Annotated in this window: 47 protein-coding genes, 1 tRNA gene and 1 pseudogene; 14 read left to right on the forward strand and 35 right to left on the reverse strand. The window is 65.1% G+C overall.

Features of this window, described 5'->3' with window-relative positions; all coding sequences use genetic code 11:
• Positions 1 to 128: 128 nt before the first annotated feature.
• A complete protein-coding gene (locus M529_RS45370; RefSeq protein ID WP_013039775.1) occupies positions 129 to 1,478 on the forward strand; it encodes an IS1380-like element ISSp1 family transposase in 1,350 nt (449 codons plus the stop codon).
• A gap of 55 nt (positions 1,479 to 1,533) precedes the next feature.
• Here the strand turns inward: M529_RS45370 and M529_RS50085 are convergent, their stop codons facing one another.
• The 5 genes and pseudogenes from M529_RS50085 to M529_RS50765 all read right to left on the reverse strand — a co-directional run.
• Positions 1,534 to 2,562 carry a hypothetical protein gene (locus tag M529_RS50085; RefSeq protein WP_031295624.1) on the reverse strand — a complete coding sequence of 343 codons (1,029 nt, stop codon included), beginning with the start codon at positions 2,560 to 2,562 and terminating at the stop codon, positions 1,534 to 1,536.
• A 294-nt stretch (positions 2,563 to 2,856) separates the two neighbouring features.
• Positions 2,857 to 3,525: a hypothetical protein gene (locus M529_RS45380; protein WP_021319880.1), complete on the reverse strand. Its 669-nt coding sequence runs from the start codon at positions 3,523 to 3,525 to the stop codon at positions 2,857 to 2,859.
• Positions 3,522 to 3,938 carry a hypothetical protein gene (locus M529_RS45385; protein WP_021319881.1) on the reverse strand — a complete coding sequence of 139 codons (417 nt, stop codon included), beginning with the start codon at positions 3,936 to 3,938 and terminating at the stop codon, positions 3,522 to 3,524. Before M529_RS45385 ends, M529_RS45380 begins: the two co-directional genes overlap by 4 nt.
• A gap of 570 nt (positions 3,939 to 4,508) precedes the next feature.
• Positions 4,509 to 5,255, reverse strand: coding sequence for a LysR substrate-binding domain-containing protein (locus M529_RS45390; protein ID WP_201766365.1), 747 nt, complete (start codon positions 5,253 to 5,255; stop codon positions 4,509 to 4,511).
• Positions 5,256 to 5,288: 33 nt separating this feature from the next.
• A pseudogene (locus M529_RS50765) lies at positions 5,289 to 5,345 on the reverse strand (helix-turn-helix domain-containing protein); the annotation flags it as partial.
• Between M529_RS50765 and M529_RS49855 the strand changes: the two are divergent.
• A complete protein-coding gene (locus M529_RS49855) occupies positions 5,346 to 5,747 on the forward strand; it encodes a Rossmann-fold NAD(P)-binding domain-containing protein (RefSeq protein WP_021319883.1) in 402 nt (133 codons plus the stop codon).
• Between the two features lie 858 nt (positions 5,748 to 6,605).
• Here M529_RS49855 and M529_RS45400 read toward each other — a convergent pair.
• From M529_RS45400 to moaA, 3 genes are all read right to left on the reverse strand, one after another.
• A tRNA-Asn gene (locus M529_RS45400) sits at positions 6,606 to 6,680 on the reverse strand.
• Positions 6,681 to 6,759: 79 nt separating this feature from the next.
• Positions 6,760 to 7,536: an NAD kinase gene (locus M529_RS45405; RefSeq protein WP_021319885.1), complete on the reverse strand. Its 777-nt coding sequence runs from the start codon at positions 7,534 to 7,536 to the stop codon at positions 6,760 to 6,762.
• A complete protein-coding gene (gene moaA, locus M529_RS45410) occupies positions 7,533 to 8,549 on the reverse strand; it encodes a GTP 3',8-cyclase MoaA (protein WP_021319886.1) in 1,017 nt (338 codons plus the stop codon). The genes M529_RS45405 and moaA overlap by 4 nt, the downstream gene beginning before the upstream one ends.
• Before the next feature lie 125 nt (positions 8,550 to 8,674).
• Here moaA and M529_RS45415 point away from each other — a divergent pair, with 125 nt between their 5' ends.
• A complete protein-coding gene (locus M529_RS45415) occupies positions 8,675 to 10,405 on the forward strand; it encodes a putative bifunctional diguanylate cyclase/phosphodiesterase (protein WP_031295626.1) in 1,731 nt (576 codons plus the stop codon).
• On the opposite strand, the gene M529_RS45420 is transcribed toward M529_RS45415, so the two are convergent.
• Both M529_RS45420 and M529_RS45425 read right to left on the reverse strand, forming a co-directional pair.
• A complete protein-coding gene (locus M529_RS45420; RefSeq protein WP_021319888.1) occupies positions 10,388 to 11,125 on the reverse strand; it encodes a TorF family putative porin in 738 nt (245 codons plus the stop codon). The genes M529_RS45415 and M529_RS45420 overlap by 18 nt on opposite strands.
• Positions 11,112 to 11,519: a hypothetical protein gene (locus tag M529_RS45425; RefSeq protein ID WP_031295630.1), complete on the reverse strand. Its 408-nt coding sequence runs from the start codon at positions 11,517 to 11,519 to the stop codon at positions 11,112 to 11,114. Before M529_RS45425 ends, M529_RS45420 begins: the two co-directional genes overlap by 14 nt.
• A gap of 571 nt (positions 11,520 to 12,090) precedes the next feature.
• Here M529_RS45425 and M529_RS45430 point away from each other — a divergent pair.
• From M529_RS45430 to M529_RS45445, 4 genes are all read left to right on the forward strand, one after another.
• Positions 12,091 to 13,671, forward strand: a complete 1,581-nt coding sequence (locus tag M529_RS45430) for a DUF5597 domain-containing protein (RefSeq protein ID WP_236617745.1) — start codon at positions 12,091 to 12,093, stop codon at positions 13,669 to 13,671.
• A 567-nt stretch (positions 13,672 to 14,238) separates the two neighbouring features.
• Positions 14,239 to 14,946: a hypothetical protein gene (locus M529_RS45435; protein ID WP_021319891.1), complete on the forward strand. Its 708-nt coding sequence runs from the start codon at positions 14,239 to 14,241 to the stop codon at positions 14,944 to 14,946.
• 74 nt (positions 14,947 to 15,020) lie between these two features.
• Positions 15,021 to 16,232: a helix-turn-helix domain-containing protein gene (locus tag M529_RS45440; protein ID WP_031295635.1), complete on the forward strand. Its 1,212-nt coding sequence runs from the start codon at positions 15,021 to 15,023 to the stop codon at positions 16,230 to 16,232.
• A gap of 107 nt (positions 16,233 to 16,339) precedes the next feature.
• The gene (locus M529_RS45445) at positions 16,340 to 16,876 is read left to right on the forward strand and encodes a hypothetical protein (RefSeq protein WP_021319893.1); all 537 of its coding nucleotides are present in this window, start codon (positions 16,340 to 16,342) and stop codon (positions 16,874 to 16,876) included.
• Between the two features lie 124 nt (positions 16,877 to 17,000).
• On the opposite strand, the gene mfd is transcribed toward M529_RS45445, so the two are convergent.
• A complete protein-coding gene (mfd, locus tag M529_RS45450) occupies positions 17,001 to 20,477 on the reverse strand; it encodes a transcription-repair coupling factor (RefSeq protein ID WP_021319894.1) in 3,477 nt (1,158 codons plus the stop codon).
• Between the two features lie 135 nt (positions 20,478 to 20,612).
• A complete protein-coding gene (locus M529_RS45455) occupies positions 20,613 to 20,879 on the reverse strand; it encodes an FAD assembly factor SdhE (protein ID WP_021319895.1) in 267 nt (88 codons plus the stop codon).
• Positions 20,880 to 20,966: 87 nt separating this feature from the next.
• Between M529_RS45455 and recG the strand changes: the two genes are divergently transcribed.
• Positions 20,967 to 23,030 carry an ATP-dependent DNA helicase RecG gene (recG, locus tag M529_RS45460; RefSeq protein WP_021319896.1) on the forward strand — a complete coding sequence of 688 codons (2,064 nt, stop codon included), beginning with the start codon at positions 20,967 to 20,969 and terminating at the stop codon, positions 23,028 to 23,030.
• A 213-nt stretch (positions 23,031 to 23,243) separates the two neighbouring features.
• Here the strand turns inward: recG and M529_RS49505 are convergent, their stop codons facing one another.
• From M529_RS49505 to M529_RS45475, 3 genes are read right to left on the reverse strand one after another with little or no spacing between them, the layout of a single operon-like run.
• Entirely contained in the window at positions 23,244 to 23,552 is a 309-nt protein-coding gene (locus tag M529_RS49505) for a hypothetical protein (protein ID WP_152522673.1), read from the reverse strand.
• 4 nt (positions 23,553 to 23,556) lie between these two features.
• A complete protein-coding gene (locus tag M529_RS45470; RefSeq protein WP_021319898.1) occupies positions 23,557 to 23,772 on the reverse strand; it encodes a helix-turn-helix transcriptional regulator in 216 nt (71 codons plus the stop codon).
• A complete protein-coding gene (locus M529_RS45475; protein WP_021319899.1) occupies positions 23,769 to 24,161 on the reverse strand; it encodes a hypothetical protein in 393 nt (130 codons plus the stop codon). Before M529_RS45475 ends, M529_RS45470 begins: the two co-directional genes overlap by 4 nt.
• A 262-nt stretch (positions 24,162 to 24,423) precedes the next feature.
• Between M529_RS45475 and M529_RS45480 the strand changes: the two genes are divergently transcribed.
• Positions 24,424 to 25,503 (forward strand): mechanosensitive ion channel family protein, encoded by a 1,080-nt coding sequence (locus tag M529_RS45480; protein ID WP_021319900.1) that lies wholly within the window; start codon positions 24,424 to 24,426, stop codon positions 25,501 to 25,503.
• Here M529_RS45480 and M529_RS45485 read toward each other — a convergent pair.
• A complete protein-coding gene (locus tag M529_RS45485; protein ID WP_021319901.1) occupies positions 25,475 to 25,828 on the reverse strand; it encodes a PilZ domain-containing protein in 354 nt (117 codons plus the stop codon). The two genes, M529_RS45480 and M529_RS45485, sit on opposite strands and share 29 nt — an antisense overlap.
• A 74-nt stretch (positions 25,829 to 25,902) precedes the next feature.
• Positions 25,903 to 27,120 (reverse strand): tyrosine--tRNA ligase, encoded by a 1,218-nt coding sequence (gene tyrS / locus M529_RS45490; RefSeq protein WP_021319902.1) that lies wholly within the window; start codon positions 27,118 to 27,120, stop codon positions 25,903 to 25,905.
• Between the two features lie 150 nt (positions 27,121 to 27,270).
• Here tyrS and M529_RS45495 point away from each other — a divergent pair, with 150 nt between their 5' ends.
• Positions 27,271 to 28,359: an anhydro-N-acetylmuramic acid kinase gene (locus M529_RS45495; protein WP_031295636.1), complete on the forward strand. Its 1,089-nt coding sequence runs from the start codon at positions 27,271 to 27,273 to the stop codon at positions 28,357 to 28,359.
• Between the two features lie 3 nt (positions 28,360 to 28,362).
• On the opposite strand, the gene M529_RS45500 is transcribed toward M529_RS45495, so the two are convergent.
• The 3 genes from M529_RS45500 to M529_RS45510 all read right to left on the reverse strand — a co-directional run bounded on the left by M529_RS45500 (position 28,363) and on the right by M529_RS45510 (position 31,320).
• Positions 28,363 to 28,785: a DUF1003 domain-containing protein gene (locus M529_RS45500; protein ID WP_021319904.1), complete on the reverse strand. Its 423-nt coding sequence runs from the start codon at positions 28,783 to 28,785 to the stop codon at positions 28,363 to 28,365.
• Positions 28,786 to 28,958: 173 nt separating this feature from the next.
• A complete protein-coding gene (locus M529_RS45505) occupies positions 28,959 to 30,608 on the reverse strand; it encodes a M28 family metallopeptidase (RefSeq protein ID WP_021319905.1) in 1,650 nt (549 codons plus the stop codon).
• 55 nt (positions 30,609 to 30,663) lie between these two features.
• On the reverse strand, positions 30,664 to 31,320 hold the full coding sequence (locus M529_RS45510) for a glutathione S-transferase (RefSeq protein WP_031295640.1): 657 nt from the start codon (positions 31,318 to 31,320) through the stop codon (positions 30,664 to 30,666).
• 128 nt (positions 31,321 to 31,448) lie between these two features.
• Here M529_RS45510 and M529_RS45515 point away from each other — a divergent pair, with 128 nt between their 5' ends.
• Positions 31,449 to 32,672: a polyhydroxyalkanoate depolymerase gene (locus M529_RS45515; RefSeq protein ID WP_040601286.1), complete on the forward strand. Its 1,224-nt coding sequence runs from the start codon at positions 31,449 to 31,451 to the stop codon at positions 32,670 to 32,672.
• 10 nt (positions 32,673 to 32,682) lie between these two features.
• On the opposite strand, the gene M529_RS45520 is transcribed toward M529_RS45515, so the two are convergent.
• Entirely contained in the window at positions 32,683 to 33,585 is a 903-nt protein-coding gene (locus M529_RS45520) for a LysR substrate-binding domain-containing protein (protein WP_021319908.1), read from the reverse strand.
• A 194-nt stretch (positions 33,586 to 33,779) separates the two neighbouring features.
• Between M529_RS45520 and M529_RS45525 the strand changes: the two genes are divergently transcribed.
• On the forward strand, positions 33,780 to 34,532 hold the full coding sequence (locus M529_RS45525; RefSeq protein WP_021319909.1) for an SDR family NAD(P)-dependent oxidoreductase: 753 nt from the start codon (positions 33,780 to 33,782) through the stop codon (positions 34,530 to 34,532).
• 61 nt (positions 34,533 to 34,593) lie between these two features.
• Positions 34,594 to 35,289: a type 1 glutamine amidotransferase domain-containing protein gene (locus M529_RS45530; RefSeq protein ID WP_021319910.1), complete on the forward strand. Its 696-nt coding sequence runs from the start codon at positions 34,594 to 34,596 to the stop codon at positions 35,287 to 35,289.
• A 257-nt stretch (positions 35,290 to 35,546) separates the two neighbouring features.
• Here M529_RS45530 and M529_RS45535 read toward each other — a convergent pair whose 3' ends face one another.
• The 14 genes from M529_RS45535 to M529_RS45595 form a co-directional block, all read right to left on the reverse strand.
• A complete protein-coding gene (locus tag M529_RS45535) occupies positions 35,547 to 35,996 on the reverse strand; it encodes a helix-turn-helix transcriptional regulator (RefSeq protein ID WP_201766364.1) in 450 nt (149 codons plus the stop codon).
• A gap of 92 nt (positions 35,997 to 36,088) precedes the next feature.
• Positions 36,089 to 36,748, reverse strand: a complete 660-nt coding sequence (locus tag M529_RS45540) for a cytochrome b/b6 domain-containing protein (protein ID WP_021319912.1) — start codon at positions 36,746 to 36,748, stop codon at positions 36,089 to 36,091.
• 368 nt (positions 36,749 to 37,116) lie between these two features.
• Positions 37,117 to 37,818, reverse strand: a complete 702-nt coding sequence (locus tag M529_RS45545) for a VIT1/CCC1 transporter family protein (protein WP_021319913.1) — start codon at positions 37,816 to 37,818, stop codon at positions 37,117 to 37,119.
• A 102-nt stretch (positions 37,819 to 37,920) separates the two neighbouring features.
• Positions 37,921 to 38,355, reverse strand: coding sequence for an integrase core domain-containing protein (locus M529_RS50770; RefSeq protein WP_408021331.1), 435 nt, complete (start codon positions 38,353 to 38,355; stop codon positions 37,921 to 37,923).
• The gene (locus M529_RS45550) at positions 38,327 to 39,034 is read right to left on the reverse strand and encodes a Crp/Fnr family transcriptional regulator (protein ID WP_021319914.1); all 708 of its coding nucleotides are present in this window, start codon (positions 39,032 to 39,034) and stop codon (positions 38,327 to 38,329) included. Before M529_RS45550 ends, M529_RS50770 begins: the two co-directional genes overlap by 29 nt.
• 109 nt (positions 39,035 to 39,143) lie before the next feature.
• Complete coding sequence (locus tag M529_RS45555) at positions 39,144 to 39,383, reverse strand: DUF6894 family protein (protein ID WP_021319915.1); 240 nt, start codon at positions 39,381 to 39,383, stop codon at positions 39,144 to 39,146.
• Between the two features lie 432 nt (positions 39,384 to 39,815).
• The gene (locus M529_RS49510) at positions 39,816 to 40,121 is read right to left on the reverse strand and encodes a hypothetical protein (protein ID WP_152522674.1); all 306 of its coding nucleotides are present in this window, start codon (positions 40,119 to 40,121) and stop codon (positions 39,816 to 39,818) included.
• A 3-nt stretch (positions 40,122 to 40,124) separates the two neighbouring features.
• Positions 40,125 to 42,602 (reverse strand): malto-oligosyltrehalose synthase, encoded by a 2,478-nt coding sequence (treY, locus tag M529_RS45565; RefSeq protein ID WP_021319917.1) that lies wholly within the window; start codon positions 42,600 to 42,602, stop codon positions 40,125 to 40,127.
• Complete coding sequence (malQ, locus tag M529_RS45570) at positions 42,599 to 44,314, reverse strand: 4-alpha-glucanotransferase (protein ID WP_021319918.1); 1,716 nt, start codon at positions 44,312 to 44,314, stop codon at positions 42,599 to 42,601. Before malQ ends, treY begins: the two co-directional genes overlap by 4 nt.
• Positions 44,311 to 46,017, reverse strand: a complete 1,707-nt coding sequence (treZ, locus tag M529_RS45575; RefSeq protein ID WP_021319919.1) for a malto-oligosyltrehalose trehalohydrolase — start codon at positions 46,015 to 46,017, stop codon at positions 44,311 to 44,313. Before treZ ends, malQ begins: the two co-directional genes overlap by 4 nt.
• Complete coding sequence (gene glgX / locus M529_RS45580; RefSeq protein ID WP_021319920.1) at positions 46,014 to 47,705, reverse strand: glycogen debranching protein GlgX; 1,692 nt, start codon at positions 47,703 to 47,705, stop codon at positions 46,014 to 46,016. The genes treZ and glgX overlap by 4 nt, the downstream gene beginning before the upstream one ends.
• Before the next feature lie 201 nt (positions 47,706 to 47,906).
• On the reverse strand, positions 47,907 to 49,256 hold the full coding sequence (locus M529_RS45585) for an IS1380-like element ISSp1 family transposase (protein ID WP_013039775.1): 1,350 nt from the start codon (positions 49,254 to 49,256) through the stop codon (positions 47,907 to 47,909).
• Between the two features lie 78 nt (positions 49,257 to 49,334).
• A complete protein-coding gene (locus tag M529_RS45590; protein ID WP_021319356.1) occupies positions 49,335 to 49,769 on the reverse strand; it encodes a hypothetical protein in 435 nt (144 codons plus the stop codon).
• Positions 49,770 to 49,806: 37 nt separating this feature from the next.
• Positions 49,807 to 50,019, reverse strand: coding sequence for a DUF2934 domain-containing protein (locus M529_RS45595; RefSeq protein ID WP_021319357.1), 213 nt, complete (start codon positions 50,017 to 50,019; stop codon positions 49,807 to 49,809).
• 138 nt (positions 50,020 to 50,157) lie between these two features.
• Between M529_RS45595 and M529_RS48725 the strand changes: the two genes are divergently transcribed.
• Positions 50,158 to 50,884, forward strand: a protein-coding gene (locus M529_RS48725) for an IS5 family transposase (protein WP_152522675.1) whose coding sequence is annotated in 2 segments (ribosomal slippage) — positions 50,158 to 50,491 and positions 50,491 to 50,884 — 728 coding nt annotated over the 2 segments. Because the reading frame shifts where the segments join, the coding sequence is not laid out codon by codon here. This gene is flagged as partial in the annotation.

The raw sequence follows: 50,884 nt of genomic DNA on the forward strand, positions 1-50,884 counted from the left end.
CCCGCCTTATTCACCAAAAGTGTCCTGAAGGGTTGGCGGGAGTGGCGTAAGCCTCTGATCTGAATTAGGAACTGGGTGTCTAAGCCGAACCTGCCGCAGGGCAGAAAATGCCACGGGCCACACCCGCCATGAACGATGATATCGCAAGCTCATTTGGATTCCCAGCAGTCGGCCGCAAGAAAATCACAGCTGCGTTCGACGGTGGCCGGCTTACCTCGGATGGCGGTGTTCTACTGCTTGCACAGGCCGAGCGCGCGATGGGGATTTGCCAGCGCCTGGCGGCTTGTATTGCCGATCCGCGCGATCCAGCGCGGGTGATCCATCGCCTGGATGACATTCTGCGTGCCCGTGTGTTCGCGATTGCGTGCGGCTATGAGGATGCCGATGATCTCGATGCTCTGCGCGACGATCCAGGCTTCCGCCTGGCGCTCGGCAAGCTGCCGGAATCGGGCGCGGGGCTGGCCAGCCAACCGACGATGAGCCGGTGGGAAAATGCACCGACTACGCGCGAACTGGCCAGCATGATGGCCGCGATGATCGACATCTACTGCGCCAGCTATCCCGCCCCTCCGACAGCGGTCACGCTGGATATCGACGACACGTGCGACGTCGTGCATGGCTATCAACAGCTCTCGTTCTGGAACGGGCATCATGGGGAGCGCTGCTTCCTACCGATCCATATCTACGACACCGCGACCGGCAGGCCGGTGGCCATGCTGCTGCGCACAGGCAAGACGCCTTCTGGAAAGGAGGCGGCGGGGCACATCCGACGCCTGGTGCGTCACCTGCGCCGTAATTGGCCCGATACCCACATCACTATCCGCGGCGACGGGCACTATGGTCGACCCGAGGTCATGGCCTACTGCGATGCGGCCCGCGTCGATTACGTGTTCGGCCTGCCCACCAATTCAGCGCTGCGCGCCGATCCCGCCATTGTTGCGGTCGCCGATGCCTGCGCGGTCAAGCGCGCCCAGCGTCAGTGTCCCGTCCTGCGCAACTATGCCGAGACCCGCTATGGGGCAAAGACCTGGAAGTGCCAGCGTCGCGTCGTTGCACGGATCGAGGCCAGCACGCTGGGCATGGACATCCGCTATGTCGTCACCTCGTTGGCAACAGGATCGGCCGAGCACATCTACGACACGCTCTACTGCGCGCGTGGTCAGGCCGAGAACCTGATCAAGCGCCACAAGTCCCAGCTCGCCAGCGACCGAACCTCGTGCCGCTCGGCCAATGCCAATCAGATGCGCCTGATACTGCACACTGCCGCATACTGGCTGCTATGGCGCATCCAGCAGGCGATGCCCAGGACCGCTGCTCTGGCAAGCGCGGAGTTTACCACCTTGCGCCTGCGGCTGCTCAAGGTCGCTGCGCGCGTCGTAGAAAGTGCTAGCCGCATCCGCATTGCCTTCGCTTCCGCCTGTCCGGATGCCGACCTGTTCCGCGCCCTCGTTCTCCGGCTGAAGCCTGCGCCGACGTAGCCCATGCGGCAGCGCCGCAGAACTCCGAGCCCAGCCCTTCAACCCGAAAAGCCCATCAATCCGAATGCGGTGAAACAAACGCCAGCGATGCCGGTCGTCCGCGCAATACAGCCAGCCGCAGCAAATGCCCAGAGCGGGCCCGAAACCGAGCGTCGTGAATAAGAGAGGTTAGCCGCGCCTCGCTGCCATAGACTTGAACCGCGATGCGCCGACTCGTTCCATCCTCTTCGGCGGCGAAGTGGAGCATCCCCTGCGCTCTGTCGAATTGGCTCGTATCGACGGTCTGGAGAACAACGCGAACCGGCTCGACCGAATCAATGCCGCCCTCCGCGAGTGTCGAGGCAACTTCGACATAGCCTTCATCGAGCTCGAAGCGCGTGGAGTGCATGCCCTTGCCCTTGGTCGCCGCGACCTTGACTGCTTGATTTAACAGTATCCTCGAAAAGGGGATGTCGGGACAGCCGATCGTGGCCAACGCAGCACGCACATCGGCGAAAACGACAGCGTGGTCGATCTCGGTATTGCGATGGATCAAGATCGCGCAATAGGGGTCGCTGAAGCGCCACGCATATCGGACGATGCTGCGATCGAAGCGCTGACGATAGGCATCGAACCGATACCGCTCGAGCCCTTCTTCTTGCACGAAATCCTTCGGGCGCCAGCGATTCCAGCCTTCCTTGCTCTGGTGCCAGACCATCGAGAGTCCCGCCGCATCAAGTTCAATATGCTTAAGTTCGAGCGCGTCGGGGAATTCGAGACTCGTAGCGGAATTCAGCGTGCCGGCATGCGGACTTGCGGCAATGCCGCCGGCGAGAGTGGCAACGTCAATCTGCGGCGGTTCCACGAGATAGAGATGTTGGTCGCCCCATCCTTCAACTTCGGCCAGCCAGGCTTCCAGCATGTTCTGGGAAATGAGGTCGGCATCTATCGCGGCCTCGAGGTTATTCGAGAAATCATCCTTAGTCGTGCCGATCTTGGCCCCGCTGTCTCGCAGTAGCTCCTTGATGAAAGTGTTCCCTTGGGCCACGATGACCTTACGGGCCAGCTCCTTTAGCTGCGCCTTAGTAAGTTGATTGTCTGCCATCCCCCCCCTCCCGGTCGGCGATTTGCTCGGCTAAGTCCAGCGACAGTACAGGTCCTGTAGTGATCGTTGCGGCTGTATTCTCCCATCGCCATTAGCCACGATCTCTCGCTCTATAGCAAGACGCAGATGCAAATTTTGCTGGCTATTAACAAACGCTAGGCTACCAAAGACCGAAACGTCGACAGTTCCACGCTCTATTCTACGCTGTCGGGTTACCTGTTGAGCAGACTTGGGAAACGACCTTCAAATTCGGGCGAGCCCGACGCTTAATCGCATAGCGTCTTGCCCGCAGATCTACGGCGCCCAATTCTTGAACTCGATTCCGAAGGCCGACGGGCTGAAGCGATACTGATTGCCCTTCGGATCTGCATAGCACAGCCAGTATTCGAGCGGCGGGTTCGAAGGCACGACTGGCCCGATCTGCTGCGCAGCAGCAGCCAAGATCGACATAGAGCCATGGGTATAGAAGCTGATCTCGCGCTTGATGCCAAGCACCTCCTTGACGATCGATTTGGTGAACTTCGCGTGGGACTTGCACTCTACTCCGAGCGCAATCTCCTCGTGCGAAGGCCGTCCGATCACGCCGTCGAAGACGACAACGATGTCGATCTCGTGATAGCTGCACAGGCCCCTTGATCCACTAATCGTGCTGCCCAGCGTGCCGACCTCGATGTCGGTATAGATATTGAAGCGCTGGCCGCTCGCCGGATGATGAATCCGGAAATGCGGGTCGCCCGGCTGAATCATGCCGGGACTTTGCTTGAGCTCCAGAATCCTGCCGCTGAACGAGATATTGAACCCGCGGCCGCGAAGCTCCTCGATCGTTCTGCTCAGTACATAGAACTCATAGAGTTTCCCGGCGGTGAGCTTGCGCACCTCGGCGTTTGCGGCACGCCGGCTTTCGAAGCGCTGGATGAGCGACCGTAGCTCGCGCCGAGCGCGTTTTAGGCTGATGCCGCTCATGCCAGGTCCGCCGCCTCTTCTGGATCGGGCCCACCCTCATCTCGCATGATGGCGTCGATCAGACGGTCGAGATCCTTGCGGACGTCGGAGAGGCGCGGGAGATCAAAATAGAGCGGATCGCGAGCGCCGCCTGCTTCGTCCGCCATCGGCAGAATGTGCAGGTCCGGTGATGGCTGATCCATGGTTTGCGCCAAGCGGTTGCGAGCGTCATCAAGTGTCGCGGCATCCTCCAGCGCCATCATGCGGTCGAGCGCCTCGAGCATGAGCACGAGCCGCTTTCGCGGCTCGGGACGATAGCGGCCGTCCGGTGTGTCCTCGGCATAGGTGGCATCATCCGCCAGTTCGGGTGCACCCAGCCGCCGAAAGTCTTCTGCCAGCTCGAACGCAAGCATTTCGCGGTCCCGATCGTCCATGCTCCCCCTCTCGGACTGTCGAATGGTGGCTCGGACCAGCGTGCGGCAAATGGCGGGGGCGTGCCAGCAAAAATCATCAAAGGCATGGCGCGCGTCGTGGCGCTCGGCCGTTGAAGCGGGCCGCGTAATCGATCACAGCTCGGGCGCGGGCCGGTGGCAGTGTCGGTCCGCCGTCCGCTGGCTCTCGCCCCGGCGTGAGGCGCTCGATGGTCGAGACTTGCAACATCGCTCGCGCGGCCAAGTTTGCAGCCGAGTCGCCCAGGTTGCCAGACAGACGGCAAACTGAACCGGCGCGGAGGACAGCTATCCACAGCTCCGTTTCGGCAAGCGGCCTCACGGCTAACGGCCCGCTTCTGACGTTCCGAGGTGCCGGTCGGGCGAAAGTTGAACGTCGGCTTCTGACAAGAGCCGCCGTTCGACACGCCGCAGGCGAACGGCGGCTAAGTCCCAGAGTCGGCCCATCTGGTTCGTCCTACATAAAGTGAATGCACGACCGCTTTCGGAAACCCGCCTTGAGCCCGGGAAGTTTCGGTTAGTCGGCGCAGGCGGGCTTCGTCTACTTCGAGCTAGTCAAACCGGCGAGGATGTGAAGCCAACCTGACGCGCAGCCTTCCATGCCTTCACATAGTCGATGAAGGCTCTGAACGCTGCGGAGGGATGGCGTTGGCGCGGATAGTACAGCGCCTCCCCCTCGAACGGTGGCGTCCAGTCGGCGAGGACCTGGACAAGTCGTCCATCGGCAAGGAAGGTCTCGGCCTCGCGGCGTTCGACATAGGCGAGGCCGAGACTCGCCGCGGCCGCCTTGGCGGCGAGGTCCGTGTTCCCGAGGATAAGTCGGCCGGCGACATCCACGTTCGCGACGCGGCCGCCTTTGCCGAACTCCCAGGCCATGATGATGCCGCTCGGCAGCCGGGCGCGGATGCATTCATGGGCGAGGAGATCGCCGGGCGTCTGGGGGATACCTCGCGCGTCGAGATAGCCCGGTGCGCCGACGACCACCAAAGCCTCCTCGATGCCGAGGGACAGGGCGATCATGTCCTGGGGCGCAATCGTCCCCAGGCGCAGGCCGGCATCGAAACCTTCGGCAATGATGTCGACCAACCGGCCCTCGGTGACGAGATCGATGCGGATATCCGGATACTCCGCCATGAAGCCGGCGACGATGGGCAAGAGCCGGTCGGCGCCCCAGGTGGAGGCATTGAGGCGGATCAGCCCCGCCGGCCGATCCCGTAGCTCGTGCACGCCCTCGATTGCCTCGGTGATCTCGGCCAGCGCCGGGCGCACCCGCGCCAGGAATGCCTCACCGGCCTGCGTCAACGAAACGCTGCGAGTGCTTCGCGCAAGCAGGCGGATGCCGAGCCGCTTCTCCAGATTGGCGATCAGGTGGCTGACCGACGAGGGCGACATATGCTCTGGACGCAGCGTCGATGGGACGGGTCTACGGCCTATGCGGAGAGCAAGCTGCTCGACGTCCTGCTCGCCTTCGCGATTGCCCGACGGTGGCCGGACGTGCTGTCGAATGCGCTCGAGCCGGGCTGGGTGCCGACCCGAATGGGTGGTCCGGGCGCGCCGGATGACATGGACAAAGCGCCTCGGACGCAAGCGTGGCTCGCCGTCAGCGACGATGCTGCTGCGCGCGTCAGCGGTGACTACTTCTATCATCAGCGTCGCCGCGCCGCGAACCCACAGGCCTCCGACGTCGCTCTTCAAGATCGCCTTCTGCGGAGATGCGAAGAACTGTCGGGTGTCGGCATTCCCCATTCACAAGCAGGTCTCGCTGAGACCAGTCGTGGGGCCGGGCTTGAATGATGGTTCGATCACGCGGGCCGTTGATTTCCGCTATCGCAGGATAGCCGTTCAGAAGGTGCCTGGCGGCACACAGCCCAGTTGGGTTTACAGTGCGCGGCCGATCAGCGCTCGCTAAGTGTCGGGTGTTTGCAAACAACTTGCCGCTAATCATGCTGCGCGGGAATGACTGCGAAGTCCCAACGTCGGTCTAGCTGCCAGCGACTGCCGGATGAACGAAAGGCAGTTTTCAGGGAGCCGTTTTGCACGGTCGAATGTCGGCTATGTTGGCGGGATCTGACATCAATGCCCTGAACCAGGTATGTCCGCTATCCTGCTGTCGCCGCTCCAAACCGGACTGAGCAGAATTCCCAGTCCTTGCCATGAGCCACCTTGCTGTCGGGTCGGGAGTTGTGGGAGTGGAGGGAGCTTGGACACAGGGGGCTAATTTGGGCGAAGCGGCATTATAATGCCGCTTTGCTCAAATTGAGCGCAATTTTGCTGACTTTCGCCGGATCGGCACTTCAGTGCCCTGGCCATTGCGGGGGTTTGAAGAGCTACGCATAGTGCTGAGGACGAAGCGAATTGCCGCTTCTGAGTCGCCGGATCCGATGGGATCGGGAATGGCCGCAAGGAGATTTCCAATGTTCATGCCGTTGAAGCAACAGGATGAATTTGGCTTCGGCGCAGGGGCTGCTACCGGCCGGGAGGGTGTCAACCAGCCGAGGGGGAAGGCGGCCATCAAACCCCAAGCGAGATTCGAACAAATGCGAAAATAAAAAGGCAAAAAACAATGATGTAGAAAATTCAGAAAAGGAACAAAAACAGGTCTATAACGCTAACGCGTTGAAAAAAGACACAATTATCCCCTGTGAATTTTAGTGGCTCCCCGAGTAGGATTCGAACCTACGGCCATTCGATTAACAGTCGAATGCTCTACCGCTGAGCTATCGGGGAGCAGCCCGGCTTCCGCCGGGCAGGCCGCGCCTATAGCAGTGGCCTTCTCGGAATGGCAAGCGCCAAGTTCCAGAATTTTTCAGGCGATGAACTGCTCTGCGGCAATGCGGTCATCCAGCGTGTGTTCGGGGTCGAACAGCAGGGTGAGCGGCGTGGCGCGGTCGATCCCTACCTCCACCTGCGCCACGTCGCGGACTTCGCGCTGATCGGCGACGGCGCTTACCGGGCGCTTGACCGGGTCGAGCACGGTGAAACGGATGGCCGTACTTTCGGGCAGGATCGCGCCGCGCCAGCGCCGAGGCCGGAAAGGGCTGATCGGTGTCAGTGCCACCAAGCCGGACCCCAGCGGCAGGATCGGTCCGTGGGCGGAAAGATTGTAGGCGGTCGATCCCGCCGGCGTCGCCACCAGCACCCCGTCGCACACCAGTTCCGGCAGGACCGAACGGCCATTGACCTCCACTTCCAGCTTGGCGGTCTGGCGGGTTTCGCGCAGCAGCGACACCTCGTTGATGGCGGGAATCGAAAAGCGCTCCCCGTCCACCGTATCGACGGTCATGCGCAGCGGATTGACCTTGAAGGATTTGGCGCTCGCCAGCCGCTGGTCCAACCGTTCCAGCCGCCATTCGTTCATCAGGAAGCCGACCGTGCCCAAGTTCATGCCGAACACTGGTACGATCCGCCGACCTTCCAGCATTGCATGCAGCGTCTGCAGCATGAACCCGTCGCCGCCAAGCGCGATGATCAGATCGGCCTCATGCGGCTCCACGAAATCATAGGCGGCCCGCAGCCGCTCCTCCGCCGCCTTGGCGGGCGAGGTAGGCGACGCGACCAGGGCGCGGCGAGGCTCGCCGCTCATCCGCCGGTAACGCTCATATGCCGGTGAGCCGCGGAGGAAACACCCTGCGCGTCGATGTGGAAATCATGCCGGGCGGGCTTGCGCAGCAGCGCGCGGTCGACCAGCGCGGCGACCGCTTCGAGACCATCGTTGCGCAGGGCATCACGCAGGTCGACATGGTCCTCATGGCCGAGGCACAAATAGATCTTCCCTTCGCAGGTCATGCGGATGCGGTTGCAGTCCGCGCAGAAATTGCGGGTGAGGGGAGTGATGAGGCCCAAGCGGATGCGCAGCCCCTCGACGGCGTGATAGCGCGCGGGTCCGCCCGTCCGGTCCGTCACCGGTCGCAGCCCATATTCGCGCCCGATCATGTCCACCACCTGGGTGAGCGGCAGGTAATGACGGGTGCGGTCCTCGCCGGTTTCGCCCAGCGGCATCGTCTCTATCAGCGTCAGGTCGAAATCATGCGCATCGCACCAGCGCAGCATCGGCAGGATCTCGTCCGCGTTGATGCCGTTCAGCGCCACCATGTTGATCTTGACGGCAAGGCCAGCCGTTTTCGCCGCGTCCAGGCCCGCCAGCACCCTTTGCAAGTCGCCGCCGCGCGTCACATGGGCGAAGCGTTGCGGGTCCAGGCTGTCGAGACTGACGTTGATCCGCCGTACGCCTGCATCGAAGAGCATGTCGGCATGTTCGACCAGCCGCGTGCCATTGGTGGTGAGCGTTAGCTCCTCCAGCCCGCCGCCCTGAAGATGGCGACCGATCCGGCGGACCAGGTCGCCCACGTCGCGGCGGACCAGCGGCTCGCCGCCGGTCAGGCGTATCTTCCGCACACCGCGCGCGATGAACATATCGGCGAGCAGCGCGATTTCCTCAAGCGTCAGAAGCTGCGACCGCGGCAGGAATTGCATCCTTTCCGCCATGCAATAACGGCAGCGCAGGTCGCAGCGATCCGTAACGGAAATCCGCACATAGCTGATCCGTCGGCCAAGACCGTCGGTGAGCGGGGTGGGGGCGGCATCGGCCATGGCCATGGCGCATAGCTAGGCGATGCCCCTGTTCCGCGCAAGCACCACCGCTTGCGGTGATGACAAGAGGCGGATAACGCCGGTGATGCCGGGAATGTGCGATGTTTTGCCCCCGGGGGAGTGTGCGGCAGGTGGACGGCGATACGGCGCGACATGGACAGTATGGGCTTTTCATCCTGTCCTTGCGGGATCGCGACGGGTTGTGCGCGGCGGCCCGGGATGCCCGGTGGCTTGCGCTTGGCGCGCGGCGTGCCGCCGATGCGCCGATACGCTATCAGCGCAGCGGCGCGCAGATCGCGCTCGTCGACCTGAGGGAAGGAAATGCCGAAGCGCTGCTGGTGCCGATGGTACCGGTGGTCGAAGCGGGCGGCGGGGCCTTGATCGTCCTCGTGGACGAGGGGACGCTGGAGCAGGTGCCGGGCTGGCTTCAGGCAGGGGCCACGCATTTCCTGCCTTCCTCCTTTTCTCCGGCGATGCTCGCGGCGACGTTGCGGTCGGCGGAGCGGCTGGTGGAACGGCTGGCGGGCGGCGCGGCCGGGCCCGCCCGTCCCCGTATCCGTTGGGGCGAGACGCAGGAAGACGATGCCGCCAACCGCGATTATCTGACCGGCCTCCGGTCGCGTCGGGCGGCGCTTGGCTGGCTCGACCGGAATGCAGGCACGGGCACGACCGTCCTGCTCCTTTCGATCAGCCAGTTCGACCGGATGAACGCCGCCTATGGGCAGATGGTGGGCGACGCCCTGCTCGGGCGGATCGCGCGGCGGATCGAGCGGCTGGCGGAGGATGTCACGCCCGCCGCGCTGATCGCGCGCATCGGAGGCACCGAGTTCCTGGTGGGCCTGACCGGCGAGGCGGCGGCGGGGGAGCGGGCCACCTTTCTCGCCCGGCAGCTGATTGCGGCGATCGGCCGGCCGTTCAGCGCGGGCGATCATCTGATCCGCCTGACGGCGCGCTGCGGCATTGCCCAGTCGCGACCGGAGGACGACGGGGCGGAGCTGATCCGGCGGGCAGGCGCTGCGCTGGTGGACGCGCGCAGGGGCGGGGGAGAAGGCATCCGCATCCTGTCCGCCGAGCGACGCAGCCGTCAGGTCGACGCCGACCAGCTGGAAACCGACCTGCGCCTCGCGCTCGACCGGGGGGAGATCGGCATCGTGTTCCAGCCGCAATATCCGGTGCACCAGGAACGGATCAGCGGCGTGGAGGCGCTGGCCCGCTGGAACCATCCGCAATATGGCCCGCTGGGTGCGGGCATGCTGTTCGCCACGGCCGAGCGGTCCGACTATATGCTGCCGCTGTCGGCGCATATCCAGGCGGAGGCGCTGCGGCAGGCGGCGCGGTGGCCGGCGGGGATGGGCAACCTTCGCCTGTCGATCAACGTCACCGCGGCCGACATCGCTCAGCCGAGCTTCCTGGCCGATTTCCTGGCGCTGGTGGACGGGAGCGGATTCCCGCGGGCGCGCCTGACGGTGGAGATCACCGAGAGCGGGCTGATCGAGGATGTGGCGGGCGCCGCCGCGCTGCTGACCGCGCTCCGATCCGAAGGACTCGCCGTCGCCATCGACGATTTCGGCACCGGCTATTCCAGCCTCGCCTATCTCAAGAACCTGCCGCTCGACTATCTCAAGATCGACAGCGGGCTGGCGCAGGACATCGCCGGGACGGCGCGGGACCGGATCATCGTGCGCGGCGTCATCCACATGGCGAAGTCGCTGGGGCTCAAGGTCATCGCCGAGGGGGTGGAGACCGAGGAGCAACTGGACCTGCTGGCCCGGGAAGGCTGCGATTTCTATCAGGGGTTCCTGCGTTCGGCTGGCATCTCCTCCGCTGAGCTGGTCGATCTGGCGCTACAGGGACAGGCCTAGGGTGGCGACCAGCCGGGCGCCGGCATGTTCGGCGGTGCCCGGCGCGATGTCCGTATCGGCATAGCGCAATCCCGCCGACCAGCGGCCGCTGAGATAGTCGATACCAAAGCCATGGTCCCAATAGGCGCCGGCCGGCCGGAGTCGCGCCGCGCGCAGCGGGTCGTCGCTGTCGCCTGACGACCGGCCGACGCGGGCCGACACGGTGAAGGGGGTGCCGGGGATCCCAGCCGCGGCGGTGGCGGATACATGGAGATTGTCGCCGCCGATCGCCGATTGGTGCGGCGCATAGCCGGCGAAGAGGTCGAGGCTCGCCGGGCCGATCAGGAATCCCGCACCCGCGCCGACCTCTCCATAGCCCTGGTGCGACCCGCCGGGGAACAGGTGGTAGCGTCCCTGCGCCGAAAGGCGCCAGCCGCCGACCTGCCGGACGAAGGTGGGGCCAAGGTCGATGACGGCGTCCGCCCCGCCATGGCGGCGGCTGCCGCGGAGCGTCACCGCAGTCGCGTCGAGGCTGAGCCCGTCCGCCACCGGGGCCGACAGGCCGGCGCGGAGCACCGGATCGCCGTCGCTCCAGCTGAGGCCCCTGCGGCGCTCGTCGCTGGCGACCTCCAGCGTAACGGAAGGACCGGCCGCAAATTGGGCGGCGGCCGGAACGGCATGGCCGGCGAGCGTCAGTGCGCCGAGCCATGCCAGGAGGGGAAGGCGCTCAGTTCGACGCAAAGGCCCGCACCGAATCGAGTTCCGCGAGCAGCGGCGCGCGGTCGGCTTCCGCCACGGCGATCAGATGCTCGCGGATGCTGTCGCGATGCTGGGCCAGATTGCGCTCGCCCGATCGGCGGCCCGGCGTGCAGGCACCGGCCTCGCTGCCCGAGAAGCTCTTGTCGGTGGCGATGGTGCGGGCGAGCGCCGGGCCGTGATCCAGCTTGCGGTCGACGACGATGGTCGCGGTCCACTGGCAGCGCTGGCCGTCCATGCGGTTGGGCGCGCGGACGCCGACGGTCTTCGTGCGTATCTCCGCCCGGGCGGTGTAGGTGGCGCCGAGCTGCTGCCCGTGATGTTCCAGCGAGACGCTGTGGGTCGCGGCGGCGGCCGCGAGCGCGATGATCAAACTCATGTCCATATTCTCCTGCTTGCGACGCCGCACTTTGCCGTGCGGTCGTCACAGCATGATCTAGGTTTCGACTGTTGCTGGTTGTTTTCCCGATGATGATGAATGGCGACATTCCGGTGAAAGGGACGGCGAAGGTGCAACACCGGCGCGCCGCGCCGAAGTTCACAGCGTCGTCGGGTTTTCCGACGCGGATTCGAGCCGAAAGTACCGCCAAAGTCACGGCGACGCGACAGTCAGGCCACAGCGACGCGCCACCGACGCGACACCCGGGTAACAGCGACGCGCCACATAGGCGCCACTGACGCGACAGGGTGGGAGGGGGAGGGGCGTGCTGTTCCGTCCGGGAGGATGGATCGGAGAAAATCCTATTTTCATAGGGGTTTGCGCGGGCAAGTGCTTTCCTCTTTTCAACACTCCTCGTAGATAGGGCTGGGCAGGGCGGTGAAAGGGTGGCCGACGCTGATTGCTGCGAAGCCGCAATTGACGCAGTCTAAGCAACCGATCGAAGAGAGGATTTCGGATGGCTCGCCCCTTATCAATGAACTGCCCCGGTGGTCGGTGGCGGTGCTTGCTGTTGCCGATCGCCCTTTTCATCGTCGCCGCGGCGCCCGCGCCCATGCCACGCCTGGAAAGCAAGGACGGCCGGCACGCCTTGATCGTCGACGGCAAGCCGTTCCTGATGCTGGGCGCGCAGGTCAACAATTCGAGCAACTATCCCTCTGCGCTGCCGCAGGTCTGGCCGATGGCGCATCGTCTTCATCTCAACACGCTGGAGGTGCCGGTCGCCTGGGAGCAACTGGAGCCGGTCGAGGGGCAGTTCGATTACAGCTTCGTCGACACGCTGCTGGCCGAGGCGCGCAAGAACGACATGCGCCTGGTGCTGCTGTGGTTCGGGACGTGGAAGAACGGATCGTCCACCTATGTCCCCGAGTGGGTGAAAACCGACGGCAGGCGTTTCCCGCGCGCGCTCCGCGCCGACGGCACCGCCACCGCGACCCTCTCCCCCTTCGGCGAGGCGACGCTGGCCGCCGACAAGCGCGCCTTCGTCATGCTGATGCGCCATCTGCGCGCCGCCGACCCGCAGCACACCGTCATCATGGTGCAGATCGAGAATGAGGTCGGCAGCTGGAACGAGGCCCGCGATTACTCTCCCGCCGCGCAGACGGCCTTCGCCGCGCCCGTTCCGGCCGAGGTCGCCGCGGCGCTGCACGCACCGGCCGGTAGCTGGGCGAGCCTGGGTCCGCGCGCCGAAGACCTGTTCTCCGCCTGGGCCTATGCGCGCTACATAGATGCCTTGGCGGTCGCCGGGAAAGCCGAAAAGCCGCTGCCGATGTACGTCAATTCGACGGTGGCCGACCCGTTCCAGACGGGCGGCGCTGCTCATGGCGCCCCATGGTGGCCGAACCTCGACGTCTGGAAAGCCGCCGCCCCGCATGTCGAGATGGCCGCGCCCGACATCTACGATCATGACGCAAAGGCGTTCGCCGGGATTCTCGACCGCTATGCGCGGCGCGACAATCCGCTGTTCGTGCCTGAACTCGGCAACTCGCTCGACATGGCGCGCTTCTTCTGGCTTGCGCTGGGCAAGGGCGCTGTGGGCTTTGCACCGTTCGGCATGGATGCGACCGGCTATGTGAACTATCCGCTCGGCGCGCGCGTGCTGGACGACGCCACGCTGGATGCCTTCGCAGCGCCCTATGCGTTGTTCGACCCGATCGCCGGGGACTGGGCCGCCATCGCCGCCGCGCATCCCACCTGGGGATCGGCCAAGAGCGAGATCGGCGAGGATCAGTCGACGGTGCTGGGTCGCTGGCGGGTTCGGGTGAGCTACGGCCTCAACAGCTTCGGCGAGCCCGACTGGAAATTCAGCAAGATGGTCCCGCCCGACTGGGCGGACCAGCCGGTCGGCGGCGCCGTCGTCGCCCAGATCGACGCCGACACCTTTCTCATCGCGGGCCAGTACAGCCGCCTGCGCTTCGCTCTGGCTCAACCGGGCCAGGGGGAAGCGCCGATGATCCTGTCGGCGGAGGAGGGCAGCTTCGTCAACGGCAGCTGGGTCATGCAGCGCCGCTGGAACGGCGACCAGATCGATTACGGCTTCAACTTCGGCGCGAAGCCCGCGCTGCTGCGTGTCCGGTTGGGGAGCTACAAATAGGCGTCGCCGCTTCGGGGGAGGACAGGCGGACGCGCCACGCCGAAGTTCATAGCGTCGTCGAGGTTTTTCAGAACGGATTCGGGCCAAAAGTACCGCCAAGGCCACGCCGACGCGACAGTCAGGCCACAGCGACGCGACAGTGACGCGACACCTGGGTAACAGCGACGCGCCACATAGGCGCCACCGACGCGACAGGGTGGGAGGGGGAGGGGCGTACTGCTCCATCCGGAAGGATAGATCAGAGAAAATCCTATTTTCATAGGGGTATGCTGGTGGGAGGATGACTGCCTTGGGAGCGCATTGTTGGCTGGTAGCTATTCGACAGCTTTTGGTCCTCAACGGCACGGAGCGGATGTTGTGACCGGCGATCGACCGGGTCCAATTGGCCGCTTTGGAGCCGGTTTCTTGGAGCGCGCATTGGAGACAGGGGACGCACGAGTGAAGCGCGCAGCATTGCGCCGTGATTCTGCGAGCCTATGAGGGCAAAGAACACGATATTATCGACGCGCCGTTGCATTACGCAAAAAATCGTGGCATAAATCCTTCCGCACTAACTGGGGCTACTCGATGGATATTCGCCGTACCATTCTGGATACCGTTCCGAAGGAACTGTGGATCGACCTGGAAGACCGTCACCGCGCCGAGGCATTCAAGGCGCACGACGTCGTGAAAACGAACATTCCGCTTAACGCGAAGCGCAGTCGGGAAGTTGAGGGACAAATCCGGTTCCGCCTGCAGGAGCAGGGCTATGAGGAGGTCGTGCAGCTCCATGGCGGCCATCTTGTCGAAGACGGCATCATGCCGGGCACCGATCTGCGCGTCTATCAGCCTTTTGCACGGTTCCAGGGACCGGAGGTTGGCGTCATCCTCGGTTTCGCCGCGATGCCCGAGCCGCGTAAGATGCCCGCGAAGAACATGTCGCGCGCTGCTGGCGTTTCCTTGAACTGGCATCTCCAGCCGAGCATGTTCGACGATCCGAAGAGCGTACGTGCGAACGACATCTTCGTGCTCTTTCTGACTGCTCGTGATCGCAACAAAGCCGGTATGATTGAAGAAATTGCGGTCGGCGTCATCGGCGCCGATTACAAGGATTTCATCTTCTATGAATCGCTCGAAGATTTCCTGCGCGGGTATGGCGAAGGTAGCTCAGCGCCCGATGGTCCCGACGATTCCGACGATCGGGGTGCCGAGATCAAACTCCGTACGACTCGCAAGCTCTTCCTGCCTCCGGAGAACCGTCCGGATAGCGACGCTGAAGACGCCTCAAGCGAATAAATCGATCGTATTGAAAAACGTGCTTTTTATGCTTCGCACCCTTAAGAGGGTGCGAAGCCGTAAGGACTCTGTCCATGAGGATTGGTACTCCGGGATTCATACCGGCTCGGCTCACCGAGATCCGTCATGCGCGGCGCATCCCTTCTCGCGCTGCTCTCGCTAGACGTCTTGATGCAAGCTCCAGCTCGGTCTCGCGGTGGGAAGACGAAGACTCCGATCAGACGCCCGACCCAGCGATGCTCGTCCGTATGGCGGGAGAGCTCCGGGTTCGTCCGGAATATTTTCTTCGCGACACCTACGAAAGCGATCGGCCGACCTTTTTGCGTTCGCTGTCGAGTACACTGGTTCGGGACTTGGCGTATCAGAAGGCTCAGATGCAGTGGTTGCACGAAGCCAGCTACATCATCAGCCATTATGTGGATCTGCCCGAGGTCGATATTCCCGATGTCCTTGCAGGTGCTGACTATACGCAGTTACGCGATGAGGATCTTGAGCAGATCGCACTCGACTTGCGGCGACATTGGAATCTCGGTGAAGGACCTAGCGGCGACATTGTCGCCTTGATGGAACGCATCGGCGTCGTTGTCGCGACCATCCCAATGAACACGACGAAGCTCGATGGCCTCTGTAGCTGGTCGCCCATCGACGGACGGCCGCATGTGTTGCTGGCCACCGACAAAATGTCCTTTCCTCGTAGGCAGATGGATGCTGCGCATGAGCTTGCGCACGCCATTCTCCATAGGAGCGTGCCGGCTGAGGAATTCGAAGCCAACCTCCGTATGATCGAGCGTCAGGCTTTCCGGCTCGGCAGCGCCTTCCTGATGCCATCGACAAGCTATCCGCATGAGGTTCGTCGCTGCTCGCTTGCGGTGTTGGCTAATCTCAAGGAGAGGTGGCGGGTATCGATTAAGGCTCAGATCAAGCGCCTTTATGATCTCGACATCATTCCTGAAGATTTGTCGCTTCAACTTTACAAACTCTATTCGGCGAAGGGGTGGTCGAAGGGCGAGCCGCTGGACCAGCACTGGCCTATCCAACAGCCGCGAGCTCTTCGCGACAGCCTTAACCTGATCGTCGACAATGGCGTGCGCAGCAAAGCGGACCTGCTCGCGACGGAGTTCACCATCTCGGCAACCGATGTCGAATTGCTTTGTGGTCTATCGCCGGGCTGGTTTGAACGCGATGCGGCTGAGGTCGTGACGCTGAAGCGCACTGCATTGGATGGCCAGGCGGCCCCGCAAAGCGAAGGTCAAGTCATCGCTTTTCCGGATCGCCATCGTCGCTGACGCGGAGGCAATCCCCGCCAGCACGACAGGGAGCAGCAACCAGACGATTAGCTTGGTCGCGATGTGGAACGGGCGCACGACGCCGCCCCGTCGAAAGGGATTTTCTAATGGCAGGCACAGACTATGATGGCATTGAAGCCGTATTCAGGATTGCGAAGAAGGGAGAACAACTAGACACGTTCGCCATCGAAGTCCTGACATTCCACGCGGCTGTTGAATACGAACTCGAACAGGTCATCAAGAAGCTTTTACCTCATCCCGACAAGCTATTCGGGAAAGGGGTGAAATTCTCTTTCCCCCACAAAGCTCGCCTACTATGCGCTTTATGGCAGAAAGATCCGAACGACGCGGACAAGCTGAATGCGGTATTGAAGGCGCTAGAGGATTTGCGGAACGAAGTCGCGCATCGAGGCGACATTCCCCTAAAGAACTACAAGGCGAAACTCACGGAGGCGTTCCGCGAGATAGAGCCGGCAACTGGTGACGATGCCTCCATGCTTGAGATTGCACAGGGCATCAGCATGTTTATTGCCGATGACGCGGGTACTCTGGCGGGGTTCAAAGCTACGCTGGATGCTTTCGATAACCTTGTAAACGAGCGGCTGCCAAAGGCGTTCGGCGTTGAGAGGAAAGATCGGACATAGCGGACATTCTCACAAATTTAGAACCGACCTCCGCTTTCTGGTGTGCGAGTTGATCCGAGCGATGATTGCTGTTGACGCAAAGTCATCGTCGAGCGAGCCGGGGCAACTGGCGCCCGCCTCCCCCTCATCCCGCCGCCTTCGCTAGCCCCTTCGACAGTTGCAGCGCGCCATTGAGCCGCGCGCCCGGGTCGGGCCAGTTGCGGTTGACCACCAGCTTGCTGTCGGGGCGTAGCCGCGCGACACCGTCGAGGCGCTGTATATAGGCGACCAGGCCCGCCGGGTTGGGGAAGCGGTCCTCGAAGAAGCTGACGAGGGCGCCCTTTGGCCCGACGTCGATGCGGGCGATGTTGGCCTTTACGCAATTCTGCTTGATCTCGATGATCTTGAGCAGGTTCTGCGTCGGCGCGGGGAGCTTGCCGAAACGGTCGATCAGTTCGGCGGCGAAGGATTCGAGGCCCTGGCGGTCCTCCAGCTCGTTGATCCGGCGATAGAGGCCCATGCGCAGGTCAAGGTCCGGCACATAGTCGTCCGGGATCATGATCGGCGCGTCGACGGTGATCTGCGGCGAGAAGCTGTCGCGGCGCGGCTCCAGGCCGACTCCGCCCGCCTTCGCGTCCATGATCGCGTCCTCCAGCATCGACTGGTAGAGCTCGAAACCGACTTCCTTGATGTGGCCGGACTGCTCGTCCCCCACCAGGTTGCCCGCGCCGCGAATGTCGAGGTCGTGGCTGGCGAGCTGGAAGCCGGCACCCAGCGTGTCGAGGTCCGACAGCACCTTCAGGCGCTTTTCCGCGGTTTCGGTGATCACGCGGTTTTCCGGCGTGGTGAGATAGGCATAGGCGCGCGTCTTCGACCGGCCGACGCGGCCGCGCAGCTGGTAGAGCTGGGCAAGGCCGAAGCGGTCGGCGCGGTGGATGATGAGCGTGTTGGCGCTGGGGATGTCCAGCCCGCTTTCGACGATGGTGGTCGAGAGAAGCACGTCGTAGCGCTTGTCGTAGAAGGCGGACATCCGCTCCTCCACCTCGGTCGCGCTCATCTGGCCATGGGCGACGACGGAGCGGACCTCCGGCACTTCGGTGCGGAGATATTCCTCTATGTCGGACAGGTCGGAGATGCGGGGGACGACGAAGAAGCTCTGGCCGCCGCGATAATGCTCGCGCAGCAGCGCCTCGCGGATCACCACCCCGTCCCAGGGCATGACATAGGTGCGCACGGCGAGGCGATCGACCGGCGGGGTCTGGATCACCGACAGCTCGCGCAGGCCCGACATCGCCATCTGGAGCGTGCGGGGAATGGGCGTGGCGGTGAGGGTGAGGACGTGGACGTCGGTCTTGAGGGACTTCAGGCGCTCCTTGTGGGTGACGCCGAAGCGCTGCTCCTCGTCGACGATGACGAGGCCGAGGCGCTTGAACTCGATGCCCTTGGTCAGCAGGGCGTGGGTGCCGACGACGATGTCGATGCTGCCGTCGGCCAGGCCCGCCTTGACCGCTTTCGCCTCCTTGTCGGGGACGAGGCGGGAAAGGCGGCCGATCTCGATCGGGAAGCCGCGGAAGCGATCGACGAAGTTCATGTGATGCTGGCGGGCGAGCAGGGTGGTGGGGCAGATCACCACCACCTGCATCCCCGCCATCGCCGCGACGAAGGCGGCGCGCAGGGCGACCTCCGTCTTGCCGAAGCCGACGTCGCCGCAGACGAGGCGGTCCATCGGCTTGCCGGCGCCCAGGTCCTCGATGACATCGGCGATCGCGCGGTCCTGGTCGTCGGTTTCCTGATAGGGGAAGCGGTCGACGAAGGCGGGGTAGCCGGCGGCGTCGGGCTCCGCGACGGTGGCGGGGCGCAGGGCGCGCTCGGCGGCGGTCTTGAGCAGCTCTCCCGCGATCTCGCGGATGCGCTCCTTCATCCGGGCCTTGCGGCGCTGCCACGCCTCGCCGCCGAGCTTGTCGAGCGCCACGCCCTCGCTGTCGGAGCCGTAGCGGGAGAGGACTTCGAGATTTTCGACCGGAACGTAGAGCTTGTCGCCGCCGGCATATTCCAGCGCGACGCAGTCATGCGCCGCCTTCGCCACCGGGATCTGGGTCAGCCCCTCATAGCGGCCGATGCCGTGGTCGGTGTGGACGACGAGGTCGCCGGGGGAGAGCGTCGCAAGCTCCTGCAGGAAGGCGTCGGCGCTCTTCTTGCGCTTGGCGCGGCGGACGAGGCGGTCGCCCAGCATGTCCTGCTCGGTCAGCAGCGCGACGTCGGGCGCGGCGAAGCCATGGTCGAGGGGCAGGACGATGAGGGTGACGCTGCCGCCCGCCGCGGTGCCCAGCGCCTGCTGCCAGTCGTCCGCGGCGGCGAGCCGCTTGACGCCATGGTCGGCGAGCAGGCCCGAGAGCCGCTCGCGCGCGCCGACGGAATAGCTGGCGATCACGACCTTCTTCTTCGCGCGCTGGAGCGTGGCGATATGCTTGCCCACGGCTTCGTAGACATTGGCGTTCTGCGCGCGTTCCGGCGCGAAGTCGCGCGGGCCATCCACGGCGAAGTCGAGCACCGTGGCGCTTTCCGGCTCGTGGAAGGGCGTGGTCGCGTGCATCGGCCAGTCGCGCACCGACGCGGCCCATTCGCCGGCGTCGAGATAGAGCGCTTCGGGTTTGAGCGGGCGGTAGGCGCCGGGGTCGGACGACTTCGCCTGGACGCGGTTGGCATGATAGTCGCGGATCGCATCGAACCGCGCCTCGGCCGCGCCCGCGACGCCATGGTCGAGCACGACGACGGTGTCGTCGCCCAGATGATCGGTGAGGGGGACCAGCCGTTCCTCGAACAGCGGCAGCCAATGCTCCATGCCCGCGAGCCGCCGCCCGTCGCTGACCGCCTGGTAGAGCGGGTCGCCGGTCGCGGTGGCGCCGAAGATCTCGCGATAACGGCCGCGGAAGCGCTTCACCGTCTCCTCGTCCAGCAGCACTTCGGAGGCGGGGAGGAGGGTGAGGCCGTCGACGCTGCCGGTGGTGCGCTGGTCGGACGGGTCGAAGCGACGCACCGTCTCGATCTCGTCGCCGAAGAAGTCGAGGCGCAGCGGCTGTTCCTCGCCGCCCGGGAACAGATCGACGATGCCGCCTCGGATCGCGAACTCGCCGCGGTCGTGGACGGTGTCGGTGCGGACATAGCCGTTCGCCTGGAGCATGTCGGCGAGGCGCTGGATCGCGATCCGCTCCTTGGGCGCGAGCTTTGCCACGAGCTGGCGGACGCGGAAGGGGGTGAGCGTGCGCTGGGTCAGGGCGTTGATGGTGGTGAGGACCAGCTGCGGCCCCTTCGGCCTGGCCTGAAGCGCGTGCAGGCCCGCGAGACGGGCGGCCGCCGTGCGCAGCGAGGGGCTGGCGCGGTCATAGGGCAGGCAGTCCCAGGCGGGGATCTCCACGATCTCCAGCTCCGGCGCGAAATAGGGCGCGGTTTCCGCCACGGCGCGCATCAGCTGTTCGTCGGGGGCGACGAACAGGGCGCGGCCCGGGCCGGAACCGCTTGCGGCGCGGGCGATGTCGGCGAGCAGCCAGGGCTGGAACCCCGCCGGCACGCCGGAGAGGGTGAGGGGCGCCTTGGCCTTGAGGATCCTGGGGAGGTCGGTCATCTTTTTCTTCCTTCCTCCCCCGTCGGGGAGGGGGACCGGCGAAGCCGGTGGAGGGGTATTGCGCTATCGAGGGGAGGATACCCCTCCGTCTGGCCTGCGGCCGGCCACCTCCCCTGCCAGGGGAGGATCTTTGGATCAGTTCTCGATCCTCACGAAATCGAGCTTCAGGAAGCGGTCCATCATGGGACCGGCATAATCCTCCGGCACGGGCAGGGTTCCGAGCGCCCAGGCCATGATGTCGGCGTCCTGCTCGTCCATGAAGCGTTCGAACCAGGCGATCTCCTCGTCCGACCATTGCGCATGATAGCGGTCGAAGAAGCCGCCGACGGTATAGTCCGCCTCGCGGGTGCCGCGGTGCCAGGCCCGGAAGTGCAGGCGGCGCATGCGGGGATCCTCGTTCACAATTTGTTCCTTTGACGAACATGGCCGTAGAGGCCGATCGGGTGTTTGCGCACCGTCCCGGCTGCGGTAGAGCCTGCGCAGATAGACATGCGACCCGATATTCTCAATCCGCTATTCGCCGAAATTGCGGCGCTCAAGGGCATCGGCCCGACGCTGGCCCGTCCGCTCGAGCGGCTGGGGCTGGCGCGCGCGGTGGACGTCGCCTTCCACCTGCCGGTCAGCTGGGTCGACCGCAAGCTGACCGACGAGCTGGACATGGCGGATGCGGGCCGGGTGATCGGCATCGTCCTGACGCCGGTCGATTACCGGGCGAGCGGCAGCGCCCGCGCGCCTTTCCGCGTGCACGCGACCGACCGGCACGGGAACGCCGTGTCGCTGATCTATTTCGGCCGGAACAGCGCCTGGCCGCGCAAGCTGCTGCCGCTGAACGAACCCAAATTCGTGTCGGGCAAGCTGGAAAGCTATGGCGACGCGCTGCAGATCGTGCACCCGGACTATGTCCTGCCGCCCGAGGAGGCGGCGACGATTCCCGCGCGCGAGCCGGTGTACGGGCTGTCCGAGGGGCTGACCAACAACCGGATGCGCGACCTGGCGGCGCAGGCGCTGGCCCGCGCGCCGGAGCTGCCCGAATGGATCGAGCCCAGCGTGCTGGCGCGCAAGGGCTGGCCGGGCTGGCGCGAGGCGCTGGCGCGGGTCCATGCCGATCCGTCCGATGCGCTGGCCCGCGAACGGCTGGCCTATGACGAGATCTTCGCGGGGCAGCTGGCGCTGATGCTGGTGCGCCAGTCGTCGCGGCGGCGGCGCGGGGTGCCGATCGCGGGGGACGGGCGGCTGCGCGCGGGGCTGAAGCTGCCCTTCGCGCCGACCGGCGCCCAGCGTCGCGCCATTGGCGAGATCGAGGGCGACATGGCGCAGGCGACGCCGATGCTGCGCCTGCTGCAGGGCGACGTGGGATCGGGCAAGACGCTGGTGGCGCTGATGGCGCTGCTGAACGCGGTCGAGGCGGGGATGCAGGGCGCGCTGCTGGCGCCGACGGAAATCCTGGCCCGCCAGCATTATGAGACGCTGCGCCGGATGGCCGCCGGGCTGCCGGTGGAGATCGCGATCCTGACCGGCCGGGAAAAGGGCCGCGTGCGCGAGGCCACGCTGATGGGGCTGGCGGACGGCAGCATCCATATCCTGGTCGGCACCCATGCGATCTTTCAGGAGGCGGTGCAGTATCGCAGCCTGGGCCTGGCCGTCATCGACGAGCAGCACCGTTTCGGCGTGGCGCAGCGGATGATGCTGGCGTCCAAGGCGGAACGGGCGCCGCACCTGCTGGTGATGACGGCGACGCCGATCCCGCGCACGCTGACCCTGACCTATTATGGCGAGATGGACGTGTCGCGCCTGGACGAGATGCCGCCGGGGCGCCAGCCGATCCAGACGCTGGTCATGTCCGCCCAGCGGCTGGACGAGGTGGTCGATGCGCTGGCCCGCCATGTCGACGGCGGCGGGCAGGCCTATTGGGTGTGCCCGCTGGTGGAGGAGAGCGAGACGAGCGATCAGGCGGCGGCCGAGGCGCGCGCGGAATCGCTGCGGATGCGCTTCGGCGAGCGGGTCGGGCTGGTCCACGGCCGGATGAAGGGGCCGGAGAAGGACGCCGCGATGGAAGCCTTCGCCGCCAATCGCACGCAGATCCTGGTCGCGACGACGGTGATCGAGGTGGGCGTGGACGTGCCCAATGCCAGCCTGATCATCATCGAGGGCGCCGACCGTTTCGGCCTTGCCCAGTTGCACCAGCTGCGCGGGCGAGTGGGGCGGGGCGACAAGCCGTCCGTCTGCCTGCTGCTGCGCGGCAATGCGCTGGGGGAGACATCGCGGGCGCGGCTGGCACTGATGCGCGAGACCAATGACGGCTTCCGGATCGCGGAGGAGGACCTGAAGCTGCGCGGTGCGGGCGAGATCCTTGGCACGCGCCAGTCGGGCGAGATGCAGCTGAAGCTCGCCACGCCCGAGCATCTCGCCGCGCTGCTCGACATGGCACGCGACGACGCGCACCTGCTGATGGAGCGGGACGGCGGTCTCAGCGAGGCGCGGGGGGAAGCGGCGCGGACCTGCCTCTACCTGTTCGAGCGCGACGCTGCGGTGGGGCTTCTGCGAAGCGGGTGACTCTCGTCATCGTTGTGAGGTTCTCCTATACTTTCGATGACTTCCCGTTTGCGAGGGTCGCAAAGCATCGAGAAAGCAAACCCGATGGAGAGTGCCACACCCGCCATTCTGCTGTTCCTCCGGACGGACTTCTTGGCCGCACGTATCGCAGACGGCAGAGCTATACCGAGAGCCACTGTAAGTACGATGGCGACCATCCCTGCCATGAGCAAGTCAGTGCACAAGAGGTATGAGGCTTCCTGCCAGGCCGAACAGGACCAGTAGGACGATTACTGAGGGAAGTCGTTTATTCTCCCGCAGCTTGGTTACATGACGGGCGATGACTGCATCGTCCCGCCGCCCGGTAAAGGCCCATGCGACGAGCACCAGCCACAGGATGAACGATAGAAGAGTTAGAGGGCTCAATTTATAGATCAGCGCACGCTCTGGATGTTTGCAAGCCGTCGCCAGAAGCGCCGGCAGAGCGATGTAGGCTACCAAGCCGGCTAACGTAGCAATCGATAGAATGATAGCATTCGGCATACTTCTACTCGATTTTATCAACTTGCTTGAACGGGTTATAAAACAACGCTTCGACTTGAATGTCGAAGAATGCTGCAAGTTTGTACGCAAGTGGTAGGGACGGATCGTACTTATCTGCCTCGACTGCATTTATTGTCTGGCGAGACACCTCCATGCGCTCTGCCAATTCCCCTTGGCTGAGGCCACGGGCGACCCGTTCCTCGCGCAGGCGGTTTTTCACGATGCTGCCGATCGGTGGGTAAGCCACCAATGAAGACGCGCGGTAGCGTAGCCAGCGAATTGAAGCACCCAGACCGAGGCTGCGCCTGCAAAGATCGGGCTGCGGACTCCGCTGAACACCAATACCAGCACCAGTCCGGCAGCCCCGCCAAAACTTCCGCCCCAATACCAGCTGTCAAGGCGGCTATCTCGCTGCATGTGATCTAGTCTGCGCCAGCGTGGCACCCCAGCGAGGAAGGCGCCGGTCAGGACCATTAAGGCCAGCGCGCCGCTCAGCATGAAAGATTGGTGGTGGGGGATAATAGCTATCAAAAGCCCGGCGAGAGCCGCAGCGGAGATCGCCAGTACCCCGGCAACCACAATCTTCTTCTGTCTTTCTGTAACCATCATACCCGCCTTCAGCCTGTAAAGAAAGTTAGACAGCTAGGCCGAATTGTCAAACATTTTTTACATTTTGCCGGGGAAGCTTCGTTGTGCGGATTGGGTGTTTCGGGACCTTCTGGGTGCCGAGCCAGCTCTGGCACCAACGCAGTCGGGTGAAAATTTCTCATTATTCCATAGTTTGTAGATACCTCCGCCTCGGAAGGGAGCGTTTGCCTCGCAGGATCCGACCAGCGGCGAAACCATCCCGCGGCCCGGTCGTTGCCCCATCATGCCTTCGGACATCAGCCTGCATCATGTGACGCCCATGGCGGCGCTTTCCATCGCCCTGTCGGTGGTTGCTGCCTTCCTGCTGCACTGGATCGCCTACTGGATCGCGACGCGGATTGCCCGGCGCGTCGGGATCGATCCGGTGATCCTTCCTGCGCTCTATCATCCGACCCGCTGGCTCGTGGTGCTGTTCGCCCTTGCCGCGGGCGTCCAGCCGCTGGTGCTGGGAGACCGGGTGGAGGCGATCTGGTCGATCGGGTCGAAGATGCTGTTCGTCTTCATCATGGGCTGGATCGTCTTTGCCGGGATGCGGGCCGGCCGCATCCTGATGGAACGCCGCAGCGACATGACGGTCGAGGACAACCTGAAGGCCCGGCGCCAGCATACGCGGATCCGCATCCTCTATCGCGTGGCGCAGTTCGTCGTCGGCTTCATCATCGTCGCCCTGATGCTGATCGCCATACCGGGGGTGCGCAGCATCGGCGTCACGCTGATGGCGTCCGCGGGGCTGGTCGGCCTGGCCGTGGGCGCGGCCGCCCAGCCGGCGCTCAAGAACCTGATCGCCGGCATCCAGATGGCCTTTTCCGAACCGATCCGGCTGGACGACGTGGTGATCGTGGAAGGGGAATGGGGCCGGATCGAGGATATCAAGCTGACCTATGTGGTGGTGCGTATCTGGGACGACCGGCGCATGGTGGTGCCGGTGTCCTACTTCCTCGAAAAGCCCTTCCAGAACTGGACGACCAAGACGAGCGACCTGCTGGGCACCGTGTTCCTCTATGTCGATCCGACCGCCGATGTGGAGCGCATCCGCGACCGCTTCGTCGAGGCGGTCAAGGCGCACCGGCTGTGGGACGGGCGTGTCGCGATCCTGCAGGTGACGGACCACCGCGCCGATGCGCTGGAACTGCGGGGGCTGCTGTCGGCGCGCAATGCGGGCGTCGCCTTCGACCTGCGCTGCGAGGTGCGCGAGACGATGCTGGGATTCCTGCGGAACGAGATGCCCGAGGCGCTGGCGCGCGGCCGTCAGCGGATCGAGGCGGGAGAAGGATTTACCAGGCCGTCCGCCGCGGCGGAATGAGCGCCAGCATCGCTTCATAGGTCGCCGGGACGATCGGCTGGACGAATTCCATGCCCGCCCGGCCTTCCTCCGCCCAGCGCACCGCCACGCCGACATCCCTGACGACCGGCAGCCAGATGGCGATCAGCACGCCGACGGGCAGATCCGCATCCGTCCGGCACATGACCCCAAGCGGCGAGATGTTGATGATCCGCACCCCTTCCGTCCGACCGTGGATCGTCACATGGCTGACCATGTCGACCAGATCGCGGGCAGCCCTGCGCCGGTTGACCGACGGATCGCGCGATTGCACGACATGGGACAGGTTGGCGAACAGCGAGGACATGGCGCCAACCTAAGTTATTAAAAATGGACGCTTTCCTATCCGACAGGCTTAGCGCCCGGTTAGCGCTCTTTCCCTCAGGCGACGACGAGACCGTGCTTCTTCGCCCCGAAGCTGACCTTGTCGCCGGGCTTGAGCGGGTGATGCGGGTCCTTCACCACCTCGCCGTTCACGCGGATCGCGCCCTCCTCCAGCTTGCGCCGGGCCTCCTTGTTGGAGGCGGCGAAGCCGAGCGCGGTATTGGCCTGCACGACGGTGAGGCCTTCCGCGCCGAGGCTGACGGTCGGGAGGTTGGCGTCGGACGCGCCTTCCTCGAAGGTCTTGCGCGCGGTCTCCGCTGCGGCCTCGGCTGCTTCCGCACCATGGGCCATGGCGGAGGCGGCGTCGGCGAGCATCTTCTTGGCGTCGTTGATCTCCGCGCCCTCCAGGCGCTCCAGCCGGGCGATCTCGTCCAGCGGCAGGTCGGTGAACAGGCGCATGAAGCGGCCGACATCGGCATCCTGCGTGTTCCGCCAGAACTGCCAATAGTCATAGGGCGCCAGCGCGTCGGCGTTCAGCCATACCGCGCCCCTGGCGGTCTTGCCCATCTTGCCGCCGTCCGCCGTGGTGATGAGCGGCGAGGTGAGGCCATAGACGTGCGTGCCGTCGACCCGGCGCGCCAGTTCGATGCCGTTGACGATATTGCCCCACTGGTCGGAGCCGCCCATCTGCAACCGGCATGCCGCGCGGCGCGACAGCTCCAGGAAGTCATAGGCCTGGAGGATCATGTAGTTGAATTCGAGGAAGCTCAGCGACTGTTCCCGGTCCAGCCGCAGCTTGACCGAGTCGAAGCTCAGCATCCGGTTGACCGAGAAGTGCTGGCCGATGTCGCGCAGGAAGGGGATATATTCCAGCCGGTCGAGCCATTCGGCATTGTCGACCATGATCGCATCGCTCGGGCCGTCGCCGAAGGTCAGGAAACGCTCGAACACGCGCTTGATGCTGGCGACATTCTCGTTGATCTTCTCGACCGTCATGAGCGAGCGCGCCTCGTCGCGGAGCGAGGGGTCGCCGATCTTGCCGGTGCCGCCGCCCATCAGGACGATGGGCTTGTGCCCGGCCTGCTGCATGCGGCGCAGCATCATGATCTGCACCAGGCTGCCGACATGGAGCGAGGACGCGGTGGGATCGAAGCCGATATAGCCGGGCACCACCTGCTTGGCGGCCAGGGCATCGAGCCCCTCCGCGTCGGTCAGCTGGTGAATATAGCCGCGCTCGTCGAGCAGGCGGAGGAGGTCGGACTGATACTGGCTCATGGCGCGCGCCCTTAGCATTGGCGAACGGGTGGCGAAAGTCCCGCGCTCCGTTCTGCCTGCGCTTGTGGAGACGCGCGTCTTCTTTCAAGGAAGGGGAGGGCCGCAGACAGGCTCGGCCCGAACGGAGGACAGGTGACCGCTTTCCAATCCATGCTTGCGATCGGCCTCATGTCCGGCACGTCGCGCGACGGTATCGACGCAGCGCTGATCGAGACCGACGGGGAGGGGCATGTGGTACCCGTCGCCTTCCACGCCATGGCCTATGCGGAGGGTTTCCGTGCCCGCCTCGCCGAAGCCTGCCTGCGCGCCATGGCGATGCAGGCGCCCGGTTTCGAGCCGCTGGTCCGCGCGGTCGAGGAGGAGTTGACCGCATTGCATGTCGAGGCGGTGGCGGACCTGCTCGGCCGCAGCGGGCGGCAGGCGGAAGAGATCGGCGTCATCGGCTTCCACGGCCACACCGTCGCGCATCGGCCCGAGCGGGGCTGGACCTGGCAGATCGGCGACGGGCAGGCGCTGGCGGGCGCGTTCGGCATCGACGTGGTCGGCGACCTGCGCAGCGCGGACGTGCGCGCGGGCGGGCAGGGCGCACCGCTGCTGCCCGTCTATCACCGCGCGCTGGCCCATGGCCTGCCCAAGCCCGTCGCCGTGCTCAACCTGGGCGGGGTGGCGAACATCACCGCGATCGGATCGGATGGCGACCTGGTCGCCTTCGACACCGGCATGGCGAGCGGGCTGATCGACAACTGGATGCAGGAGGCAGGGGCACGGCCCTATGACGAGGGCGGCGCGACCGCCGCGCGGGGCAGGGTGGACGAGGGCCGGCTGGCCGCGCTGCTTGCCGATCCCTGGTTCGCCGTGCCGCCACCCAAGAGCATCGACCGGGAAGTCTTCACCATCGACGCGGTGCGGGGCCTGGGGCTGGAGGACGGCGCGGCGACGCTGACCGCCTTTTCCGCCGCTGCGGTGGCGCGGGCGCTGGATCATCTGGCGGAACGGCCCGCGCGTATCTATGTCGCGGGTGGCGGACGGCACAATGCGACGATGATGGCGATGCTCGCCGAACGCACAGGCGTGGAGGTTCGTCCGGTCGATGAGCTGGGCTGGGACGGCGACGCGCTGGAGGCGCAGGGCTTCGCCTATATGGCGGTGCGGCGGCTGCGCGACCTGCCGATCAGCTTTCCGGGCACCACCGGCGCGCCGACACCGATGACCGGCGGGGTGCTGTTCCGGCCGGCCTGACGTTCAAGCCGGCCTTTCGTCCACGCCGCAGTCGAACCGCGCCAGCAAGCGGTCGATCTTCTGGTGAAGGCCGGCGATTTCGATTTCAGCCCGTACGTTGACTTCATAGTCCAGCCGCGACTGGAGGCGATCTTTCGCGGCCTGCCGGTTCTGGCTCATCATGATGATCGGCGCCTGCAGCGCCGCGAGCATCGACAGCATCAGGTTGAGGAAGATGTAGGGGAAGGGATCGAAGGCGTGGGTTACCAGGATCACCGTGTTCACCACCGCCCATGCGGCCAGGAACAGTCCGAAGGCGATGATGAAGCCCCACGAGCCGCCGACCGCCGCGACACGATCGGCCAGCCTTTCACCGAAGGTCATGCCTTCGTCGAACAGGGCGTTGGGGTTACGGCTGTGATGATGGGGAAGGGCAGGAAAATGCATGGCCGGGGCTCGCAAAGTTAAGGACGCCGGAGCCGGCCATATCCCTTCGCGAGCCGGGGCGGAAGCGGGCCTGCGCGGGCGAAGCACCCGGCCGGGAAAGGGCGGGTGTGATCGTGCGCGTTGCCGGCCCGTTCCGGGAATCCAGTACATCTACCCGTATAGCTGGGCCCAGCCTACGGCCGCTCTCCGGCGCTCCTGTCGCGCGTCGCCTTGAACTCCGATCCCGGCTTCCATTCCGGCCAACGGGTCGAGCGGGCGAGGTCGCCGCCGATGTCCAGCATCAGGCCGATGTCCTGCGCCGCGCCGTCGAGATTCCAATCCGGTCCCCAGGCGTCGCAGGCCTGGTGATAGCATTGGCCGGTATAGGCATCGACCCAGGCCTGCCCGGCCGTCCGGCCGCCTTCCACGAGATCGGACGCGCCGGCGATGCCCATCAGCAGCAGCACCGGAACGCCGCGCTTTGCCATGGAGAAATGGTCGGCGCGATAGAACAGGCCGCGTTCGGGCAGGCTTTCCTGCGTCACCGTGCGGCCCTGCTTCGCCGCCGCGCTGGCGAGATCATCCTCCAGCGTCCCCTGGCCCTTGCCGACCAGGATCACGTCCCGCGCCTTGCCCGCGGTCTGGAGGATGTCGAGCGCGAGATTCGCGACGGTCTTTTCCAGGGGCCAGACCGGATTCGCGGCATAATGTTCGGAGCCCAGCAGCCCGCGCTCCTCGGCCGTCCAGGCGGCGAAGAGAACGCTGCGGTCGGGCGCGGGGCCGGACTTGAAGGCGCGCGCGATCTCGAACAGGCCGGCGATGCCCAGCGCGTCGTCATTGGCGCCGGCGCGATAGACGCGGCCCTGTGCGTCGGGCGCGCCCTTGCCATAGGCGTCCCAGTGGGCGCCGAACATCACTGTTTCGTCCGGCCGCTTCGTGCCGGGGATGCGGGCGAGGACATTGGCGCTGCGCACCACTTCCTGCGTGACGGGGAAGGCGGCGGAGAAGGTCGTGCCCCTGATCTCGACCGGGCGGAAGGACTTGCCGCGCGCGGCCCTGCGCAGGGCGGCGAGGTCGAGCCCGGCATCGGCGAACAGCCGAGTCGCTGCCGTGCCCTCGATCCAGCCCTGCACGGCGAGGCTTGTCACCTTGCCGGGTGCGCGGACGAGATCGTAATTCTCCCCTTGCGGGCTGGTCACCACGTTCCAGCCATAGCCGGCGCCCGGCGTGTCGTGGACGATCAGCGCGGCCACGGCGCCGCGCCGCGCGGCCTCCTCGAACTTATAGGTCCAGCGGCCATAATAGGTCATCGTCCTGCCGCCGAACCGGCCGAAGGCGTCGTCACCCTTCGCCGCCTCGAAATCCGGATCGTTGATCAGGAAGACCGCGACCTTGCCCCGGAGGTCCGCGCCCTTGAAATCGTCCCAGCCGCGTTCGGGCGCCGACACGCCATAGCCGACGAACACCATGGGTGCCTGGTCGACGGTCACGCGGTCCCTGGGCTGGAGCGTCGAGAGATAGACCTGCTGCCCCACCGTCCAGGGCGTCTGCGTGCCGGTGCGGGAGACGCCCAGCCGTTCCGCCGTGCCGAGACGGGTGTGCAGCAGTGGCACAGGCTGCACCCACTGGCCGTCAGGCCCGCCGGGTTCCAGCCCCAGTGCCTGGAAGCGGCCCACCAGATAGCCGATCGTGCGCTCCTCTCCGGTCGTGCCGGGCGCGCGCCCCTCGAACAGGTCGGAGGCGAGGGTGCGCACCGACGATTCGAGCTGAGCGGGGTCGACGGTCTGGGCGGCAGCGGGAAAGGCGGACAGGCCGATGGCCATGGACAAAGCAAAGCGGATCATCCCGGAGCCTTATAGGCGGCAGCGGCCGAACGAAAGCCTCCGGCACCCTTCGCCTTCAGAATTCGATGTCGAGTTCCTCCACCTCGTCGGGTTCGTTCCGCGCGTCCTCGATCCATTCGCGGATCAGATCCCAGCCGTTGATAGTGCGGCAATAAGCGGCCGAGGTGGGAGAGAGGTGCACGGCATAGGTCAGGAAGCGTTCCGCCACCGGAGCGAACATCGCGTCCGCCACCGTCGGCTTTGCGCCGAACAGCCAGGGTCCGCCATAGGCCTTCAGGCATTCCGCCCAGATCGTCTCGATCCGCTCGATATCGGGCTTGGCGCCGGAGAAGATCGGGAATTTCGTATGCCTGACCTTGAGGTTCATCGGCAGCGCCGAGCGGAGGTTGGCGAAGCCCGAATGGATCTCTCCCGACACCGACCGGCAATGGGCGCGGGCGATGCGGTCGGCGGGGTACATGCCCGCGCTGGGATAGAGCTCGTGCAGATATTCCGCGATCGCCAGCGTGTCCCACACGCTCGCGCCCTCATGGGTCAGGCGCGGCACCAGCACGGACGGGGAGAGCAGCAGCAGCTCGGCCCGGTTTTCCGGGTCGTCGAGCGCAACCATCTTCTCCTCCACCTTCAGCCCGGCGAGCCGGCACAGCAGCCAGCCGCGCAGCGACCAGGAGGAATAGTTCTTGCTGGACAGGGTGAGTTCCGCAACGGCCACGACCATCCTCCATTTGCCAAAGGCGACGAGCCGCCTCAATCATGATGCAGTGCAACAAGAAAAGCATGTATAGCATAGGCGCAAGGCCGAATCGGCCTTGGGGGGATGAATAAGGCAAGTTTGTGTTTATGCGTATGCTTTATAGCGGTTATCAGGCCTGGAACGATATGCTCGCGCCCGCGCGCTTCGGCGCGCAGGTCGCGCTGGGGATGCGAGACAGGCTGGGACCGTTCGCCGATTTCGCCATGCCGCGCCGCATGTTCGCGCTGATGGACGTGTTCCAGGGCGCGCAACTCAGCCATCGCCGCCCCGCCTATAATATTGACGCCGTCCAGTGTGGCAACGCGATGGTAGCGGTGCGGGAGGAGGTCGTGCTCGACCTGCCCTTCGGTGACCTGCTGCATTTCGCCAAGGACGAGGTGGAGACGGCGCAGCCCCGCGTGCTGGTGGTGGCGCCGATGTCCGGGCATTTTTCCACACTGCTGCGCAGCACGGTCGCCACGCTGCTGCGCGACCATGACGTCTATATCACCGACTGGAAGAATGCGCGCGACGTGCCGCTGGAGGCCGGTCGCTTCGGCTTCGAGGATTATGTCGACTATGTGATCCGCTTCTTCCAGGAGCTGGGGATGGGCGCGCACCTGCTTTCCATCTGCCAGCCCTGCGTGCCGGCGCTGGCAGCCGTCGCGTTGATGGCGGAGGACAAGGATCCGGCGACGCCCCGGACGATGACGCTGATGGGCGGGCCGATCGACGTGCGGGTCGCGCCCACGGTGGTCAACGACCTGGCCAATGAGCGCTCTATCGAATGGTTCGAGCAGAATCTCATCTCCGTCGTGCCGTTCCGCTATGCGGGGCGCGGGCGGGAGGTCTATCCCGGCTTCCTGCAGCTGGCCGCTTTCATGTCCATGAACCTGGAACGGCACGGCGCGCAGCATCGCGAGCTGTATCAGCTGCTGGCTGACGGCAAGGATGTGGAGGCGCAGAAGATCAAGGACTTCTACACCGAATATTTCGCGGTGCTGGACATGACCAGGGAGTTCTACCTGGAGACGGTGGACATGGTGTTCCAGCGCGCCCTGCTGGCGAAGGGCGAGTTGATGCATCGCGGCCGGCGGGTGAACCCCGGCGCCATCCACAGGACCGCGCTGCTGACGGTGGAGGGGGAGAAAGACGATGTCTGCGCCGTCGGCCAGACCGCAGCGGCGCATACGCTCTGCACCGGGCTTCGCCCGCATCTCAAGCGCCATCACCTCCAGCCTGGCGTCGGCCATTATGGCGTCTTTTCCGGCAGCAAATGGGAAAAGCAGGTCTATCCGCAGGTGCGGAACATGATCCTGGCGATGAATTGAAAGGCGGCGGTCACCCTTCGGTTATCGCGGAACGCGCGGCGATCAGCCAGTCGATATTCCGAAGGAAGCTGCGCAGCACCGGCGAGGGATTGTCCGCGCGGTAGCCGGCGGCAATCTCGATCACGGGGCTGGGGCCGGCGAGCGGACGGCTGACGACCGAGCGGGGAAGCAGCTTTTCGACATAGGCCGGCAGGAGTGTCAGGCCGCCGGTCGAGGCAACCAGCGAAATGCCCGTCGCGAAACTGTCGAGGAAGTGGCTGGTCGAGACGATGACACCGCGCTCGCGCAGATAACGCTCGACGATACCGCGCAGCACATGCGGCGTGTCGGTATAGCCGATGAAGGGAAAGTCCCCGAGAGCGGCGGGATCGATTTCCGATAGCGCGGCCAACGGATGATCCGCCGGAAGGATGGCCACGATCGGTTCCGACGCGATGACTTCGTAAGTCACGTCGGGTTGCGGCTCGATCCGCGAAAAGCCGAGGTCGATCTCGCCGCGTTGCACCGCTTCCGCGACGGCGGGCGAGAAGTCGCTCGACACGCGGAAATCGATCTCCTTCAGCTGATCGCGCAGGATCTGCGTGACATGGGGCAGCCACTCCACTTCCTGGCCGGTCAGGAAGCCGACCGAAAAACTGGCCTTGGCGGGTCGGGCCACGCGCCGGGCGGCAGCCACGGCTTCGGACGCCTGGGCGAGAGCCAGCCGCGCATGGTCGAGGAATGCCTGGCCCGCAGGTGTCAGCGTCACCCCGCGCGAGGTGCGGACGAGCAATGGGGCGCCGACCTCCAGCTCCAGATCGCGAAGCTGGCGGCTGAGCGAGGGCTGCGCGGTGTGCAGCCGCTTTTCGGCCGCGACCGTCACGCTGCCTTCCTCGGCGACAGCCACGAAATAGCGAAGGTGGCGAAGCTCCATCAGTCATGCCTAGCAGATATGGCACGTAAAGCTACAAAGTCTTTCAGCTGCCGGGTTTCCTGGGGCATTGAGGGGGCGCTGAAGAGCCTCGGCAGGCGGATATGCCGACCGGGTATCGCCAACAACCCAAGTCGAACGCTGGGCCGCCGCAAGGCGCCGGTCCCTTGCGCTCGCCCTTATGAAAGGAACGACCGATGTCCACCATTTCCATCGTTACCGGCGGCAGCCGCGGCCTTGGCCGCAACACCGCAATCAGCATCGCCCGTCGCGGCGGCGACGTCATCTTCACCTATCGCAGCGGCGCCGAACAGGCGCAGGCCGTCGTCGCGGAGATCGAGGCGCTGGGCCGCAATGCGGCCGCATTACAGCTCGACGTCGCCGATATTTCGGCCTTCCCGGCCTTCGCCGATCAGGTCCGCGCCACGCTCCAGTCCTGGGGCCGCGACACATTCGACCATCTGGTGAACAATGCCGGCCATGGCGAGATGGCGAGCTTCGCCGAAACCACGGAGGCGCAGTTCGATCAGCTGTTCAATGTGCACGTGAAGGGCGTGTTCTTCCTGACGCAGGCGCTGTTGCCGCTGATCGCCGACGGTGGCCGCATCGTCAATTTCTCGTCGGGCCTGACGCGGGTTTCCTACCCCGGCTTCTCGGCCTATTCGGCCGCCAAGGGCGCGATCGAGATCCTGACGCTCTACATGGCCAAGGAACTCGGCAGCCGCGGCATCACCGCCAACACGATCGCGCCGGGCGCGATCGAGACCGACTTCCTGGGCGGCGCGGTGCGCGACACGCCGGAATATAACGAGGCCTTCGCCAATATGATCGCGCTCGGCCGGGTCGGCGTGCCCGACGATATCGGGCCGGCGATCGCCAGCCTGCTCGGCCCCGACAACCGCTGGATCACGGCCCAGCGGATCGAGGTGTCCGGTGGCCAGAACATCTGACCGAGACAACCGACCATCCCATCAACCCGTCGTCGCTTCGACGACAGGCAGGAGCGCATCGATGACCCATATCCTGATCGTTCTTTCGGCTGCGGACACATGGACCCGCGCCGATGGTTCCCTTTATGACTCGGGCGTCTGGGCCCAGGAATTCGTCGACATCGACGAAGCTTTCATGCGGGCCGGCTTTCGGGTCGATCTCGCCAGCCCGGGAGGCGTCGTGCCGACGATGGACAGGCGCAGCCTCGATCCCGACGTCGTGGGGGACGACATGGCGGAGCGCATGCGCGCCTATCTGGACCGCCATGCGGAGCGGATCGCCCATCCGCTGGTGCTGGCCGCGATCGACACCGGCGCCTATGACGCGGTCGTCGTCCCCGGCGGACATGGCCCGGTCGAGGATCTCTACAAGGATCCCGACATGGGGCGGGTGCTGGTTGAAGCCGACCGGGCCGGCAAGGTCATCGCCGCCGTGTGCCATGGCCCGGCCGCCCTGCTGGCGGCACGGGACGAGAAGGGGCGCTGGCCCTTTGCCGGCCGCAAGATGACCGCGCTGAGCGACGAGGAGGAGATCGAGTTCGGGACGGCTGAGAACGCCCCATGGCTGCTGGCCGACACGCTGCGCAAGCGGGGGGCGGTCTTCGAACAGGGACCGAACTGGCGCGCCCATGTCGTCAAGGACGGCAATCTGCTCACGGGCCAGAACCCGCAATCGTCTGCATCGCTGGCGGAAGTGGTCATAGCGGCGCTGCGATAGCGCGGGGGGCGACACGGGGATCAGGTTTTGCTCGAACCATTGATCGAGCGCTCATTGGCCGGGGCGTTGACCACCGTGGGCGCTACCGCACGTCGATCGGCCCGGCCATCGACGTGCGGTAGCGATGCAATAGGTCATCGACCGGCCTTTCCCGTCAAAGTTCACGCCTGAGCCAGCGTGGCAGGTAGCCGCGCAAGTTGCCTCACGACGTCGCCCCGCGGCGCCATCATCCGGATATATTCTGGCGTCGCGCCGGACTATTTTGCTTGATGCTGGTCAAGCCGCGCGCTGCGCTGCGGAGCCGGTACGCCGCTGAGCAGATCTTCGATGAACAGACTGACCAGTGCGGCGCGCGAGCCGACGCCTGCCTTGGCGTAGGCGCGCGCCAGTTGCGCGCGGACCGTTCCCGCCGCGGTGCTCCGCAGCCGTGCAATCTCCGCGACATCACAGCCCTTCAGCGCGAACAGCGCGACGTCGGCTTCGGCCGCCGTCAGTCCCCATTGGGCGAAATGTGCTCGGATCACCTCTCCGAGCGCACCCGATGCCGCCGCCAGCGCGGCGTCGCGGCGTCGCGCATCTGCGAGCATCGTCCGGAGCCGCCAGGCGCCGAAGGCGATGCCGGCTAGCAGGGAGACGGCAACCGGTGCTTCGACTGCGATATGCGCCGAGAGGCCGTCTCGCTGCAGGTCTCCGGCCGCGTCCGCCACGAAAAATGCTGCTGCAAGCGATTGCAGCCCAACGATCGCGGCGACGGTCCAGCTTCGACCGTCGCCGCTTTCGGCACGAAAGCTGTGTGCCCTCATCCGCGTTTCGACCCCGTGGGCCAAGGCAGCATGGAGGTGACGATCTGTCGGCCGCTGCGGCGGGTTTCGAAGATGACGCCCGCAAGATGCAGCGCGATGAGCAGATAGAGCAGATTCACCGCGATCTCGTGGATCTCGGTCAACGGGCCCTCCTCGCGCTCGCCCGTTTCTTCGGCCTCGCCGTCGTCCTCCCTTTCGGCCGCGACGGGTGTGGATGCCTTGACACCCGCCTCCACATGCTCCTTGCCCTCGCGATTGGTCCATGGAGCGGCCGATGGAGGTGCCATGGCGATGCCGGTCGCGATGATGGCAGCGAGACAACTCCAGATCGCATAGACCATCAGCGCGCCCAGCGGGTTGTGGGACGCATGCGTCGTGCGTGTTCCGGATGAGATCTCGCGGACATGCGCGAAGGCGCGCAACGGGCTTGGCGGAAAGGCCGAAAAGCGCGCCTCTGGAGGCCCGATCAGTCCCCATAGCAGCCGCAGCGCGAGCAGCGCTGCCAGGGCGTAGCCGACCGAGATGTGGATTCCCGATCCTTCCTCGACGACCAGCGCGTTCACGATGATGGCGACCACTATTCCCCAGTGGGTGATGCGCACCAGCGGATCCCAGCGCCGCGTGGGCAGCGACGCCTCAGTCGTTTTCGCTGTCATGGTCGTGCTCCTCCCGCTCGCGCTCCAGATCCGCAGGCAAGTCCCGGTGCGCCAAAGCTGATCGGTTTCGAGTTCGCTCGGTCCGATGTCCTGCGGTTTCGGCGGCCGATTTCCGTGCGGCCTTGGGGCCCTCCGAGTGCGGTGGCCGTGCCGCGGTCGGGCGTTCGGCCGCTGTGGCGCCCTGGAGCGCCGGCGCAGCCAGAAGGCAGAGCGTGATCATCAATTTACAGCGCATGGCAAATATCCTCCTTGTGACATTCCCAACTGGCCGTTGGCGACGGCTCCCACCATGTGCCCGGCGCTTATCCGCGCCGGCATAAGCGCCTGCGCATGTCGGCAACGGGTGGCCCGCCTCGCCATTGCCGGCGCTACACCGCGGTCCCGACGAGCTTGCCGATCCCCGCCGTCAACGCCATCGCCAGCGCTCCCCAGAAGGTTACGCGCATGACCGAGCGGAACGGCGCCGCATCACCCGCCTTGGCTCCGAGCGCGCCAAGAAGTGCCAGGCAGAGGAGCGAGACGCTGATCACCAGTGGGATGAGCGAGTCGGCAGGCGCAAGCGCGACCACCATCAACGGCGCAGCGGCGCCGACGCTAAATGTCGCCGCCGAGGTAAATGCCGCCTGGAGCGGCCGAGCGGTCGACAGCTCGGAGATGCCGAGCTCGTCGCGGGCGTGCGCGCCGAGCGCGTCTTTTGCCATCAACTGGTCGGCGACTTGATGAGCCAGTTCGGGAGTGAGGCCGCGGGCGACATAGATACCGGCCAGTTCCTCGCGCTCGAACTCGGGTTGATCGCGAAGTTCGCCGCTTTCCTTGGCGAGGTTCGCCCGTTCGCTGTCGGCCTGGGAGCTGACCGAGACATATTCGCCTGCAGCCATCGACATCGCGCCCGCGACAAGCGCGGCAATGCCGGCAAGCAGAATCTCGGCCTTGTCGGCGGACGACGCCGCAATGCCGACGATCAGGCTGCCGGTCGAGACGATGCCGTCATTGGCGCCGAGCACCGCGGCGCGCAGCCAGCCGATTCGCTCGACTGTGTGACGTTCGACATGAAGATGCAGACGAGACATGTTTGTTACGTCGCATCATCCGCACGATGAAGCATTAGGTAGATTACCGATCCGCTCGGCAGAACGGCGCTTGCGCCTACCGCCGTAACCGACATCGACCCTTCAATATTGTGGGCGTGCAGTCTTGGAACTGCTCGGCGGGAGAGCGCGGGTAAGGTGACGCGCGGAGTATCGCCGATAAGCGAATCGAGACGTGCCGCGATCTGGCAGTCTCGTCCGGTGTGAGATCGACGCCGAGCTGCGCCTTCCCGATGACCCGACCCCAGTTTTGCCAAAGGCCAGAAGGAGAGCCCGGTGCTTCATCGGCCGGGGTTTAACCCCGGCCGATGAAGCAAATTCGGCAATCGTCATGAACCCCAGGGATGTGTGAGGTCGGGTATCGTTGAAGTCCGTCCGCCATGCTTCGATCTTGCTCCTGGCGTCGTCCCAAGACAAGAACCAGTGCGTGTTCGGGCATTCATCGCGCAGCCGGCCTGTGCGGAGAGAATGCGCAGACGCCGCGGAATGACTATAGTCGTCGGTGCGGCCCATCCTCATATTCCAGATAACCGCCCTCGAAACCGCCGGCAGCGGCCAGCGCGGCCCAGTCGGTGATATGGATATCGCGCCGCCGCGTGACCAGCAGCCCATCCTCGCGCAAGCCGCGTATGATCCGGTTCATATGGACAGGCGTCATCCCCAGGGCGTCGGCCAGTTGCGTCTGGACGATGTCGAGCGTGTAGGCGTCGCGCCTTCCCAGGCCCGCCCGCTCCATGCGGACGCCCAGCTCGCACAGAAGATGCGCCGTCCGCATGCGGGCATCGCGCCGCCCTACGTTGACGACCCATTGCGCCAAGATCGATCCGTCCGCCACGCAGTCGCGCCAGAATGCCTCCGCGACCGCCGGATAGGCACGAACGAGCTTCAGCAGGTCACGATGCGGCACTTTGAGGATCTTCACGGGCGATGAAAGGGCTTGGATCGCCCATTCGACCTTCGGTAGCATCAGGGAATAGAGGTCACACATGTCCCCTGCAATGTGAATGGCCGTGATCTGACGATGCCCGTCGCGGAGCTGCCCGAAGCGGGCCGCCAGACCGGACACGACGAGGCAGGAATAATCGGTGTGTTCGCCGGGGCGGACGATGTCCCTGTGGGGCTCGATCCCTGCCTCCCGGCCCTCCAGCGAGCATATCGCTGCCTGTTCTTCCTCGGTCAGGACCGACCGTTGCAGCAATCTGCGAACGAAGAGGAGAAAGGCCGGATGACCTGACAGGAGGAATTCCTTTCAAACGCGTTTAACAGCCATTGATTGTCACATTCGCTCGTCCCATCCGAGGGGAGCCTCATTGTTCGAAACGCACGACATCGCCAAAACGGACCGTGCTGAGCAACCTGCCCTCCGGATCCGTGACTTCCATGCGATGTTGTAGATGGATCGTGCGTCCGGTCAGCACATGTTCAGCGATGATGTCACGGGCGCTGCGGACCGCTTCGGCCACCGCGGCGGCAATATTGGGGAAATCCTGGCCTTCTTCGTCCAGAATATCCGTATCGTTGAACAGGTTGAGGTGATAGCGTGTCATGAGGAGCTTAAGGCCTATTTGCGGGAATGGGTTCCGTGTGGCACCGCTTGGCGGCTGGTACGAGCCGCTCGCCGAGCCTTGTCATCCGACCAGATCGAGACGGCGGCATGCGGTCAATCGGTCGCGTTCGCGCGCGTGGGCGGCAAGCTGCCGGCGCGATAGTCGGTCGTCGCGCGACCAGGGCATCGACGGCGAGCGTGCCCGCGATGCCACGATCTCGCGCGCACCGAACAGGCGCAGGACGGCGCGTCCGGTCGCATGATCCTACCCCAATGCCCGGCCGATCCGCCTCACGGCGGTGATTTCCGTCGCACCCAGAGCAAGCGAGAACACGCCCAAGCCCACACTGAATTGCTTTGCATGCATTCTACTCTCCGCCTGTGTGTGTTGTTCGGAACTACCGCGAACGTCCTGGCCCGATGGATCGAGGTGTTAGGCTGCAACCGCGACGGGCGGGATCAGGACCGAGCGGGCTGTCCGCAGACAATGATCAAGGGTGGGGCCAGCGAAATGGATTTGTCGTCCATCTGAAAGGCGGGCGCTCAGTTCCCACAGACAATCCCGATCGACGCACTCTGCTTTTGCCGACGGGGTCTCGAACGCCATATCCTCACCCAGTCGCTCGCGATGAAGCAGGTGGCGCTTCACCGAGGTCGCGCTTTCCCGATGTCTGTTGTGATGGAGTTCAAAATTTTCGCTGTGGAGGGAAAGCCAGTCGAAAATCCTCGGATCAACCATTTGTCACTTCTCGTTCGTGTCGGACATCATTCGCCTCTTGTCGGCAGACGCTTCCTGCTGGTGGAGGTTCCCGATCGGAGAAGTGTCCTTCACCTGTGTTATGAAGAAAGGTGCCGCCGCGAAAAGGACGGCCGGTTCAAGCCTGGAATAGGCTTCGATCCGGGTGTCGGCCCACCAGTCCGGACCGGGCAAAGCGCCCTCGCTGGCAATGATGGTGTCCGCTGCACGCAGCAGGACGGCGCAGAGCAGGCGACGATCATCCAGCCGGCGCTCGAATGCCAGCATGTGCCCGGCTCGAGAACCAGTGATGGCAAGCGGACGATAAGCGCCGTCGGAGAAGAGCGTGGGATCGCCCGTTCGAAGTCCGAGCAAGAAACGGATCAGCGCCAGTTTTCGCGTCGGTCCGTCGCATGGGGGTGCATCGATCCGGCTCTGTCGTAATGCGAAGTCGACCGGCCGTCGATTGTCGGGATCAACCAGGCTGAGATCGAACAGTTCCGCGCCCTGATACAAGTCGGGTACGCCCGGGACGCAATATTTGAGCGCAGTCTGGACGAGGCTGTTGGCCTCCGCCGCCGGCGCGATTCTGGCCACGAATGCCCCGACAGCGCGGGTGAAAGGATCGTCCGCCAGCAAGGCGTCCAGCAGCGCGCGCGCTCTCGCTTCATAGTCAGTGTCGGGCGCTTCCCAGCTCGATCTGAGGCGTGCCTCGCGCAATGCCTTTTTCTGCCAGGCGCCGATGCGATCCCCTAAGCCTGAAGTTGGACTCTCCCGCGTGGTTATCGGCCAGATGCCGACGATTGTCTGGAACAGCTGGTAGCGGTCGGCAGGATGGATCGCGATGCCATGCCGGTCCGCAAGCTGCGTCCAGCGCGTCACGGCCTCTTCCCATTCATCGGGGATCGCGCTCAGGACGGCGAGGCGCGCACGGACATCTTCCCCGCGCTTGTGATCATGCGTGCCGGTCGCCAGCAGGGCATGGGGAAAATCCGCCGACCGGCTTGCGACGCGGCGATGGAAAAGATCGGGCGAGATCGCGAACTCGCCCGGTTCGGACCCTACATCATTGGCCGAAAGCAGCGGCGCATAGCGGTAGAAGGCGGTGTCCTCTATCCCCTTGGCCGCAATCGGCGCGGACAATTGCTGAAAACGGCGCACGGCCTCTGCGGCGCGGTCCGGCGCGGCATGGCCATCGCCCGCCAGCCAGTCGAGAATCCGGCGCGCAACAGGGGCTTCGCCGGGTGGGAGGAGGGGCTGGACGTCGTCCCAGACCTTCTGCCGCGCGGGCTTATCACTCGGCGGCGCCGAACGGCCGTCGCCATAGGTCCGGTAGACGGGGAAAACCTGCAGCAGGCAGGTGATCGCGCGTCGGACCATGGCTGGGGTCACGGCCTCGGCGAGATCATCCGACACGCGCCAGAGGGCGACAAAGGCTTCCGCGCAGGCGGCCAGTTGCGCCTCGAACTGCCAGCAGAGCATATCCCGCTTCGCCTGCCGCACCACGCCGGTCATGTCGGCCTGAGAAGGCTCCAGTCCTTGCCACATGGCAGTGAGCGGCGTCTGGCCTTCCGGAGCGTGGAGAAGTGCCGTCGCGTCGCGCATGAAATCATAGCCGCTGGTGCCGTCCATGCCCCAGTCGCTCGGCAAAGCCTCGTCCGCGCCCAATATCTTTTCGACGACGATCCACGCGCCGGGGCGGATCGCGTCCATCGCCGCGCGCAGGCGACGGCAATAGCCGGCGGGATCGGTCAATCCGTCGACATGGTCGATGCGCAGCCCGTCGATCAATCCTTCGCGGTAGAGGTCCAGATAAAGCCGGTGAGTGGCGTCGAACACGGCCGGGTCCTCGATGCGCAGGCCAGCCAATTCGTTGATGGAGAAGAAGCGACGCCAATTGAGGCTGTCGTTGGCCGTGCGCCAATGGACGAGACGATAATGCTGCGCGTCGGCGATCACCCGAAGATCCTCGCCCAAGGGGGTATCGGGCCGGAGGGGCAGGCGCCGTCCGCCATAGAGCAGCAGATGCGGATCGTCGCCTGCCATCAGTTTCAGGTCGCCCGACGCGATCGCCTCGCTCAGGGTCGCGCCGAGGATGGGCAGGATCAGCGGGCCGTTCCAGTCGATGTCGAAATAGCCGGCATAGCGGCTGCCCCTACCCAGCCGCAGCACATCGTTCCACCACGGATTCTCGTCGCCGGCGACACCCATATGGTTGGGGACGATGTCGATGACGAGGCCCATGTCGCGGGCGCGCAGTGCCGTGACGAGGCTGCGGAAGCCTGGCTCACCGCCCAGTTCCGGGTTGATGCGTGTGGGATCGACCACGTCGTAGCCGTGGGTCGATCCCTGGCGCGCCATGGTGATGGGAGAGGCATAGACATGACTGATGCCCAGGTCGGCCAGATAGGGGACGATCGCTTCCGCCGCGGCGAAGGGAAAGTCCCCGGTGAGCTGCAGGCGATAGGTGGCGCGCGGGATCATCGGCCGCGCACCGCGTTGAGGCGCGCGATGCGTGTGGCCACGTCCGGCCGTTCCAGAAGCGCGTCCATGGGCGCGGGAAGGCGACGGGACCAGTTGGGGTGCTCGTCGGTCGTGCCGGGCAGGTTGGGTTGTTCGACCTCTCCGATCAGGTCCTCCATCGGCACCACCAGAAGCGGCGCTGGGGAACTTGCTAGAAAATCGAACGCGCGGTCGATGACCGGCGCCGGGTCGGCCGGCTGGTGCTCGTCCTCGCCGATTGCGGCCCACAGCGCAGCGCGAGCGGCGGCACGGTCGGCCTGCGTGTCGCCGCCGCGCCCCAGCCGGCGGTTCCATTCGAGATCGCGGCCGGTCCACCAGCCGGCGATCGTCGGCGTATCGTGCGTGGCGCTCATCGCGATCGAAGTGGCCGGATAGGCTTCGGCGCGGAGGAACGCGCCGTCCTGATCGCGGGAGAAAGGCAGCACCGCCATGCCGTAGATGCCGGCATGCCCGATCGCATCGCTGAAGCCTGGCGGTCGTGTTCCCAGATCTTCGGCAATGACGACGGCGCGCGCGTGCCAGGCCTCCAGCTTGATGAGACGGAGGAGGTCCGCAAAGGGATAGGCGAGGTACGCGCCCTCGCTCGCCGGGCGCCCCTCCGGCACGACCCACAGCCGTTGCAGGCCGAAAGCGTGATCGATGCGGATACCGCCGCTCCGGGGGATGTTGGCGCGAAGCATGGCGATGAAGGGCGCGAAGCCGCGATCGGCCAAGCCCTGCGGGCTGTAGGTGGTGAGTCCCCAATTCTGGCCCAACGGTCCCAGCGGATCGGGCGGCGCGCCGATATGAAGGCCCTGAAGGAAGGCGCCGGGTTCCTCCGCCACATCTTCGCCCGCCGGCTCGACACCGACGGCCAGGTCGGTGATGATGCCGATAGCCATGCCCGCTTCCGCCGCGGCCTGCTGCACGGCGTCCAGCCCGCGTCGGGCGTTGGCCTGGAGGAAGGTGGCAAAGGGCCGATCATCGGGTGCGGCATCCCGCAGAGCGGCGAGTTTTGCCGGGCCGGCGGCGGCCCAGTCGATCAATCCGCCCTGACCAGTCGCGGGCGGGCGTGGGGCTTCTCCGAACAAACCGTTGAGCCGGAGGCGGCTGGAGGGCGAATAGGGCGCGAAGCAGCCGGGACGGGGAAGGGATTGGGCGTGAACGGGACTGAGTGCCACGGCGTCGGCGCCGCTCCGCCCGAGCCGCAGGACGGCGTCGGCGAGCAGCGGAAAATCGCCGAAATCGGTCCCGGGTTTCGTCAGCGACGGTATCTGGATCGCCACTCCCCAGCAGCGGCGGGGGATCGCCGGGCAGCGCTTCGGCGCGACAGCCAGCGTTACGTCGCCGTTCGCCAGGACCAGGCGATAATAGCCCGGCCGCCCGATGCCCGTGCGCCAGCCCTTCACGGCTGTCCCCTGATCGTCGATCAGGCGGATCGGCTGTTCATCCAGCGCGGAGGGCAATGTGATGGGACTGTCGCAATCCACCGTGAGAAGGGACGGGGGCGCTCTCTTTCGCTGGTGGAGGGCCGTGCGGCTGGCATCGATCGCGCCGTCCGTGTCGGCGGGGAAGCCGAGCGCGACAAGAATGGCGGCCAGGTTTTCGTCGTTCACGACATGCTCCACCCCGTCCGCATCGGTCCATTGCCTTGCCAGCCCGGCTCCGTCGGCAAGAGCGTGGAGCGCGCTCATGGCCGGTCGATCCAGGCGGTGCAGCTTGCCGGCGCTCCAGGTACGCCGGTGCTGAACAGCGGCGCCATCGTCCGCTCGGCCGGCACGGCTTCGTCGCCGAGGTTGAGGAGCAGAGTCAGCACCTCGCCACCGCCCAGCCGCCAGCGCGCCTGAACGGCGGCCGACGAGAGCGGGTGCGCGTCGATCGCCCGGCAATCTTCGAGGCCAGGGACGACATGCTGCCGCCGCAGGTCCAGTAGCCTGCGGTAGAAGGCGCGCCATTCGGCCGCATCGGCGCCGGGCGCGACGCGCGATGCCTCGAACGTTCCGGGCGCGTTGGGATCGGGGATACGGGTGCGGGCTTCCTCGCTGGCGAACGCGGGAAAGCCGGCGAACTCGCGGCGGCGGCCCTCGCGCACGGCATCCGCCATTTCGTCGTGAAAGTCGGTGAAGAAGAAGAAGGGGCTGCGAGCCCCAACCTCCTCTCCCATGAAGAGCAGGGGTATCTGGGGCATCAGCAGCAGCAGGGTGGTCGCCGCACGCAACCTGACGGGATCGGTCAATGCCAGCAGTCGTTCGCCCATGGCGCGGTTACCGACCTGATCGTGATTCTGCAGGAAGGCGATGAAGGCGGTGGGCGGCAAATGGGCGCTGGGCGTGCCCCTTTTTCTGCCCTTCTGATGTATCGATGCCTCGCCCTGGTAGATGAAGCCCCCGCGCAGGCAACGGGCGAGGCGGTCGGCGGGGTTTTCTGCGAAATCAGCGTAATAGCCGTCGGTCTCGCCGGTCAGCAGGACGTGCAGGACATTATGGAAATCGTCGTTCCACTGTGCGTCATAGGCGGTGGGCTTCAGGCGTCCGGCGTCGTTTCGCTCGTTCTCCAGCATCAGGTGGACGTGCCGGCCGGGGCAGGCGGTGCGGATGTCGCGGGCGAGGGCATCGAGAAAGGCATCGTCGCCGATCGCGTGGACGGCATCGAAGCGAAGCCCGTCGAAGCCGTAGTCCTTCAGCCACATCAGCGCGTTCTCGCGGAAATAGGCGGCGACTTCCGGCCGGTCGACAGCGATCGCGCCACCCCAGGGCGTATGCCGCTCCGCATGGAAGAAGGCGGACGCATAGGCGCCGAGATAATTTCCGTCAGGGCCGAAATGGTTATAGACGACATCGAGGAAGATCATGAGGCCATGGGCATGGGCCGCGTCGACGAGGGCGCGCAGCTCCTCCGGGCTGCCATAGGCCTCTGCCGGCGCGAACGGCAGGACGCCGTCATACCCCCAGTTGCGCATGCCGCTGAAGGCGTTGACCGGCATCAGCTCGATTGCGGTGATGCCGAGATCGGCAAGAGCGGGCAGTTGCGCTGCCACGCCAGCATAACCTCCGCTCAGGCCCACATGCAACTCATGGATCACGGCCTCCCGCCATGGTCTGCCGCGCCAGTCGGTTGCGGCACGTCGACCCTGGGCGGCAACGAGGCTCCAGCCATGGACGCCGCCCGACTGCGCGCGCGAGGCGGGGTCGGGCACGGCCAGGTCGGGGCCGAGGCGGAAGCGGTAGCGGGTGCCGGGCTCGGCTTCGGTCTCTGTGGAGAACCAGCCGTCGGCGTCGCGCGCCATCGGTCGGGACGCGCGGCCGTCCAACTCCAGCGTCACCCTATCGCGATCCGGCGCCCAGAGGCGGAAGCGCCAGCGCCCGTCGCCGAGGTCGAGTGGTCCCCAGCACGTCATGCCTCCGTCTTCTCCCCGAGCCAGCAGATGAGGACGGCCGAATGGGGCTGAACCCCATATTCGTCGCCAATGGTGAAGGGCGCGCGCTCCGGCTGGGCGCTGTCGATCAACACCTCGCGCGGCGCAGAAGGAGCGGGGAGGGTGAAGTCCACCGGATCGTCGCCGGCGTTGAGGAGGAGGCTCAACGTCTCCACTCGGCCGTCCTCCAGCAGCACCGCGCGACGCATGACAAGGGCGCGGCCTTCAGGATTGTTCCAGTCGTCTTCGCTCAGCGGCCGCCCGCGCTCATCCCACCATTCGATGTCGTTGACGCCGAAGCCGGGCGAATCCTGCCCATAAAGGAAGGTCGGCGCGCGCAGCACCGGATGCGCCTTGCGCAGCGCGACCAGGCGAGCGGTGAAATCGAACAGCGCCCTGCCTTCTTCACCCTCCAGCAGGGACCAGTCGAGCCAGCTGATCTCATTATCCTGGCAATAGGCGTTGTTGTTGCCGCCCTGGGTGCGGCAGAACTCATCGCCCGCCACGAGCATCGGCGTGCCGAGCGAGGCGAGCAGGGTGGTGAGCATTGCACGTCGGACGCGACCGCGAGTCTCATTGATCGCCGGGTCTTCGGTCGGCCCTTCCGTGCCCCAGTTGCGCGAGAGGTTGTTGTCGTGGCCATCGCGATTCTCCTCGCCATTGGCCTCATTATGCCGTTCCTCATAAGAGACGAGGTCGGCGAGGGTGTAGCCGTCATGGCTGGTGAGGAAATTGACGCTCGCCCATGGCCTGCGCGCCCGGCGGTCGAACAGGTCGCCCGAGCCTGAGAGGCGCGCGGCGAGATCCGCGCGCTGGCCCGGATCGCCACGCCAGAAGCGGCGGGCCGTATCGCGATATTTGTCGTTCCATTCAGCAAATCCGGGGGGGAAGTTGCCGAGCTGATAGCCGCCCATGCCTACGTCCCAGGGCTCGGCGATCAGCTTCAGGCGCCCGAGGATCGGGTCCTGTCGCAGTACGTCGAACAGCCCGGCATTGGGATCGAAGCCATGATCGGTCCGCCCGAGGGTGAGGCCCAGATCGAAGCGGAAGCCGTCTATGCCGAAGCTGGTCGCCCAGTATCGCAGCGAATCCGCCACCATTTGGATGACGCGGGCATGAGTCAGCTTGAAGGTGTTGCCGGTGCCGGTGTCGTTGAGGCAGTAGCGCGGATTATCGGGCAACAGGCGGTAGTAGGTCGCATTGTCGATGCCGCGCCAGGACAGGGTGGGGCCCAGCTCCGATCCTTCGCAGCTATGGTTGTAGACGACGTCGAGGATCACCTCTATCCCCGCCGCGTGCAGCCTTCGTACCGCCACGCGCAGCTCGTCATGGGTGTCGCCGGCGAAATAGCTCGGCTCCGGCGCGAAGAAGCTCAGCGTGTTATAGCCCCAATAGTTGCGCAACCCGCGCTCCTGAAGGAAGCGGTCCTGGGTGAAGGCGTGGATCGGCATCAGTTCCAGCGCGGTGATGCCCAGGCGCTTCATATGATCGATGACTTTGGGGTGGGCGAGGGCGGCAAAGGTCCCGCGTTCCTGTGGCGGCGCTGCCTCCAGGAGCTTCGTCAAACCCTTGGCGTGCGCTTCGTAGATGACCGTTTCCGACCAGGGGATGTTGGGCCGCACGTCGCGCGACCAGTCGAAGCTGTCATGCGTCACCACCGCCTTGGGCATGGCGGGCGCACTGTCACGCTTGTCGAAGCCTAGCCTCTCTTATTCACGACGCTCGGTTTCGGGCCCGCTCTGGGCATTTGCTGCGGCTGGCTGTATTGCGCGGACGACCGGCATCGCTGGCGTTTGTTTCACCGCATTCGGATTGATGGGCTTTTCGGGTTGAAGGGCTGGGCTCGGAGTTCTGCGGCGCTGCCGCATGGGCTACGTCGGCGCAGGCTTCAGCCGGAGAACGAGGGCGCGGAACAGGTCGGCATCCGGACAGGCGGAAGCGAAGGCAATGCGGATGCGGCTAGCACTTTCTACGACGCGCGCAGCGACCTTGAGCAGCCGCAGGCGCAAGGTGGTAAACTCCGCGCTTGCCAGAGCAGCGGTCCTGGGCATCGCCTGCTGGATGCGCCATAGCAGCCAGTATGCGGCAGTGTGCAGTATCAGGCGCATCTGATTGGCATTGGCCGAGCGGCACGAGGTTCGGTCGCTGGCGAGCTGGGACTTGTGGCGCTTGATCAGGTTCTCGGCCTGACCACGCGCGCAGTAGAGCGTGTCGTAGATGTGCTCGGCCGATCCTGTTGCCAACGAGGTGACGACATAGCGGATGTCCATGCCCAGCGTGCTGGCCTCGATCCGTGCAACGACGCGACGCTGGCACTTCCAGGTCTTTGCCCCATAGCGGGTCTCGGCATAGTTGCGCAGGACGGGACACTGACGCTGGGCGCGCTTGACCGCGCAGGCATCGGCGACCGCAACAATGGCGGGATCGGCGCGCAGCGCTGAATTGGTGGGCAGGCCGAACACGTAATCGACGCGGGCCGCATCGCAGTAGGCCATGACCTCGGGTCGACCATAGTGCCCGTCGCCGCGGATAGTGATGTGGGTATCGGGCCAATTACGGCGCAGGTGACGCACCAGGCGTCGGATGTGCCCCGCCGCCTCCTTTCCAGAAGGCGTCTTGCCTGTGCGCAGCAGCATGGCCACCGGCCTGCCGGTCGCGGTGTCGTAGATATGGATCGGTAGGAAGCAGCGCTCCCCATGATGCCCGTTCCAGAACGAGAGCTGTTGATAGCCATGCACGACGTCGCACGTGTCGTCGATATCCAGCGTGACCGCTGTCGGAGGGGCGGGATAGCTGGCGCAGTAGATGTCGATCATCGCGGCCATCATGCTGGCCAGTTCGCGCGTAGTCGGTGCATTTTCCCACCGGCTCATCGTCGGTTGGCTGGCCAGCCCCGCGCCCGATTCCGGCAGCTTGCCGAGCGCCAGGCGGAAGCCTGGATCGTCGCGCAGAGCATCGAGATCATCGGCATCCTCATAGCCGCACGCAATCGCGAACACACGGGCACGCAGAATGTCATCCAGGCGATGGATCACCCGCGCTGGATCGCGCGGATCGGCAATACAAGCCGCCAGGCGCTGGCAAATCCCCATCGCGCGCTCGGCCTGTGCAAGCAGTAGAACACCGCCATCCGAGGTAAGCCGGCCACCGTCGAACGCAGCTGTGATTTTCTTGCGGCCGACTGCTGGGAATCCAAATGAGCTTGCGATATCATCGTTCATGGCGGGTGTGGCCCGTGGCATTTTCTGCCCTGCGGCAGGTTCGGCTTAGACACCCAGTTCCTAATTCAGATCAGAGGCTTACGCCACTCCCGCCAACCCTTCAGGACACTTTTGGTGAATAAGGCGGGCTAGATCCGCGCGCTTGCCGCGCACCGGATAACCATGCAGCACGTCGTTCCACCGCAGGCTGCCAGAAAGACGCCGGGCATAGGGGTCGAGAAGCAACTTGTTGGGATTGAAGCGATGGCCCTGTTCAGGCGCATAGGGACCGTGGACCCGATAGCCGTAGAGCAGGCCGGCACGCGCGTCGGGAAGGTAGCCGTGCCACACTTCGTCCGTACATTCGGGGAGGGGCAGGCGGGCGATCTCTTTGCGACCGCTGGGATCGAATAGGCATAATTCGATCCGATCGGCATTGGCGGAGAAGATGGCGAAATTGACACCGAGCCCGTCGAAGCTGGCGCCCAAGGGATAGGGTGATCCGCCTTCGAGGCGGTCGGGAAGAAAGGTCAAGGGCGCCCCATTCGTTCAGAGGAGAAGACGTGCCGGTCTAGGCGGCTACCTCGCCTTTGGCCGACTTGCCCGGTTCCTTTCTCACCACGCCGGTCGCGAGCGGACTGGAGGTCTGGCTCATGGCATCGGCCTGCGCGATCTCGGCCTCCGCCTGATGCCAATGTTCTTCGGCCAGCCCGTCGGGATGGCCTTGGGCTTCCCAGATCGCATGGGCTCTTCGGCGAATTCGTTCCTGGATTTCGATCGACATGGTGTCCCCGCAGAATGCGTTGCATGGCCATCGGAATGCATGGCGTGCCGATTGGATGCGCGGACTGATCCGGATTAGGCTCAGGACCCATTGATTGGCTGAGAGCGATGTGATTCAGGCTCCGCGAGGAGACTGAGCATGAGCGACCTGTATTGGCTGACGGACGAGCAGATGGCGCGTTTGTCGCCGTATTTTCCCAAGAGTCACGGCAAGCCTCGGGTTGATGACCGGCGGGTGCTGAGCGGGATCATCTTCGTCAATCGCAACGGGCTGCGCTGGCGAGACGCGCCCAGGGAATACGGTCCGCACAAGACGCTCTACAACCGATGGAAACGGTGGGGCGAGATGGGCGTGTTTGGCCGGATGATGGAGGGTCTGTCCGCCCAGAAAGCCGAACCGCAGACCCTCATGATCGATGCGACCTATCTCAAGGCCCACCGCACGGCTTCCAGCCTTGGGGTAAAAAAGGGGATCTCGGCCGCCTGATCGGACGGACCAAGGGCGGCATGAACACCAAGCTTCACGCCGTCACCGATGCCAACGGCCGCCCCTTGAGCTTCTTCATCACGGCCGGCCAGATCAGCGATTACACCGGCGCGGCAGCCCTGCTCGATGATCTGCCCAAGGCGCAGTGGATGCTGGCTGACCGGGGCTATGACGCCGAATGGTTCAGGGACGCGCTCGAGCAAAAGGGCATCACGCCCTGCATCCCGGGCCGGAAATCCCGTTCCTTTCCAGTGAAATACGACAAGCGCCGATACAAACGCCGCAGCCGCATCGAGATCATGTTCGGCCGCCTGAAAGACTGGCGCCGTGTGGCAACCCGCTACGACCGCTGCCCAACCGTCTTCTTCTCCGCCATCGC

This window comes from Sphingobium ummariense RL-3, from assembly GCF_000447205.1.
GTDB lineage: Bacteria > Pseudomonadota > Alphaproteobacteria > Sphingomonadales > Sphingomonadaceae > Sphingobium > Sphingobium ummariense.

What these genes read in the sequence shown, in the direction of transcription:
- M529_RS45370 (WP_013039775.1), top strand. Translation starts at nt 129, where the DNA reads ATGAACGATGATATCGCAAGCTCATTTGGATTCCCAGCAGTCGGCCGC.
- M529_RS50085 (WP_031295624.1), bottom strand. Translation starts at nt 2,562, where the DNA reads ATGGCAGACAATCAACTTACTAAGGCGCAGCTAAAGGAGCTGGCCCGT.
- M529_RS45380 (WP_021319880.1), bottom strand. Translation starts at nt 3,525, where the DNA reads ATGAGCGGCATCAGCCTAAAACGCGCTCGGCGCGAGCTACGGTCGCTC.
- M529_RS45385 (WP_021319881.1), bottom strand. Translation starts at nt 3,938, where the DNA reads ATGGACGATCGGGACCGCGAAATGCTTGCGTTCGAGCTGGCAGAAGAC.
- M529_RS49855 (WP_021319883.1), top strand. Translation starts at nt 5,346, where the DNA reads ATGCTCTGGACGCAGCGTCGATGGGACGGGTCTACGGCCTATGCGGAG.
- M529_RS45405 (WP_021319885.1), bottom strand. Translation starts at nt 7,536, where the DNA reads ATGAGCGGCGAGCCTCGCCGCGCCCTGGTCGCGTCGCCTACCTCGCCC.
- moaA (WP_021319886.1), bottom strand. Translation starts at nt 8,549, where the DNA reads ATGGCCATGGCCGATGCCGCCCCCACCCCGCTCACCGACGGTCTTGGC.
- M529_RS45425 (WP_031295630.1), bottom strand. Translation starts at nt 11,519, where the DNA reads ATGAGTTTGATCATCGCGCTCGCGGCCGCCGCCGCGACCCACAGCGTC.
- M529_RS45435 (WP_021319891.1), top strand. Translation starts at nt 14,239, where the DNA reads ATGGATATTCGCCGTACCATTCTGGATACCGTTCCGAAGGAACTGTGG.
- M529_RS45440 (WP_031295635.1), top strand. Translation starts at nt 15,021, where the DNA reads ATGAGGATTGGTACTCCGGGATTCATACCGGCTCGGCTCACCGAGATC.
- M529_RS45445 (WP_021319893.1), top strand. Translation starts at nt 16,340, where the DNA reads ATGGCAGGCACAGACTATGATGGCATTGAAGCCGTATTCAGGATTGCG.
- mfd (WP_021319894.1), bottom strand. Translation starts at nt 20,477, where the DNA reads ATGACCGACCTCCCCAGGATCCTCAAGGCCAAGGCGCCCCTCACCCTC.
- recG (WP_021319896.1), top strand. Translation starts at nt 20,967, where the DNA reads ATGCGACCCGATATTCTCAATCCGCTATTCGCCGAAATTGCGGCGCTC.
- M529_RS49505 (WP_152522673.1), bottom strand. Translation starts at nt 23,552, where the DNA reads ATGCCGAATGCTATCATTCTATCGATTGCTACGTTAGCCGGCTTGGTA.
- M529_RS45475 (WP_021319899.1), bottom strand. Translation starts at nt 24,161, where the DNA reads ATGATGGTTACAGAAAGACAGAAGAAGATTGTGGTTGCCGGGGTACTG.
- M529_RS45480 (WP_021319900.1), top strand. Translation starts at nt 24,424, where the DNA reads ATGCCTTCGGACATCAGCCTGCATCATGTGACGCCCATGGCGGCGCTT.
- M529_RS45485 (WP_021319901.1), bottom strand. Translation starts at nt 25,828, where the DNA reads ATGTCCTCGCTGTTCGCCAACCTGTCCCATGTCGTGCAATCGCGCGAT.
- tyrS (WP_021319902.1), bottom strand. Translation starts at nt 27,120, where the DNA reads ATGAGCCAGTATCAGTCCGACCTCCTCCGCCTGCTCGACGAGCGCGGC.
- M529_RS45495 (WP_031295636.1), top strand. Translation starts at nt 27,271, where the DNA reads ATGCTTGCGATCGGCCTCATGTCCGGCACGTCGCGCGACGGTATCGAC.
- M529_RS45500 (WP_021319904.1), bottom strand. Translation starts at nt 28,785, where the DNA reads ATGCATTTTCCTGCCCTTCCCCATCATCACAGCCGTAACCCCAACGCC.
- M529_RS45505 (WP_021319905.1), bottom strand. Translation starts at nt 30,608, where the DNA reads ATGATCCGCTTTGCTTTGTCCATGGCCATCGGCCTGTCCGCCTTTCCC.
- M529_RS45515 (WP_040601286.1), top strand. Translation starts at nt 31,449, where the DNA reads ATGCGTATGCTTTATAGCGGTTATCAGGCCTGGAACGATATGCTCGCG.
- M529_RS45520 (WP_021319908.1), bottom strand. Translation starts at nt 33,585, where the DNA reads ATGGAGCTTCGCCACCTTCGCTATTTCGTGGCTGTCGCCGAGGAAGGC.
- M529_RS45525 (WP_021319909.1), top strand. Translation starts at nt 33,780, where the DNA reads ATGTCCACCATTTCCATCGTTACCGGCGGCAGCCGCGGCCTTGGCCGC.
- M529_RS45530 (WP_021319910.1), top strand. Translation starts at nt 34,594, where the DNA reads ATGACCCATATCCTGATCGTTCTTTCGGCTGCGGACACATGGACCCGC.
- M529_RS45540 (WP_021319912.1), bottom strand. Translation starts at nt 36,748, where the DNA reads ATGACAGCGAAAACGACTGAGGCGTCGCTGCCCACGCGGCGCTGGGAT.
- M529_RS45545 (WP_021319913.1), bottom strand. Translation starts at nt 37,818, where the DNA reads ATGTCTCGTCTGCATCTTCATGTCGAACGTCACACAGTCGAGCGAATC.
- M529_RS50770 (WP_408021331.1), bottom strand. Translation starts at nt 38,355, where the DNA reads ATGAGGATGGGCCGCACCGACGACTATAGTCATTCCGCGGCGTCTGCG.
- M529_RS45555 (WP_021319915.1), bottom strand. Translation starts at nt 39,383, where the DNA reads ATGACACGCTATCACCTCAACCTGTTCAACGATACGGATATTCTGGAC.
- M529_RS49510 (WP_152522674.1), bottom strand. Translation starts at nt 40,121, where the DNA reads ATGGTTGATCCGAGGATTTTCGACTGGCTTTCCCTCCACAGCGAAAAT.
- treY (WP_021319917.1), bottom strand. Translation starts at nt 42,602, where the DNA reads ATGATCCCGCGCGCCACCTATCGCCTGCAGCTCACCGGGGACTTTCCC.
- malQ (WP_021319918.1), bottom strand. Translation starts at nt 44,314, where the DNA reads ATGAGCGCGCTCCACGCTCTTGCCGACGGAGCCGGGCTGGCAAGGCAA.
- treZ (WP_021319919.1), bottom strand. Translation starts at nt 46,017, where the DNA reads ATGACGTGCTGGGGACCACTCGACCTCGGCGACGGGCGCTGGCGCTTC.
- glgX (WP_021319920.1), bottom strand. Translation starts at nt 47,705, where the DNA reads ATGCCCAAGGCGGTGGTGACGCATGACAGCTTCGACTGGTCGCGCGAC.
- M529_RS45585 (WP_013039775.1), bottom strand. Translation starts at nt 49,256, where the DNA reads ATGAACGATGATATCGCAAGCTCATTTGGATTCCCAGCAGTCGGCCGC.
- M529_RS45595 (WP_021319357.1), bottom strand. Translation starts at nt 50,019, where the DNA reads ATGTCGATCGAAATCCAGGAACGAATTCGCCGAAGAGCCCATGCGATC.